This window comes from Citrobacter sp. wls757 (assembly GCF_005280935.1).
Classification (GTDB): domain Bacteria; phylum Pseudomonadota; class Gammaproteobacteria; order Enterobacterales; family Enterobacteriaceae; genus Citrobacter; species Citrobacter portucalensis.
In genome coordinates, this window is record NZ_SZWU01000014.1 from 5,326 (window position 1) to 45,832 (window position 40,507).

39 protein-coding genes and 1 other annotated feature are annotated in these 40,507 nt (G+C 53.2%); of the genes, 27 read left to right on the top strand and 12 right to left on the bottom strand.

Annotated features, from left to right (window positions below; translation table 11 throughout):
* Positions 1-39: 39 nt before the first annotated feature.
* The 4 genes from yidC to rpmH are packed head-to-tail and all read right to left on the bottom strand — an operon-like array spanning position 40 to position 2,427.
* Positions 40-1,686, bottom strand: a complete 1,647-nt coding sequence (yidC, locus tag FDW94_RS01410) for a membrane protein insertase YidC (RefSeq protein ID WP_003827058.1) — start codon at positions 1,684-1,686, stop codon at positions 40-42.
* A 2-nt stretch (positions 1,687-1,688) separates the two neighbouring features.
* Positions 1,689-1,946 (bottom strand): membrane protein insertion efficiency factor YidD, encoded by a 258-nt coding sequence (yidD, locus tag FDW94_RS01415; protein WP_003023846.1) that lies wholly within the window; start codon positions 1,944-1,946, stop codon positions 1,689-1,691.
* Positions 1,910-2,269, bottom strand: coding sequence for a ribonuclease P protein component (gene rnpA / locus FDW94_RS01420; protein WP_003844432.1), 360 nt, complete (start codon positions 2,267-2,269; stop codon positions 1,910-1,912). The genes yidD and rnpA overlap by 37 nt, the downstream gene beginning before the upstream one ends.
* Before the next feature lie 17 nt (positions 2,270-2,286).
* Positions 2,287-2,427 (bottom strand): 50S ribosomal protein L34, encoded by a 141-nt coding sequence (gene rpmH / locus FDW94_RS01425; protein WP_003023858.1) that lies wholly within the window; start codon positions 2,425-2,427, stop codon positions 2,287-2,289.
* 606 nt (positions 2,428-3,033) lie between these two features.
* Here rpmH and dnaA point away from each other — a divergent pair.
* The 8 genes from dnaA to FDW94_RS01465 all read left to right on the top strand — a co-directional run bounded on the left by dnaA (position 3,034) and on the right by FDW94_RS01465 (position 13,653).
* A complete protein-coding gene (gene dnaA, locus FDW94_RS01430; RefSeq protein WP_003827078.1) occupies positions 3,034-4,437 on the top strand; it encodes a chromosomal replication initiator protein DnaA in 1,404 nt (467 codons plus the stop codon).
* Positions 4,438-4,441: 4 nt separating this feature from the next.
* Positions 4,442-5,542 carry a DNA polymerase III subunit beta gene (gene dnaN / locus FDW94_RS01435; protein WP_003023863.1) on the top strand — a complete coding sequence of 367 codons (1,101 nt, stop codon included), beginning with the start codon at positions 4,442-4,444 and terminating at the stop codon, positions 5,540-5,542.
* A gap of 138 nt (positions 5,543-5,680) precedes the next feature.
* The gene (recF, locus tag FDW94_RS01440; protein WP_003844434.1) at positions 5,681-6,754 is read left to right on the top strand and encodes a DNA replication/repair protein RecF; all 1,074 of its coding nucleotides are present in this window, start codon (positions 5,681-5,683) and stop codon (positions 6,752-6,754) included.
* 28 nt (positions 6,755-6,782) lie between these two features.
* Positions 6,783-9,197, top strand: a complete 2,415-nt coding sequence (gene gyrB / locus FDW94_RS01445; protein ID WP_008786542.1) for a DNA topoisomerase (ATP-hydrolyzing) subunit B — start codon at positions 6,783-6,785, stop codon at positions 9,195-9,197.
* Positions 9,198-9,407: 210 nt separating this feature from the next.
* Entirely contained in the window at positions 9,408-10,220 is an 813-nt protein-coding gene (gene yidA, locus FDW94_RS01450) for a sugar-phosphatase (RefSeq protein ID WP_008786541.1), read from the top strand.
* Positions 10,221-10,391: 171 nt separating this feature from the next.
* Positions 10,392-11,402, top strand: a complete 1,011-nt coding sequence (locus FDW94_RS01455; RefSeq protein WP_233097539.1) for a hypothetical protein — start codon at positions 10,392-10,394, stop codon at positions 11,400-11,402.
* A gap of 29 nt (positions 11,403-11,431) precedes the next feature.
* Positions 11,432-12,529 carry a BamA/TamA family outer membrane protein gene (locus FDW94_RS01460; RefSeq protein WP_108912453.1) on the top strand — a complete coding sequence of 366 codons (1,098 nt, stop codon included), beginning with the start codon at positions 11,432-11,434 and terminating at the stop codon, positions 12,527-12,529.
* Positions 12,526-13,653, top strand: a complete 1,128-nt coding sequence (locus FDW94_RS01465) for a DUF4056 domain-containing protein (RefSeq protein WP_137377017.1) — start codon at positions 12,526-12,528, stop codon at positions 13,651-13,653. Before FDW94_RS01460 ends, FDW94_RS01465 begins: the two co-directional genes overlap by 4 nt.
* On the opposite strand, the gene cbrA is transcribed toward FDW94_RS01465, so the two are convergent.
* Complete coding sequence (cbrA, locus tag FDW94_RS01470; RefSeq protein ID WP_137377018.1) at positions 13,650-14,786, bottom strand: colicin M resistance lipid reductase CbrA; 1,137 nt, start codon at positions 14,784-14,786, stop codon at positions 13,650-13,652. The two genes, FDW94_RS01465 and cbrA, sit on opposite strands and share 4 nt — an antisense overlap.
* Positions 14,787-14,885: 99 nt before the next feature.
* On the opposite strand from cbrA, the gene FDW94_RS01475 reads away from it, so the two are divergent.
* Positions 14,886-16,112 carry a DUF3748 domain-containing protein gene (locus FDW94_RS01475; protein WP_137377019.1) on the top strand — a complete coding sequence of 409 codons (1,227 nt, stop codon included), beginning with the start codon at positions 14,886-14,888 and terminating at the stop codon, positions 16,110-16,112.
* Position 16,113: 1 nt separating this feature from the next.
* On the opposite strand, the gene FDW94_RS01480 is transcribed toward FDW94_RS01475, so the two are convergent.
* Entirely contained in the window at positions 16,114-16,446 is a 333-nt protein-coding gene (locus tag FDW94_RS01480; protein ID WP_003023879.1) for a YceK/YidQ family lipoprotein, read from the bottom strand.
* A 238-nt stretch (positions 16,447-16,684) separates the two neighbouring features.
* Positions 16,685-16,757: a sequence feature (ROSE (Repression Of Heat Shock gene Expression) occurs in the 5'-region of heat shock genes and acts as an RNA thermometer to modulate expression.), on the top strand.
* On the opposite strand from FDW94_RS01480, the gene ibpA reads away from it, so the two are divergent.
* From ibpA to FDW94_RS01510, 6 genes are all read left to right on the top strand, one after another.
* The gene (gene ibpA / locus FDW94_RS01485; RefSeq protein ID WP_003023882.1) at positions 16,751-17,164 is read left to right on the top strand and encodes a small heat shock chaperone IbpA; all 414 of its coding nucleotides are present in this window, start codon (positions 16,751-16,753) and stop codon (positions 17,162-17,164) included. Its footprint overlaps the feature before it by 7 nt.
* A gap of 92 nt (positions 17,165-17,256) precedes the next feature.
* Entirely contained in the window at positions 17,257-17,685 is a 429-nt protein-coding gene (gene ibpB / locus FDW94_RS01490; RefSeq protein ID WP_060682995.1) for a small heat shock chaperone IbpB, read from the top strand.
* Between the two features lie 123 nt (positions 17,686-17,808).
* Positions 17,809-19,470 (top strand): putative transporter, encoded by a 1,662-nt coding sequence (locus FDW94_RS01495; protein ID WP_048237049.1) that lies wholly within the window; start codon positions 17,809-17,811, stop codon positions 19,468-19,470.
* A 185-nt stretch (positions 19,471-19,655) separates the two neighbouring features.
* Complete coding sequence (locus FDW94_RS01500) at positions 19,656-20,003, top strand: YidH family protein (RefSeq protein ID WP_003023888.1); 348 nt, start codon at positions 19,656-19,658, stop codon at positions 20,001-20,003.
* Positions 19,993-20,355 carry a DUF202 domain-containing protein gene (locus FDW94_RS01505; protein WP_008786533.1) on the top strand — a complete coding sequence of 121 codons (363 nt, stop codon included), beginning with the start codon at positions 19,993-19,995 and terminating at the stop codon, positions 20,353-20,355. Before FDW94_RS01500 ends, FDW94_RS01505 begins: the two co-directional genes overlap by 11 nt.
* Before the next feature lie 14 nt (positions 20,356-20,369).
* Positions 20,370-20,882: a radical SAM protein gene (locus FDW94_RS01510; protein ID WP_003827104.1), complete on the top strand. Its 513-nt coding sequence runs from the start codon at positions 20,370-20,372 to the stop codon at positions 20,880-20,882.
* Positions 20,883-20,894: 12 nt separating this feature from the next.
* Here the strand turns inward: FDW94_RS01510 and dsdA are convergent, their stop codons facing one another.
* Both dsdA and dsdX read right to left on the bottom strand, forming a co-directional pair.
* Positions 20,895-22,217 (bottom strand): D-serine ammonia-lyase, encoded by a 1,323-nt coding sequence (gene dsdA, locus FDW94_RS01515; RefSeq protein WP_003827105.1) that lies wholly within the window; start codon positions 22,215-22,217, stop codon positions 20,895-20,897.
* A 17-nt stretch (positions 22,218-22,234) separates the two neighbouring features.
* Positions 22,235-23,572, bottom strand: a complete 1,338-nt coding sequence (dsdX, locus tag FDW94_RS01520) for a D-serine transporter DsdX (protein ID WP_137377020.1) — start codon at positions 23,570-23,572, stop codon at positions 22,235-22,237.
* A 229-nt stretch (positions 23,573-23,801) separates the two neighbouring features.
* On the opposite strand from dsdX, the gene dsdC reads away from it, so the two are divergent.
* Complete coding sequence (dsdC, locus tag FDW94_RS01525) at positions 23,802-24,728, top strand: DNA-binding transcriptional regulator DsdC (protein ID WP_137377021.1); 927 nt, start codon at positions 23,802-23,804, stop codon at positions 24,726-24,728.
* A gap of 78 nt (positions 24,729-24,806) precedes the next feature.
* Entirely contained in the window at positions 24,807-25,889 is a 1,083-nt protein-coding gene (locus tag FDW94_RS01530; protein ID WP_060682993.1) for a cellulase family glycosylhydrolase, read from the top strand.
* Here the strand turns inward: FDW94_RS01530 and emrD are convergent.
* The 3 genes from emrD to tisB form a co-directional block, all read right to left on the bottom strand.
* The gene (gene emrD / locus FDW94_RS01535) at positions 25,816-27,000 is read right to left on the bottom strand and encodes a multidrug efflux MFS transporter EmrD (protein WP_032934162.1); all 1,185 of its coding nucleotides are present in this window, start codon (positions 26,998-27,000) and stop codon (positions 25,816-25,818) included. The genes FDW94_RS01530 and emrD overlap by 74 nt on opposite strands.
* A 191-nt stretch (positions 27,001-27,191) precedes the next feature.
* A complete protein-coding gene (locus FDW94_RS01540) occupies positions 27,192-28,025 on the bottom strand; it encodes a DMT family transporter (RefSeq protein WP_137377022.1) in 834 nt (277 codons plus the stop codon).
* Between the two features lie 123 nt (positions 28,026-28,148).
* A complete protein-coding gene (gene tisB, locus FDW94_RS01545) occupies positions 28,149-28,238 on the bottom strand; it encodes a type I toxin-antitoxin system toxin TisB (RefSeq protein WP_126956554.1) in 90 nt (29 codons plus the stop codon).
* A gap of 522 nt (positions 28,239-28,760) precedes the next feature.
* On the opposite strand from tisB, the gene ivbL reads away from it, so the two are divergent.
* The 3 genes from ivbL (at position 28,761) to ilvN (ending at position 30,949) form a co-directional block, all read left to right on the top strand.
* On the top strand, positions 28,761-28,859 hold the full coding sequence (gene ivbL / locus FDW94_RS01550) for an ilvB operon leader peptide IvbL (protein ID WP_003827118.1): 99 nt from the start codon (positions 28,761-28,763) through the stop codon (positions 28,857-28,859).
* A gap of 107 nt (positions 28,860-28,966) precedes the next feature.
* Positions 28,967-30,655 (top strand): acetolactate synthase large subunit, encoded by a 1,689-nt coding sequence (ilvB, locus tag FDW94_RS01555; protein WP_137377023.1) that lies wholly within the window; start codon positions 28,967-28,969, stop codon positions 30,653-30,655.
* 3 nt (positions 30,656-30,658) lie between these two features.
* A complete protein-coding gene (ilvN, locus tag FDW94_RS01560) occupies positions 30,659-30,949 on the top strand; it encodes an acetolactate synthase small subunit (protein ID WP_003023914.1) in 291 nt (96 codons plus the stop codon).
* A 1-nt stretch (position 30,950) separates the two neighbouring features.
* Here ilvN and FDW94_RS01565 read toward each other — a convergent pair whose 3' ends face one another.
* Complete coding sequence (locus FDW94_RS01565; RefSeq protein WP_003827122.1) at positions 30,951-31,736, bottom strand: DeoR family transcriptional regulator; 786 nt, start codon at positions 31,734-31,736, stop codon at positions 30,951-30,953.
* Between the two features lie 324 nt (positions 31,737-32,060).
* On the opposite strand from FDW94_RS01565, the gene rbsK reads away from it, so the two are divergent.
* The 7 genes from rbsK (at position 32,061) to uhpT (ending at position 40,468) form a co-directional block, all read left to right on the top strand.
* On the top strand, positions 32,061-32,981 hold the full coding sequence (gene rbsK / locus FDW94_RS01570) for a ribokinase (RefSeq protein WP_003827124.1): 921 nt from the start codon (positions 32,061-32,063) through the stop codon (positions 32,979-32,981).
* Between the two features lie 27 nt (positions 32,982-33,008).
* Positions 33,009-34,325, top strand: coding sequence for an L-fucose:H+ symporter permease (gene fucP / locus FDW94_RS01575; protein ID WP_003827126.1), 1,317 nt, complete (start codon positions 33,009-33,011; stop codon positions 34,323-34,325).
* Positions 34,326-34,336: 11 nt separating this feature from the next.
* Positions 34,337-35,350: an aldose 1-epimerase family protein gene (locus tag FDW94_RS01580; protein WP_032945437.1), complete on the top strand. Its 1,014-nt coding sequence runs from the start codon at positions 34,337-34,339 to the stop codon at positions 35,348-35,350.
* 153 nt (positions 35,351-35,503) lie between these two features.
* Positions 35,504-36,097: a transcriptional regulator UhpA gene (gene uhpA / locus FDW94_RS01585; RefSeq protein WP_003023923.1), complete on the top strand. Its 594-nt coding sequence runs from the start codon at positions 35,504-35,506 to the stop codon at positions 36,095-36,097.
* Entirely contained in the window at positions 36,094-37,596 is a 1,503-nt protein-coding gene (gene uhpB / locus FDW94_RS01590; protein WP_137377024.1) for a signal transduction histidine-protein kinase/phosphatase UhpB, read from the top strand. The genes uhpA and uhpB overlap by 4 nt, the downstream gene beginning before the upstream one ends.
* A 9-nt stretch (positions 37,597-37,605) precedes the next feature.
* A complete protein-coding gene (locus FDW94_RS01595; RefSeq protein ID WP_008786521.1) occupies positions 37,606-38,934 on the top strand; it encodes an MFS transporter in 1,329 nt (442 codons plus the stop codon).
* Between the two features lie 142 nt (positions 38,935-39,076).
* Positions 39,077-40,468, top strand: coding sequence for a hexose-6-phosphate:phosphate antiporter (uhpT, locus tag FDW94_RS01600; protein WP_003023929.1), 1,392 nt, complete (start codon positions 39,077-39,079; stop codon positions 40,466-40,468).
* The last annotated feature ends 39 nt before the right edge of the window (positions 40,469-40,507 follow it).

The following is a 40,507-nucleotide window of genomic DNA, read 5'->3' on the forward strand; positions in this document are numbered from 1 at the left end:
TGCCGGATGGCGGCTTCGCCTAATCCGGCCTACACCGAATCAGGAGTTTTTCTTCTCGCGGCTATGCAGGCCACGTTTCTCCAGACCACGGTAAATCAGCTGCTGCTGAATAATGGTTACCAGGTTGCTGACGATATAGTACAGCACCAGACCTGACGGGAACCACAGGAAGAACACGGTGAAGATGACCGGCATAAAGGTCATGATCTTCTGCTGCATCGGGTCGGTTACAGTGGTCGGAGACATCTTCTGAATGAAGAACATCGTCACGCCCATCAGAATCGGCAGGATGTAGTACGGGTCCTGTGCAGACAGGTCATGGATCCACAGAGCGAATGGCGCATGACGCAGTTCAATGGAGCCCATCAGCATGTAGTACAACGCCAGGAAGATTGGCATCTGGATGATCAGCGGGAAGCAGCCGCCCAGTGGGTTAACCTTCTCAGCTTTGTACAGGGCCATCATTTCCTGGCTCTGACGCTGTTTGTCATCGCCCAGACGCTCACGCATAGCCTGAATCTTCGGCTGCAGCATACGCATCTTCGCCATGGAGGTGTACTGCGCTTTGGTCAGCGGGTACATGATGCCACGAACGATAAAGGTGATAACGATGATGGAGAAGCCCCAGTTACCCAGGAAGCTATGGATCCACTTCAGCAGTTTAAACAGCGGCTGAGAAATGAACCACAACCAGCCGTAATCCACGGTCAGATCCAGGTGCGGTGCAACGGCCGCCATTTTATCCTGAATTTCCGGGCCGACCCACAGGGTGCTGGTCATCGCGCCAGTCTGGCCTGGCTGTACCAGTACCGGCTGTGATTTATAGCCGATAGCGGCAATGCCGTTACCCAGGTTAGCGGTATAGAAGTTGTTGGTGCCGTCGTTACGCGGAACCCATGCCGTTGCGAAATACTGTTGCAGCATTGCGACCCAGCCGTCTTTAGCATTGACGTTCAGGTTTTCGTTTTCAGCAATGGTGTCGAATTTGTATTTCTCATACTTCTCATCCGGCGTGGAGTACGCCGCGCCACGGAAGGTGTGCAGCGCAAAGTTGCTGCTACCGGTGTCGCGATGAGATGGCAGATTGATGGATTGCTTCAGCTGACCAAAGGTGGAGATTTCCAGCGGTTTTTCGCCGGCGTTCTGCACGCTGTAGTTAACGTTGACAGCATATTCACCACGCTTAAGAACAAACGTTTTAGTGAATGTGTTACCCGCTGCGTCAGTATAGGTCATCGGGATCTGCAGTTCGTTCTGACCGTCAGCCAGTACAAACGCGTCTTTATCGACGTTGTACAGCGGACGTGGGCCGTTAGCCGGGTTATCCGGGCCGTCACGACCTGTCAGGCCACTCTGTGCCTGGTAGATGAACTGTGGCGTAGTTTCCAGTAACTGGAACGGTTCGGTAGAACCGAGTTCTTTCGGGTAAGCTGGCAGTGAAGCCTGTTCCACATCACCACCACGGGTGTTGATGGTCAGATCAAGCACGTCAGTTTTAACCGTAATCAGTTTCCCCTGGCCACTGGCCGGTACGCCCTGGTCTGCGGCGCTACCCGCTGCGGTGGTCGTTGTCTGCGTGGTCTGTTGGGCCTGAGGTTGCGGGTTTTTATCCTGCTCCCAGGCTTGCCAGATCATGAAAGACACGAACAGCAAAGCGATGACTAAAAGATTGCGTTGCGAATCCATCGTTAGTGTTCTCTGGTATCAAATGGTCCGGGCGGGACGGGATCGTCACCACCAGGGTGTAAAGGGTGGCATTTTAATACGCGTTTCACCGTCAACCAACTGCCTTTTATCACTCCAAACCTGCGCAATGCCTCAATTCCGTAGCTCGAACAGGTTGGAGTGAAACGGCAATGCGGCCCAAGCAGCGGACTGATCAGGCGTTGATAGACCCGAATGAGGGCTATCAGGACCCGCGAGCCAGGCGACAATGGCGACGCCATAATTTTTCCAACGCTTCCGAGAGAGCACGGTTATCGAGGTCAGCAACCCCTTTTTTCGCCACCACCACGAAATCCATTGCTGGAAGCTCGTGCTGACGTAAACGGAAGCTTTCACGCGTCAGACGTTTAATCCGATTGCGTTCATGCGCACGTTTAACATTTTTCTTGGCGACTGTAAGACCGATACGGGGATGCCCCAGCGAATTCAGGCGGCCGAGGATGGTGATTTGCGGCGTGCCAGCCCGTTGTGGCTGCTGGAAGACGAATGTGAAATGAGTGGGAGTTAACAAACGTAACTCCCTGGGAAATGCGAGCTTAACCACTCAGGGGCTAGCTTTTATTACTTAGAAACGGTCAGACGAGAACGGCCTTTAGCACGACGACGTGCCAGAACCTGACGACCATTTTTATTAGCCATACGAGCACGGAAGCCGTGAGAACGGTTGCGCTTCAGTACAGACGGTTGAAAAGTGCGTTTCATGGCGATTTCTACCTAAACTTGAATAAATTCACTGACTTTTGCGTATACCCGAACGAATTTCGAACGACTTACGCCACAGTGTGGGTGATTAAAGAGGCCGGATTGTAATAATTGTACACTCCGGAGTCAATTCTCTTTCCTTATTTCCCGCTTTTTTCCGCATGGTTTCGCGTAAAAAACAGGCAGCGTTGACGCCGTAAGGCGACCGTTACTCGCTGGGGGTAAGAATTATACGGGCTGGTGGATAAAGCGCAAGGATCGCACGGGATCTTTATTAGATCGTTTAAGCAGTAAAGCATCTTTACTCATTAATTTTTTCAATATGCGCGCTAAAACCTGCAGCACTTCTCCAGGATCGTTTACACTTAGCCGATTCTGGATCATCCTGTGGATAAATCGGGAAGAATCTGTGAGAAACAGAAGATCTCTTTCTCAGTTTACGCTATGATCCGCGGTCCTGATCGTTTCAATGGATCCTGATCGGGTAAAAATTGCAGATAGCAATTCGCACGTCACCCTTTGCATAGGGTCTTGTCGATGTGCGTCAACAATCATGAATGTTTCAGCCTTTGTCATTTATCGACTTTTGTTCGAGTGGAGTCCGCCGTGTCACTTTCGCTTTGGCAGCAGTGTCTTGCCCGATTGCAGGATGAGTTACCAGCCACAGAGTTCAGTATGTGGATACGCCCGTTGCAGGCGGAACTGAGCGATAACACGCTGGCTTTGTATGCGCCAAACCGTTTCGTGCTCGATTGGGTAAGGGATAAATACCTTAATAATATTAATGGATTACTCAATAATTTCTGTGGAGCGGATGCCCCACAGCTGCGCTTTGAAGTCGGCACTAAACCCGTCACGCAAACGCTGAAAACGCCGGTCAACAACGTTGTTGCGCCCGCCCACGTGGCTCAGCAAGTGCAACCACAACGTGCTGCTCCGGCGGCTCGTCCAGGCTGGGATAACGTCCCGGCTCCGGCAGAACCTACCTATCGTTCTAACGTCAACGTCAAACACACGTTTGATAACTTCGTTGAAGGTAAATCTAACCAACTGGCGCGCGCGGCGGCACGTCAGGTGGCGGACAATCCTGGCGGCGCCTACAATCCGTTATTCCTTTATGGCGGTACGGGTCTGGGTAAAACCCACCTGTTGCACGCTGTCGGTAACGGCATTATGGCGCGTAAGCCAAACGCCAAAGTGGTGTATATGCACTCCGAGCGTTTTGTGCAGGACATGGTCAAAGCCCTGCAAAACAACGCGATCGAAGAGTTTAAACGCTACTACCGTTCCGTTGACGCGCTGCTGATTGACGATATCCAATTCTTCGCGAATAAAGAGCGATCGCAGGAAGAGTTTTTCCACACCTTTAACGCCCTGCTGGAAGGCAATCAGCAGATCATCCTGACCTCGGATCGCTATCCGAAGGAGATCAACGGCGTTGAAGATCGTCTGAAATCCCGCTTTGGCTGGGGACTGACTGTCGCGATCGAACCGCCTGAACTGGAAACGCGTGTTGCGATCCTGATGAAAAAAGCCGACGAAAACGACATTCGTCTGCCGGGTGAAGTAGCGTTCTTTATTGCCAAGCGTCTACGCTCTAACGTACGTGAGCTGGAAGGCGCACTGAACCGCGTGATCGCCAACGCCAATTTTACCGGCCGGGCGATTACTATCGATTTCGTGCGCGAAGCGCTGCGCGATCTGCTGGCTTTGCAGGAAAAGCTGGTCACCATCGACAATATCCAGAAGACGGTGGCGGAGTATTACAAAATCAAAATTGCGGATCTGCTTTCTAAGCGTCGATCTCGCTCGGTAGCTCGCCCGCGCCAGATGGCGATGGCGCTGGCAAAAGAGCTCACTAACCACAGTCTGCCGGAAATTGGCGACGCGTTTGGTGGGCGTGACCATACTACCGTGCTTCATGCCTGCCGCAAGATTGAGCAGTTGCGTGAAGAAAGCCATGATATTAAAGAAGATTTCTCCAATTTAATCAGAACATTATCTTCGTGACGCTATGAAATTTACCGTTGAACGTGAACATTTATTAAAACCGCTTCAGCAGGTCAGCGGCCCGCTGGGTGGACGTCCTACACTGCCTATTCTCGGAAACCTGCTGCTGCAGGTTGCTGACGGCACGCTTTCGCTGACCGGTACCGATCTCGAAATGGAGATGGTGGCGCGCGTGGCGCTGATCCAGCCTCATGAACCTGGCGCGACCACCGTTCCGGCGCGTAAATTCTTCGATATTTGCCGTGGATTGCCGGAAGGCGCGGAAATTGCCGTTCAACTGGAAGGCGACCGTATGCTGGTGCGTTCTGGCCGCAGCCGTTTCTCGCTGTCTACGCTGCCTGCAGCCGACTTCCCGAATCTGGACGACTGGCAGAGCGAAGTCGAATTCACCCTGCCGCAGGCGACGATGAAGCGCCTGATTGAAGCCACGCAGTTTTCGATGGCGCATCAGGACGTACGTTACTACTTAAACGGCATGCTGTTTGAAACCGAAGGGGAAGAGCTGCGTACCGTGGCGACCGACGGTCACCGCCTGGCGGTTTGTTCAATGCCTGTTGGTCAGCCGTTGCCAAGCCATTCGGTGATCGTACCGCGTAAAGGCGTGATTGAACTGATGCGTATGCTCGACGGCGGCGATAACCCGCTGCGTGTGCAGATTGGCAGCAACAACATTCGTGCACACGTTGGTGACTTCATCTTCACCTCTAAGCTGGTTGATGGCCGTTTCCCGGATTATCGCCGCGTATTGCCGAAGAATCCGGACAAACATCTGGAAGCCGGTTGCGATATCCTCAAACAGGCGTTTGCGCGTGCGGCGATCCTGTCGAACGAGAAATTCCGCGGCGTGCGTCTGTATGTCAGCGAAAACCAGCTCAAAATCACCGCCAACAACCCGGAGCAGGAAGAAGCAGAAGAAATTCTGGATGTCTCCTATCCTGGTACAGAACTGGAAATCGGCTTTAACGTGAGCTACGTACTGGACGTTCTGAACGCGCTGAAGTGCGAGAACGTGCGTATTCTGCTGACCGATTCCGTATCGAGCGTACAGATTGAAGATGCCGCCAGCCAAAGCGCGGCCTATGTTGTCATGCCTATGCGCTTGTAAAGAATATCGGGCTATCTTACTTGTTATTCTGGCTCCGGGCAGTGCTCGCAATCCTCACGTACTTCAGTATGCTCCGGTTGCTGTGCGCTGGCCGTAACCAGACTAACTGCGACGATAACGCCCTGGTTATGAGTTGATATGTCGCTATCCCGACTGCTAATTAAAGATTTCCGCAATATTGAAAATGCGGATCTCGCTTTATCCCCCGGCTTTAACTTCCTGGTTGGCGCGAACGGCAGCGGCAAAACCAGCGTACTGGAAGCTATCTATACGCTCGGCCACGGTCGGGCGTTTCGCAGTTTGCAGATTGGCCGCGTGATTCGCCACGAGCAGGAGTCGTTTGTTTTACACGGGCGTTTGCAGGGTGAAGAACGTGAAACGTCGATTGGCCTGACGAAAGACAAACTGGGCGACAGTAAAGTGCGCATTGATGGCACTGACGGGCACAAGGTCGCTGAACTGGCACACCTGATGCCGATGCAGCTGATCACGCCTGAGGGGTTTACTTTACTCAACGGCGGCCCCAAATACAGAAGAGCATTTCTTGACTGGGGATGCTTTCACAATGAAGCCGGATTTTTCACCGCCTGGAGCAACCTGAAGCGACTGCTCAAGCAGCGCAATGCAGCGCTGCGCCAGGTGAGTCGTTATGAGCAACTGCGCCCGTGGGATAAAGAACTGATCCCACTGGCGGAACAAATCAGCACCTGGCGCGCGGAGTACAGCGCCGGTATCGCGCAGGATATGGCGGATACCTGCCAGCAGTTTCTTCCCGAGTTTTCGCTCTCCTTCTCATTCCAGCGCGGCTGGGAGAAAGAGACTGATTATGCCGAAGTGCTGGAACGCAGTTTTGAACGCGATCGCATGTTGACCTACACTGCGCACGGCCCGCATAAGGCGGATTTCCGCATTCGCGCCGACGGTGCGCCGGTGGAAGATACGTTGTCGCGTGGGCAGCTAAAGCTGCTGATGTGCGCCTTACGTCTGGCGCAAGGGGAGTTCCTGACCCGTGAAAGCGGGCGGCGCTGCCTGTACCTGATAGATGATTTTGCCTCTGAACTGGATGACGCGCGTCGCGGACTGCTGGCCAGCCGCTTAAAAGCCACGCAATCTCAGGTCTTTGTCAGCGCAATCAGCGCTGAACACGTTATAGACATGTCCGATGAAAATTCGAAGATGTTTACCGTGGAAAAGGGTAAAATAACGGATTAACCCAAGATAAAATGAGCGAGAAACGTTGATGTCGAATTCTTATGACTCCTCCAGTATCAAAGTCCTGAAAGGACTGGATGCGGTGCGTAAGCGCCCGGGTATGTATATCGGCGACACGGATGACGGCACCGGTCTGCACCACATGGTATTCGAGGTGGTAGATAACGCTATCGACGAAGCGCTCGCGGGTCACTGTAAAGATATCGTGGTAACGATTCACGCTGACAACTCCGTGTCCGTTACCGATGATGGCCGTGGTATCCCAACCGGTATTCACCCGGAAGAGGGCGTTTCGGCAGCGGAAGTTATCATGACCGTTTTGCACGCAGGCGGTAAATTCGATGATAACTCCTATAAAGTTTCCGGCGGTCTGCACGGCGTGGGTGTTTCCGTCGTCAACGCCCTGTCACAGAAGCTGGAACTGGTGATTCGTCGTGAAGGCAAAGTGCATCAGCAAACTTACGTGCACGGTGTGCCGCAGGCGCCGCTGGCAGTAACCGGCGAAACAGAATTGACCGGGACTCAGGTCCGTTTCTGGCCAAGCCACGAAACCTTTACCAATGTTGTTGAATTTGAATACGACATTCTGGCGAAACGTCTGCGTGAGCTGTCATTCCTGAACTCCGGCGTCTCTATTCGTCTGCGCGACAAGCGTGACGGCAAAGAAGACCATTTCCACTACGAAGGTGGCATCAAGGCGTTTGTTGAATATCTCAACAAAAACAAAACGCCGATCCACCCGAATATCTTCTACTTCTCCACCGAAAAAGACGGTATCGGCGTTGAAGTTGCGCTGCAGTGGAACGATGGTTTCCAGGAAAACATCTACTGCTTCACCAACAACATTCCACAGCGTGACGGCGGTACTCACCTTGCAGGCTTCCGTGCGGCGATGACCCGTACCCTGAACGCCTACATGGACAAAGAAGGCTACAGCAAAAAAGCGAAAGTCAGCGCTACCGGTGACGATGCCCGTGAAGGCCTGATTGCCGTTGTTTCCGTGAAAGTACCGGATCCGAAGTTCTCCTCACAGACCAAAGACAAGCTGGTCTCCTCTGAGGTGAAATCGGCGGTAGAACAGCAGATGAACGAACTGCTGAGCGAATATCTGCTGGAAAACCCGTCTGACGCGAAAATCGTTGTCGGCAAAATTATTGATGCTGCACGTGCTCGTGAAGCTGCACGTCGTGCGCGTGAAATGACCCGTCGTAAAGGCGCGCTCGACTTAGCCGGTCTGCCGGGCAAGCTGGCGGATTGTCAGGAACGTGACCCGGCGCTGTCCGAACTGTACCTTGTGGAAGGGGACTCCGCGGGCGGTTCTGCGAAGCAGGGCCGTAACCGTAAAAACCAGGCGATTCTGCCGCTGAAGGGTAAAATCCTCAACGTCGAGAAAGCGCGCTTTGACAAGATGCTCTCCTCTCAGGAAGTTGCGACGCTGATCACCGCGCTCGGCTGTGGCATCGGTCGTGACGAGTACAACCCGGACAAACTGCGTTATCACAGCATCATCATCATGACCGATGCGGACGTCGATGGCTCGCACATTCGTACGCTGCTGTTGACCTTCTTCTATCGTCAAATGCCGGAAATCGTTGAACGCGGTCACGTTTACATTGCACAGCCACCGCTGTACAAAGTGAAAAAAGGCAAGCAGGAACAGTACATTAAAGATGACGAAGCGATGGATCAGTATCAGATCTCTATCGCTCTGGATGGCGCAACGCTGCACACCAACGCCAGCGCACCAGCCCTTTCAGGTGAGTCGTTAGAGAAACTGGTTTCAGAATACAACGCGACGCAGAAAATGATTGGCCGTATGGAACGTCGTTTCCCGAAAGCGCTGCTGAAAGAGCTGGTTTATCAACCGACGCTGCCAGAAGCTGATTTGGCTGATGAAGCGAAAGTTACGGCCTGGGTTTCCCAGTTGGTTAACGTGCTTAATGAAAACGAAATGCACGGCAGCACCTGGAATAGCTTCGTGCGTAAAGACGCTGAACTGAACCTGTTCGAACCGGTGATCCGGGTGCGTACCCACGGTGTCGATACTGACTATCCATTGGAACATGAATTTGTGACCGGTGGCGAGTACCATCGTATTTGTACGCTTGGTGAGAAGCTGCGTGGGCTGATCGAAGACGATGCGTTTATCGAACGTGGCGAGCGTCGCCAGCCGGTTGCCAGCTTTGAGCAGGCGCTGGAATGGCTGCAGAAAGAGTCTCGTCGTGGCCTCGCTATCCAGCGTTATAAAGGTCTGGGCGAGATGAACCCGGAACAGCTGTGGGAAACCACCATGGATCCGGAAAGCCGTCGTATGCTGCGCGTTACCGTGAAGGATGCGATTGCTGCCGACCAGCTGTTCACCACGCTGATGGGCGATGCCGTTGAACCGCGTCGCGCATTTATCGAAGAGAACGCCCTGAAAGCGGCGAACATCGATATTTAAGCCAATCTGTAGGCCGGATAAGGCGGTTTACGCCGCCATCCGGCAAGACGTTGTATTGTGCCTGATGGCGCGTTGCTTATCAGGCCTACAAACGACAACCAATCTACAAAAAGGGGAATCTCGATTCTCCTTTCTATCCCCCTTTTCGTAGCTGTTTTTTGAGCGGAATCGCGTTAGCATGAGGACGGACTCATTTAATCCGGGGAACTCATGGCTATCAAACTTATTGCTATCGACATGGATGGCACACTTCTGCTACCCGATCACACCATTTCACCAGCGGTCAAAACGGCGATTGCCGCGGCACGCGCGCGTGGCGTGAATGTGGTGCTGACCACGGGACGCCCGTATGCCGGCGTTCACAGCTATCTGAAAGAACTACATATGGAACAACCCGGTGACTACTGCATTACCTACAACGGTGCGCTGGTGCAGAAAGCAGGGGATGGCAGTACCGTGGCGCAAACCGCGCTGAGCTATGATGATTATCGTTACCTGGAGCAGCTCTCCCGGGAAGTCGGCTCGCATTTCCATGCCCTCGATCGCAATACGCTGTATACCGCGAACCGTGATATCAGCTACTACACGGTGCACGAATCGTTTGTCGCGACCATCCCGTTAGTGTTCTGTGAAGCCGAGAAAATGGATCCCGCAACCCAGTTCCTGAAAGTGATGATGATTGACGAGCCGGAGATCCTCGATAAAGCTATCTCTCGTCTACCTGCGGAAGTAAAAGAGAAGTATACCGTGCTGAAAAGTGCGCCGTATTTCCTCGAAATCCTCGATAAACGCGTCAATAAAGGGACGGGCGTAAAATCGCTGGCCGATGCGTTAGGCATTAAAGCCGAAGAGGTGATGGCGATTGGCGATCAGGAAAACGACATTGCGATGATTGAATATGCAGGCGTGGGCGTTGCCATGGATAACGCTATTCCGTCAGTCAAAGAAATCGCCAACTTCGTGACGAAATCTAACCTTGAAGATGGCGTCGCCTGGGCGATAGAGAAATACGTCCTTTCCTGATGCGTGTTATGCCTGGCCTCGGCTGGGCATTAACATTAAAATGTTATAAAACATATATTTATATTATCAGATGTGAAACCGCACATTAATACCTCCACATAGTACGTAACTTCTATACTCTCCTTTCTTCTTTTATATCTGGGCAATTCCTGCCTGCTACTAAACTTTCTTATGACAAACACAAGCATCCGCGTGGTGTTGATAACGTCTTCCTGTCTGGTTTTTCATGCCAGTGCCGCGACGGATTCCAGCTCAACTATTACACCTCTCTTTGGCTATCAGGATGACGGTCTGTCTGCGCCAGTACCGGAAAAAACGACGGTTAAACCTGCCGAAAACCACACCATTTTGCCCTTTTTAGGCGATGAAGCGCGTAAGCGCGGATATGAACTACCGGCACCGTTTGGCGTGAATATTAACTACATGAATATCCGACAAAATATTAATGTAGATAGTATTAACTTCAACGGTCTTTCCCTCGGTGGCCGCTCACTGGATAACGCGTTTAAAATTAGCGTCGGTAATACGCGCGAAAGCAGTAAAACCGAAACGCTGAAGCTGGATGCCTGGCTGCTGCCGTTTATGAACGTCTATGGCCTGATTGGCTATACCGATGGCCACTCCGTTTCGCAAATAGGCGTCGGGATAAAAGGCCCCCTTAAAGACCGCACACCAAGCAGTTTGCAGAATCTGGCGTTTCAGCTCGACTTTAAAGGCACCACCTACGGCGTAGGGACGACGCTGGTTGGCGGTGTAGGCAACTGGTTTACTGCTTTTGATGCCAACTACACCCAGACGCGGTTCGATATTCTGGATGGGAGTATTGACGCCTTAACCCTTTCTCCGCGCATCGGTTATCGCTTTACCACCCCCAGTGTGGATGCGCTGCACCTGCCATCCGGAAAGTTGAATCTATGGGTTGGCAGTATGTACCAGGACGTGCAGCAAGAATTTAGCGGTAGCCTTAACGACCTCACCATGCCGTCTGAAACGCTGCAAAGACTCGTTGATATTGCCAACAAAGACGGTAATGGTCGCTTTGACGTTAAACAGCATCTGCAATCCCCCTGGAACGTGCTGGTGGGCGCACAGTATGAAATTACCCGGAACTTCAACGTCACGACCGAAATCGGCTTTGCTGAACGTAACAGTTTCTTCATGGCGGGAGAGTATCGCTTTTGAGCCGTCTTACCCTCTTCCTGCTGTTCAACATGCTCTCCTGTACAGTGCGGGCAGCGTTGCCAAGCCGAGGCGAAGTTGACGGTTGGCTAAATAAGTTGGGTGCCAGTGATAGCTTTGACGCCAGCAAAGGCATTGACTGGGGAGTAATGCCGGGACCGTTTTATACCCCGGAGCTGGGGTTAGGGATCGGTACAGCGGTGGTGGGGATGTATCGCCCTGACCCGAATGATACGGTAAGCCAAAACTCGACGCTGACGCTCAGCGGCTATTTTAGCTCAACTGGCGCATTCGGTATCACGATGCAAAATTACGCATTTTTTGCCGACGATCGGTGGCGATTTTTTCTCAATGGCGCATTAACGGATACTCCAACCTATTACTGGGGGCAAGGTTTTAGCGCTGGGGATAAAGATAACCAAAAACAGCAATACACCGCTCAGGTTCTGGAGTTGCGCCCAACGTTGTATCGCCAGTTGGCACCCAATGTTTATCTGGGGCTTGGCTGGTCGCTGAACGCCCAGCACGCTACCCAAATGGACGATAACGATCCGCCCAACATTGAGCATACCGGGCAGGGGGCGTCGGTTCTCAGCTCCGGAAGTAGTGTCGAACTCAGCTGGGACGATCGTGATTTCGTTCCCAACCCGCGTAAAGGACAGTATGCCGATGTGCGCTATACCCGATTCACACCAGAGGTGGGAAGCGATACGCGATTTGATGAATATCAACTGCACTACAGCCGCTATCACTCGCTGGACGAGAACAATGTGCTTGCCTGGGAGATGGACGGCGCGTTTACCCAGGGCGATGTGCCGTGGAGCATGATGCCGCTGCTTGGCAGCAATCAGCGTATGCGCGGTTATTACGAAGGGCGCTACCGGGATAAAAACGCCGTCAGCGGGCAACTGGAGTATCGGCGGAAACTTGACTGGCGGCATGGTGTGGTTGGTTGGCTCGGTGCGGGCACGATGGGACCCTCTTTTCATGCGCTGGACGATGGACGCTGGTTACCGTCCGCCGGTGTGGGCTACCGCTTTGAATTTAAGCCCCGGGTGAATGTGCGTCTTGATTATGGGATTGGCAAAGGGAGCAGCGGTTTTTATTTTCAGGTTGGAGAGGCATTTTGATCAATAAGGTGGTGTTAATAGCGCTCTTATGGCTGGCAACGGCGATAGCCCGTGCGGCAATACCTGTAACTTTGCAGCTCGTTTCTACAGAGGATAAGGCCCAGGGTACTGCCTGGCCGGTAGTTTCGCCCCTCCCTGCACCTCAGGGATTACGTCCGTGCTGCGCGTTTGGCTACGACCTGCACGCACAGGTACTGCATATGCCGGTGCCATTTTATGAACTTGATAATGTTGTCACGATCGATAGCATCGGCGAGCACCGCTATAACGATAGCCTACTGTTAGGGCTAGCGAATCTGGCAGGGATCGGGCATGAGAATAACGGCATAGTGTATACCGCTCGCGGTGGCTTCATTGATACCGCACATGTCCGTGATACCGCAGACATGACGGCCTGGCTCTTTAGCCATCTTCTTCCACGGCTTGGTCAATCATTTACGCTGCGTCTGGATGATGAGCTTGCGCAACGGCATGTCGTATTTAACGCTTTCACACCCCCCACAGAGCCTGCTGATCGTTACGCGCTGGCGGCATGGATGGCCGCGCATCTGGCGTTTCAGCTCGCTGCCTGGCATGAAATTGCGCAATGGTATGGTTTTGAGTCCGTCCCTGGATTTTCGGAGGAGGTTTCTGCATTTTCCCCGGAAGATCTCTACTCAAATTTGTTGGGTGCCAGAATTGCGGTATCGCTGATCCTCAATGGGCAACTGGCAACAACGGAAATGTACGATGCGGCGATGAACAACGCGCTGCGCCAGGCGTTGATGCAATTGGGGGCAAAACCGGAAAAAATCACCCGCTTTCAGTTTGATATGCTGGATGGCAAATGGTGGAACAGCCAGCGTCGGGTACCAGAGAAATATTTGGTTCTGCACAGAAACTATGATGTGAGTGACTCGCGTTTACCGACGCCGGTACCGGGTGAACAAGCCTCGCCATTGAGACTGATGTTGCCACATCACTGGCGACAATATTCCCTTGATGCGTTGGCACAACTCGAACTTTGGCCTGGCCATACAATGGAGCGGCTGCCTACGCCAGGTTCCTGGTACACCGTCGCCAACTTTCCCGCGCTGGCTACGGTGGCACAAGGCCGTGACAGTGAGGTGAACTCAGTCCCTTAAAAAATGCGCCATAATGTCATAGCCATACTACGCGATTTCTCACGCTTTGCTTTCGCTGGCGGGTGACTTTCAGATTTTGCCAAGGGAATATGCGCAACGCCGCTGCGCATAATCCATTTACGGGAAAATGCCGACGTCAGGGCCCGGCTTTTCAGGATTTTGCCATACAGTTTGAGACGTAACTTGTGGGTGGCTTTACGGTAAGCGTGATTCATATCTGGCGTATCCCGCAGCAGTACCGATTTGAGGATCTCCGCGCTGTCCAGCGCATAGCTAATCCCTTCCAGCGAGCTGGCGCTGATAAAACCGGCCGCTTCACCAATCAAAAATGCGTTGTCCTCGCCGCAGACGAAGTCTTTCCAGCGTGAGGGGAATAGCACCGTACATTTTTCACTTTTCACCGGTTTGCCGAACTGGAAATGGAACGCTTCTAGCTTCTCTTTCAGCGCGTCAAAGCGTACCTGTCCGTCCTTCATGGGGTAGGCGCCACCAAAGATAAAATAGCCATCTTTGCTGATACTCCAGGAATAACAGTCAGTTGCATCGTTATCAAAAATACAGGAATAGAACGGTACGGGATGCTTTTCCGCAAACCATTGTTGAATAGCGACATATTTACGGATTTGGTGCTGTGGATAGAGATGACGGCGCACCAGTGAGTTCGCACCGTCTGCCCCCACCAGATAACGTGCAGTTATCTGCTGCTCCCAACCGTCGGCGCGGAAGATAACATGCCATTTATCGCCCTCGCGCCAGATTTTCCGACACAGGCTGTCGTGATACACCTGCACATCATCAGGGATGAGAGATTTAAGCCATAAATCAAAAGCATGGCGGTTGATATTAATGTAGCTGCGCTGGTAGTTACGCGTCAAAGAAGCGGCAACATCAACCGTTTTAACGCTAAAAATCTGCGGGTTGGCGATGACATCAACGGGTAAGGTTATCCCGTCGCGGATAAACGAACGCTGGGCGTCCGGGGCCAGCAGACCGCCGCAGGGTTTAGTGAAACCTTCGTTGCCGCACTGGCGTTTTTTATCCAACGCAATCACGCGCATTTTTCCGCTCAACTGTCGCGCCAGCGCTGCGCCTGCCGGACCTAAACCGATAATCGCTACGTCAAAATGTTCCATCTTTCTGTCCGCAAAAATGAAGATGGCGATACGCTAAAGCCTGAAAGTGAAGTGCTTGTGAAGTATGATTGTTTTAATCGTCTTGTATCAGGGCATCTCATGAAGCAAATCACCTTTACGCCGCGTAATCATCAGCTTACCAATATCAACACCTGGACATCGGACAGCCAGTGGCTGGTCTTTGATGTGCGCCCTTCCGGCGCTTCCTTTACCGGTGAAACAATTGAGCGCGTCAATATCCATACTGGCGAGCTGGAGGTGATTTACCGGGCTACTCAGGGATCGCACGTTGGCGTGGTGACCGTTCATCCAAAGTTGGAAAAATATATATTCATTCACGGGCCTGAAAATCCTGATGAAACATGGCATTACGACTTCCATCATCGTCGTGGGGTGATTGTTACGCAGGCTGGGGTGGAGAATCTGGATGCAATGGATATTACCGCGCCGTACACGCCAGGCGCGCTGCGCGGCGGGAGTCATGTGCATGTCTTTAGCCCGAACGGTGAGTTTGTCAGTTTCACCTATAACGACCATGTTCTGCATGAGCGCTCTCCGGCGCTCGATTTACGCAACGTCGGTGTGGCCGCACCGTATGGCCCGGTGAAGGTCTCCGCGCAGCATCCGCGTGAATACAGTGGCAGCCATTGGTGCGTGCTGGTGAGCCAGACGACACCAACGCCAAAACCGGGTAGCGATGAGATTAACCGCGCCTATGAAGAGGGCTGGGTTGGAGAAAACAGGCTGGCGTTTATCGGTGATACGCTATCAGCCACTGGCGAGAAAGTACCGGAGCTGTTTATTGTTGATTTGCCACAGGATGAAAGTGGCTGGAAACAGCCGGGGGACGCGCCTCTGGAGGGGACTGACATGACCATGCCTGCGCCACCATCCGGTATTCGCCAACGCCGTCTGACGTTTACCCATGAGCGCGCCTTCCCGGGGCTGGTGAATCAGCCTCGCCACTGGGTACGCAGTAATCCAAAGGCATCAGAGATTGCGTTTTTAATGCGTGATGACAACGGTATTGTACAGCTATGGCTGATTTCTCCACAGGGTGGATCGCTGCGTCAGCTTACCCAGTGCGCTACGAATATTCAGTCAGCCTTTAACTGGCACCCATCGGGGAAATGGCTGGGATTTGTACTGGAGAACAGAATTGCCTGTTGTGATGTTCAAACGGGCGAGATTGATTTTTTAACGGAACGTCATGATAACCCGCCGTCGGCCGATGCGATCGTCTTCTCCCCTGATGGTCGACAGGTTGCGTGGATGGAAGACGTCGAGGGTTTCCGCCAGCTGTGGGTGACTGAAACCGGGCGTTAATTTATGGAGCAGACATTTCTGCCGGGGGAATAACGGCGTTCGTGGCCTGGGTTCTCTCCTCGCTCTTTTCTACGCGGGATCTCACCGAGTTATCTTTGCGAAAGAGATCCCAAGGTAGCAATACCGTATCGAGCACCGCGGTAAAAGGCATATCCAGAATCGCCAGCGACTTGGTTCCCCAGTTTGTATCACTTTCGCTAATCATTGTGGCACTGGCTCGCGTGCCAGGATACGTCCCTTCTTTACCACCTGTATGCGACATGATGCTGGAACAACCGCTTACAAACGCCATCCCACTACACATCGTCAGTGTTACCAACATTTTTTTAATCATCATTTATTCATCTGTATTTATCGTGTTTGCATGGTGAGTTAAAGCGATCCGTTGCGAAAATAACATCACCATTTCGTCGCACTGTGGCGGCCATCGCGATTTAACGAGAACAACTGCTCCCCCCAGTGTATGCAATAGACAACAAACTGCAAAAAAAGTCAGATGAATACGCTTGAAAAGTTTGTATTAAGACCCATTTTTAGAGTGTAGACAAATGAAGGGCATGCCTGATGGGTGTCCTGGCTACCTGACCTGTCCATGATGGAAGGTCAATTATTCTCGCTGATTTCAGGAGCTATTGATTATGCGTAACTTTGATTTATCCCCGCTGTACCGTTCTGCTATTGGTTTTGACCGTCTGTTTAACCTGCTGGAAAACAATCAGGGCCAGAGCAATGGCGGCTACCCTCCGTACAACGTTGAGCTGGTAGACGAAAACCATTACCGCATTGCAATTGCTGTTGCCGGTTTTGCTGAAAGCGAACTGGAAATTACTGCCCAGGACAATCTGCTGGTGGTAAAAGGCGCCCATGCGGACGATCAAAAAGAACGTACTTACCTGTATCAGGGTATTGCCGAGCGCAACTTTGAACGCAAGTTCCAGTTAGCGGAGAACATTCATGTTCGCGGCGCAAACCTGGTAAATGGTCTGCTGTATATCGATCTTGAGCGCGTGATTCCTGAAGCGAACAAACCGCGCCGCATCGAAATCAACTAATTCTGTAGGCCGCTTCAGGCGGCCTTGCTAAGTCATCGGCTTGCCGTCAGGGAGCCGAAAGGTACCTACTCGCTTCTTAGAAGGAGATTATTATGCGTAACTACGATTTATCCCCACTGCTGCGTCAATGGATCGGTTTTGACAAACTGGCCAATGCCTTGCAAAACAACGGTGAAAGCCAGAGCTTCCCGCCTTATAACATCGAAAAGAGCGATGATAACCACTACCGCATTACCCTTGCGTTAGCCGGTTTCCGCCAGGAAGATCTGGATATTCAACTGGAAGGCACGCGCCTGACCGTGAAAGGTACGCCGCAGCAGCCGGAAAAAGAGACCAAATGGTTGCATCAGGGGCTGGTCACTCAGCCGTTCAGCCTGAGCTTTACGCTGGCTGAAAATATGGAGGTCTCCGGCGCAAGCTTCACTAACGGCTTGCTGCATATTGATTTGACCCGGAATGAACCTGAAACCATTGCTCCACAACGTATCGCCATCAGCGAACGTCCTGCATTAGATAGTTAAATAGCTCCATGCCTTTGCCCCGCCAGAAATGACGGGGCTTTTTTGTGCTTTACCACCCATACATTGCGACTGTACTCTGCGAGAATCCATTTACTTAATGATGTTATTCACAGGGAACAGGATATGAGTGATATAGCATTGACGGTCAGCGTTCTGGCATTAGTGGCAGTTGTCGGGTTATGGATCGGCAACATAAAAATACGTGGCGTGGGTTTTGGCATTGGAGGTGTGCTGTTCGGCGGTATTATCGTCGGGCATTTTGTCGATCAGGCAGGGATGACCCTGAGCGGCGACATGCTGCATTTTATTCAGGAATTTGGCCTGATTCTTTTCGTCTACACCATTGGTATTCAGGTGGGGCCGGGCTTTTTTGCTTCTCTGCGCGTTTCGGGCCTGCGGCTGAATCTGTTTGCTGTGCTGATTGTCATCATGGGTGGCCTGGTCACCGCGATCCTGCATAAGATTTTTGCCATTCCTCTCCCTGTGGTGCTGGGAATATTCTCTGGAGCGGTCACCAATACCCCGGCGTTAGGTGCGGGGCAGCAAATTCTGCGCGATTTAGGTACGCCTGGCGATGTGGTTGATCAGATGGGGATGAGCTATGCCATGGCTTATCCTTTCGGCATCTGCGGAATTTTACTGACCATGTGGCTGATGCGCCTTATTTTCCGCGTTAACGTCGATGCTGAAGCCCAGCAGCATGAATCCACGCTGACCAACGGGCACGCACTGATTCAGACGATGAACATCCGCGTGGAAAACCCAAACATCAACAATATGGCGATTCAGGATGTCCCGATTCTGAACAGCGACAAAATCATCTGCTCGCGTCTGAAACGTGACGAGACATTGATGGTGCCGTCGCCAGGGACGGTTATCCAGATGGGCGACCTGCTACACCTGGTCGGGCAGCCAGCTGACCTGCATAACGCGCAGGTGGTGATTGGGCAGGAGGTAGACACATCGCTGTCTACGCGAGGTACCGATTTACGCGTCGAACGCGTGGTGGTGACCAACGAACAGGTACTGGGTAAACGAATCCGCGACCTGCATTTCAAAGAGCGTTACGACGTGGTGATTTCCCGCCTGAACCGTGCGGGTGTTGAGCTGGTAGCCAGCAGTGACGCCAGCCTGCAATTCGGGGATATCCTCAATCTGGTGGGACGTCCTTCGTCCATTGATGCCGTTGCCAATGTTGTGGGTAACGCGCAGCAAAAACTGCAGCAGGTGCAGATGCTGCCGGTATTTATCGGTATCGGGCTGGGTGTTCTACTGGGTTCAATCCCGCTGTTCATCCCGGGGTTCCCGGTGGCGTTGAAACTGGGGTTGGCCGGCGGGCCGCTGATTATGGCCCTGATCCTGGGGCGTATTGGTAGCATCGGTAAGCTGTACTGGTTTATGCCTCCCAGCGCTAACCTGGCGTTGCGAGAGTTGGGTATCGTGCTGTTTCTTGCGGTGGTGGGTCTGAAGTCAGGCGGTGATTTTGTCGATACCCTAACACAGGGCGATGGCCTGAGCTGGGTGGGTTACGGTATTTTCATTACCGCGATTCCGCTCATTACCGTGGGCTTGCTGGCGCGAATCTTTGCCAAAATGAACTATCTGACGCTGTGCGGCATGTTGGCTGGCTCAATGACCGATCCCCCGGCTCTGGCGTTTGCTAATAACCTGCATGCCACCAGCGGGGCGGCAGCGCTCTCCTACGCTACCGTTTATCCGCTGGTCATGTTCTTGAGGATTATCACCCCGCAACTGCTGGCGGTGCTCTTCTGGGGATTAGGTTAAAACTGACTTATCCGGCCTGCATCTCCTGTAGGCCGGATAAAACGCAACTCACCATCCGGCATTACAAACACCCTCTCTCTTTCCCATTGTCTCGTCACCCGACTCGCCCTCTCGTTTGAGAATCAGGTTCATACTCCTTAACTGTTCCGGTATAACGACCAGACAACAATATTTAAGGAGCTGTCATGAAGATTTCTCGCCTTGGAGAAGCACCGGATTATCGCTTCTCACTGGCAAATGAGCGTACTTTTCTGGCGTGGATCCGCACCGCGCTCGGATTTCTGGCGGCGGGGGTTGGCCTTGATCAACTGGCCCCGGATTTTGCCACGCCGGTCATCCGTGAGGCACTTGCCTTGTTGCTGTGTCTGTTTGCCGGCGGTCTGGCGATCTACGGCTATCTGCGCTGGCTACGTAACGAAAAGGCGATGCGACTGAAAGAGGACTTGCCCTACACCCACAGCCTGCTGATTATCAGCGTCATGCTGACTATTGTGGCGGTGATTGTCATGACGCTGGTGCTGTATGCCGGATAGCCGCAAATCCCGACGCATCGCTGACCCGGGGTTACAACCGGAGCGGACTTCACTGGCCTGGTTTCGCACGTTGTTGGGCTATGGCGCGTTAATGGCGCTGGCGATTAAGCACAACTGGCACCAGGCGGGAGTGTTGTTCTGGATATCGATAGTTGTGCTGGCGATAGTGGCGATTATCCTCTGGCGCTACACCCGCAGCCGTAATCTGATGGATGTGAGTCATAGCGATTTTTCTGAATCTCGCGCGGTGCGTGACAAATTTATGATCTCCCTCGCGGTGTTATCCCTCGCAATGCTGTTTGCTGTAACGCATGTTCGCCAACTTATCGTATTTATCGGGAATTTTGCATGACAGGATGTGAGAACATGGATGTTAGTGATGATGTTTTAAACGTGGTGATTGACCATCAGAAGTGTTTACAACCGGTTGAAGTGTACCGTGGTTTGCAACAAGGAAATGTTCGCCTGGTACAATTTATTCCGCTGGTTAAGCACGATGGTTCAGGTCATCTGACAGACGAATCGGTTACGTCTGAGGCATGGGGCCGATTTTTAATTACGATATTTGATATCTGGGTACGTGAAGATATTAATCAGATATCTATCCAGCTTTTCGATAAAACGCTTCGCCAGTGGTGTGGTCTGACGGCACAGATTGAACGACAGACCATGTCATCAATGAATACGCGTTGCCAGACATGCTCATTGTTTCAATATTACCACGGTGATTGTCCTGCGTACTGCGAGGAAAATGGAAAGGGCGTGCTGTGTGCAGGCTATCAGGCTTTCTTCAGCCATACCGCACCGCATATGCGCGTGATGCGTGACCTGCTTAAGCAGCATCGCTCACCGATGGAGCTGATGGCGATGCTGCGTTAAGCTCAGCGGTATTTAACGTCCTTTGGCCAGATACTGCGCCATTTCATCTTCCGGGACCATTCCACCGCCGGTCGCCCACACCAGGTGGGTGGCGTTATTGAGCTGATCCGCGCTGAAGCCGTGCATGTGCTGATAGTCAGCAGAGGCGCAAACGTGTTGCGGACCGGCCATCCCTGCCAGCGCTGACGGTTCGAGGCGAATACCTTCTTCCTGCGCCAGCCAGCCCAGCATGTCGTACATAGTCTGATCGTCCAGGGTGTACAGACCGTCGAGCAGACGTTCCATTGCCCGGCCAACAAAGCCAGACGCACGGCCGACAGCCAGCCCATCAGCCGCCGTCAGGTTGTCGATGCCAATATCCTGCACGGAAATCGTATCGTGCAGTCCGGTATAAATCCCCAGCAGCATGCACGGTGAATGGGTTGGTTCTGCGAAGAAGCAGTGCACGTTATCGCCAAACGCCAGCTTCAGGCCAAACGCCACGCCGCCAGGGCCACCGCCGACGCCGCATGGTAGGTAAACAAACAGTGGATGGTCTGCATCCACCACGCGCCCCTGCTGGGCAAACTGCGCTTTTAAGCGCTGTCCGGCCACCGCATAGCCTAAAAACAGCGTGCGCGAGTTTTCATCATCGATAAAGAAGCAGTTTGGATCGGACTCCGCTGCCTTACGGCCTTGTTCAACCGCCACGCCGTAATCTTCTTCATACTCCACGACCGTCACACCGTGGCTGCGCAGTTTGGCTTTTTTCCATGCGCGGGCATCGGCCGACATATGCACCGTCACCTTAAAGCCGATACGGGCGCTCATAATGCCAATCGACATGCCGAGGTTACCGGTGGAGCCTACCGCGATGCTGTACTGGCTAAAGAACTGTTTGAATTCGGGCGAAAGCAGAACGCTGTAATCGTCTTGTGTGGTCAGCAGACCGGCTTCCAGCGCCAGTTTTTCCGCGTGGGTCAGTACTTCATAAATGCCACCACGGGCTTTAATCGAGCCAGAAATTGGCAGGTGACTGTCTTTCTTCAGCAGAATTTCGCCATTGATGCGCTGCCCGTACTCTTTCTCCAGCCGCTTTTGCATGGCCGGAATCGCGGCCAGCTCAGATTCAATAATGCCGCCGGTGGCCGCGGTTTCCGGGAATGCCTTTGCCAGGTACGGCGCAAAGCGCGTCAGACGGGCGTGAGCATCCTGAACATCGTGTTCAGTCAGGCCAACATACGGTAAACCTTCCGCAAGAGAGGTGGTGCCAGGGTTAAACCAGGTTGTCTCCTTGAGAGCAACCAGATCTTCCACTAAAGGATACTGGGCGATAAGTGTTTGAATGTTTTCCATAGTCAGTCTCTTTGCGCTTAGATAATAAAGGAAAGCAGGAATGTGCAAGCCAGTGCAATCACGGACGCGATAAATGTCGCGGTCGTATAGTATTTAAACGTTTCATTCAGGGTGGCACCGCAGTATTGCTTCACCAGCCAGAAGAGGGAATCGGTAACGATCGTGCAGCCAATAGCGCCGGAACCGATAGCAATGGCGATGATCTCCGGGCTGACGTTGGGATAGAGCGGCAGCATCGGTGCAACGATTGCCGTGGCGCCCATCATTGCCACTGTGGCGGAACCCACCGCGGCATGCAGGATTAACGCCACCAGCCACGCCAGCAGAATCGGGTGCATATGCATGTTCGAGAGGATCAGCGCAAGAGTATCCGCCAGCCCACTGCTCTTGAGGATAGCGTTGAATGCGCCGCCTGCGCCGATAATCAACAGAATGTTAGCGATGGAGCCAAACCCGTTTTCAGTGTGGGTCAGCAACGTACCCATACCGATGTGCTGACGCAGGCCGAGAATGTAATAGGCAACGAAAACGGCAATAAACATCGCGGTGATCGGGTTACCAATAAACTCCAGCAGCGTATATACCGTGCTGCCTTTCGCCATGTTCAGCTCAGCGACGGTTTTTACCAGCATCAGGCCAATCGGCAGCAGAACGGTAAACAGCGTAGCACCCAGCGACGGTAGCGTACTTTCGTCACGCACTTTAAGGTCAGAAAACTCAGCCGGAACCGGTTTAAACGGCAGACGGTTACCCAGGAATTTCAGGTACAGAGGACCACCGATCAGCGAGGCCATCAAGCCGACCAGTAAGCCGTAGACAATCACGGTGCCAATGTCTGCGCCCAGCTTGTTCGCCACGAACAGGGCAGCCGGATGCGGTGGTACCACGCAGTGCACCGCCATCAGCGCCGTACACAGCGGAATCGCCAGTTTCAGTAATGAAGTATTGGTTTTCTTGGCAATTGAAAAGGCCAGTGGAATCAACAGCACCACGCCGACTTCAACAAACAGCGTGATCCCGCAAATCAGCCCAACCAGAACCATAATGACGTCGGCGGATAGCCAGCGGCAGCGCTGCAGCGTCAGGCCAATGCGTTCGGCTGCGCCGGACACTTCCATCATTTTGCCCAGAATGGTCCCAAGGCCGATAACCGCGGCGAGGAAGCCCAGCGTACCGCCGATGCCACTCTCAATGGCAATGACCATATCCAACGGCCCCATGCCCATCATCGTACCCACGAAGAAGCTGGCTAACAGTAGCGCCAGAAACGGGTGGAATTTGAACTTCACGATGGTCAAAACGATTAACACGATGCTTATCAGCAGCGTGCTCACAACCCAGATTTGAGAGTGCATAACTCACCTTGCCCTGTGATTAATATAGGGTTATTGGACAAAAATAAGGCATGGTCTGACAAACGATATAAATCCCCCTTCACATGAGCCAGATTGCATCAAATGAGTGATTTATGTCTAATTGCGCTTTGTTTATGCGATATGGTTCACTCTGATTCACCTTTGAGCTGATTTTTACAGCGAACTTTTTTACACTCCAGCGCATGAATCAGAAGGAAAGGAGGTGAGAATGGATCCCCTACGCGAAGTCAGAAACCGGCTGCTCAACGGCTGGCAGCTGTCAAAGCTGTATACTTTTGAAGTGGCGGCCCGGCATCAGTCTTTTGCGCTGGCGGCAGACGAGCTGTCATTGAGCCCCAGCGCCGTCAGCCATCGCATAAATCAGCTTGAAGATGAGCTTGGCATCCAATTATTTGTTCGTTCTCATCGCAAAGTGGAACTCACTCATGAGGGCAAACGGGTATTTTGGGCGCTGAAGTCGTCACTGGACACGCTCAACCAGGAGATTCTTGATATTAAGAATCAGGAGCTCTCGGGGACGCTCACCGTCTACTCACGGCCTTCTATCGCCCAGTGCTGGCTGGTTCCGGCGCTCGGCGACTTTACCCGTCGCTACCCGTCAATTTCGCTAACCATGTTGACCGGGAACGACAACGTCAATCTACAGCGTGCGGGTATCGATCTCGCCATCTATTTTGACGATGCACCCTCCGCGCAACTCACGCATCACTTCCTGATGGATGAAGAGATCCTGCCGGTGTGCAGCCCGGACTACGCCCGCCGCCATGACCTTATCGGTTCGCTGGTGAATTTGCCGCACTGTACGTTGCTGCACGACAGACAGGCGTGGAGTAACGATTCCGGGACCGATGAGTGGCACAGTTGGGCGCAGAATTTTGCGGCGAATTTGCCGACATCGTCGGGGATTGGTTTTGATCGTTCTGATTTAGCAGTAATTGCGGCAATGAACCATATCGGCGTGGCGATGGGACGAAAACGGCTGGTGCAAAAACGCCTCGACAGCGGAGAATTGATTGCGCCTTTTGGCGATATGGCGCTGAAATGTCATCAGCATTACTACATCACCACGCTGCCCGGCAGGCAGTGGCCGAAAATCGAGGCGTTTATTGGCTGGCTGCAGGAGCAGGTTAAATAAGCGGGTCGCGAATATTTTTTACGCTTTCGCTCTACACGGAAAGTGAAAAAGCGTGCTAAATACGTGATATCACTCCTGATGATTTGCGTAAGGACGACCGTGTTAAAGCCGATTGTTTCCCTTTTACTGTTGGCCAGCGCCACCGTGTGTGCCGCGCAACCTGCGTTGACGGCGGCGCAGTATGTGCAGCAGCTTGGGGTTGGGATGGACGTAGATTGGGCGCGTACCGATCGGGGCATCCGTGAATTCGATCCGCTGGTGGTGAGGGATTATAAGGCGAAAGGGTTGACCCACGTGCGCATTCGCGTGGCGGGTGAGCCTACGGAGGCGCGGCTCATTCATCTGCGCAAGCTGGTGGAAGCCTGCGAGCAGTATGGCGTGATCCCGATAATCGCCTATCAGGCTGACGAGTATAAAAAAGACCCCAGTGCCAGTAACGAAAAAGAGGTGGTTAACTGGTGGGTGGCAGTGGCGCATTACTTTGGTCAAAGTTCGCCGTTGCTGGGTTTCGACCTGATTTATGAACCTGCCGATAAGCTCAACCATAATCAGGCGTCGCTCAATAGGGTGTATGACAAAACCATCCGTACCATCCATGCCATCGATCCACAGCGAATGATATTTATCGCGCCGAAACTGCATGCCGCTCCGGAAGATTTGCCCAACCTAAAATTGCCGCCGCAAAGTCAGAATACCGTGCTGGCCCAATGGCATATTTTCCCGTGGGGGCCGCTGAAAAATAACGGTAAATACCCGTGGACCTCAGGGACAGCGGCAGAAAAGGCCGCCATTCGCGCCCGTATCAATACTGCCATTCACTGGCAGCAGAAAACCGGTCATGTTAGTTGGGTAGGAGGCTGGTCGCCGGGAGAAACCATCAGGAACGCGCCTTCTGCCTCGCAAATGGCGTTTGCCCGCTTTATGGCTTGCGAGCTGAAGAAAGCGAAAATTCCCTATGCTATCAATGCGGATACGCAGTTCTATGATGGTGAGGAAGGGGCATGGAGACCGGCGCTGGAGCCGTTGTTGAATACCATGATTGCCCCTGAGTGTGAAAAGCCCGGCGAGAAGCCGGGCCATCATACGCTTAAACCGCCTGTCCCTGATGCGACACGCGTGAAGCCAGCGGAAGCCAGCAAACAAAAATCAACAGCCCCATAAGGGTCATCAGCAGGCCCAGACTGGCTTGCCCGGTCTGCGGCAGCATGGCAGAGAACCACGCCAGCACGCCGGAACCAATGTTCTGTAATCCACCAACCAGCGCACCAGCAGTACCGGCCAGGAACGGGAAAGGTTCCATTGCGCCGCTGGTTGCCAGCGGAAACAGCATCCCGGCGCCGAAGAAAAACAGTGCGGCGGGAACCAGCAGCGTCCAGACGTTCATCACGTCGAACAGACCAGGGATCCACATCATCAAACCGGCGACCAGACAGCAGATAACTGACTGCCACATTAGCGTCGAGAAACGCTTATTCGGGCGACCGGCGAACCAGGCACCAAAAAACGCCGCCGGAATGGGCAGAATAAACAGGATACTGACCACCATGCTGCTTAAGCCGAGACGCGCGCCTAACAACACCCCGGAACAGGCTTCGAAGACCGCAACGCCCGCCAGGCCGCCGATCAGCATCAGCACGTAACAGGTGAAAGAGCTGTTGCCAAACAGCGTTTTGTAGCTGGCGATAAGCCGTGGACGCGGCGCACCTGCGGGGCGCGTTTCCGGCATCCAGCGCGCCATGCTAAACGTGACGCCTGCGCACAGCACCAGCAGGAAGATGTAACAGGCACGCCAGTTCCACAGGGTATCCAGCATACCGCCAATCAGCGGTGCCAGCAGTGGGCTGACAAGAATCCCCATGTTTAACAGGCTATTAGCGTGGCGTAACTGCGTGCCTTCATACAAATCGCGCGGTAAAGTTCGCGCCATCACACCGCCGACGCCCGTTCCCATCCCCTGTATTGCGCTGGCGATAATCAATACCGTCAGGCTGTGGGTGGTTATGGCGACCAGCGTAGCCAGCATAAAAATGGACATCCCGGCGAGGATCACCGGGCGGCGGCCAACGCGATCGGAAAGTGGGCCGTAAATCAGTTGTGACAGGCCGTAGGTCAACAGATAGGCGGCCATCACGCTTTGCACCGCCCCTTCGCGAACGTTCAGTTCACGCGCCATATCAGCAATCGCGGGGATATAAATGGTTTGCGCCATCTGACCTACCGCCACCAGTAATACCAACATCAACAACAAATTGACGCTTCTATGCCTTTTCATTTCGCTGATTACTTTTCAAAAAGTGAAAAAATAAGAATAAGGTGCTGCACTTTCCCGTAAATGCTCGTGGAATCTACCACAACAGAAAAAGAAGGCCAGATAGTGGGCTGGAATGTTTAAACGATGAACGGCAGGAAATGTAAACAAAAAGCGGCAACAAATGTTGCCGGATTGCATCGGGTTTACAGAGGTCATGATAAGCGTAGCAAAACTGCGCCTATGGCAATGCCTCCAGCCGCAACAAGACGTATTCCGGCAACCTTCTCTTTCAGTAGCAGCCACGCGAGCAGCGCGCCAAACAGGATGGAAGTTTCACGCAGCGCAGCGACTACCGCCAACGGAGCCTGAGTCATGGCCCACAGCGCCAGACCGTAAGAACCCATTGTGCCAATCCCACCAAGAATACCTTTCTTCCACTGCTGTACCAGATAGCGCGACGCTTCCCGGCGTCGGGCAATCATCGCCCAGCCCAGCAGGCAGGAGCCGTTCAGAAAGAAGGTCCACAGCGTATAACCCAGCGCGGTTTCAGATAAACGTACGCCGGTGCCATCAACCAGCGTATATCCGGCGATAAAGCAGGCGTTAATGAGCGCCAGCACGATCCCGCGTTGCGAGCTGCTGCGTCCGTTAAACGCCATGCCGAGGATCGCCAGACAGATCGTGGCAATCCCCACCCAGGCTAGAACAGAGAGGCTATCGCCAAGAAACAGGACGCTGATAATTGCGACCAGTAGTGGCGCTGTGCCGCGCATTAACGGATAGGTCTGGCTCATATCCGAAACCTGATAGGTTTTGGCGACCAGGACGGTATATACAATTTGCAACGCAGTTGAGACGGCTAAAAACGGCAGGCTGGCGGCGGAAGGTTGCGGCGCAAAGGGTAAGAAAACCAATGCCATAATTGCAGCAGAACCGCTGACACCGATCGCTGAGTACAGTTTATCGTTTCCAGCTTTAACAATGGCATTCCAGCTGGCATGCAGCAGCGCGGCGAACAGCAAAATGCAGAAAACAGAAAGCGTCATGGTGGAATTCTTCCCTGAGAATGTCATAAAAACGTAACATATTGGCGCGACACAAGCACCAGGGAGAAGGTGAAAGGGGAGCGGAGTGTTACCCGCCCCCCTTAGGTGCGACTTGAATCCGAATTACTTAACGTATTTCAGAACGGCATCAAGTAGTTGCAGTACTGCAACAATGAGTTTGAGGATAAGAATAGCGATATCCACGAGGCTCATACGCTCTCCTTTTGGTACAAGGAGCACGGTGCTGACGTACCTCGCCGCTGCCTGTTGCCAGCACCTTTGTTGACATAACACAGTGTGCTCACACGGGGGTTAAGGCGCTGACGGCACCACCCGTTTCAGCCAGGACTTTGATGCGCCGGTTTACGATGCGGCCCCCGCATAACACATTGCGTACCGAGACATTATAGATAAATACTGTATAAATTAACAGTGTTTTATGGACGTTACGCTATTCATGTTCCATACTCGAAACCATCAAAATTCGTGCCGAAATTGCGTGTTCTTCGCAGAACGCGTATACTTTTTTCGTTGACATAACACAGTGTGTTCGGCGGCTACCAACCGCACAGCACTGAAAAAAACCTCGCTCCGGCGGGGTTTTTTGTTTTTCAGCAATGCACAACGAAATGTGATCGTTGACGCATTTTTATGCAGATGAAAATTTTTCCATTGTCACGCTGAAAAACCTGTGTTTGTATAAATCCAGTTAATCAACAAACAGACAGGTCCCTAATGAACCCTTCCATGCTGACTGCGACCCTACTAAAAACTGCGCCATCTCGCGCAGCGGTCGTCGTGCGTGTGGTGGTGGTCGTCGGCAATGCGCCGTAGGGTCCGAATCAACACACGATTCCAAAACCCCGCCGGCGCAAACCGGGCGGGGTTTTTCGTTTCAGAGACCTGCCCGGAGCAAAGGCCCAGAATAAAAGGACTGGAGCATGGCAAGTTCGGGCATAACATCCAAGCGTACGCGTTTTACGGGCGCAGAATTCATCGTTCATTTCCTGGAACGCCAGGGAATTCAGGTTGTTACCGGTATTCCCGGCGGATCGATTCTTCCCGTCTATGACGCCTTAAGTCAAAGCACGCAAATCCGTCATATCCTGGCGCGCCACGAGCAAGGAGCTGGGTTTATCGCGCAGGGAATGGCGAGAACCGATGGCAAACCCGCCGTCTGTATGGCCTGCAGCGGACCGGGCGCAACCAATCTGGTGACCGCCATTGCTGATGCGCGTCTGGATTCCATCCCGCTGGTGTGTATCACCGGGCAGGTTCCGGCCTCAATGATAGGCACCGACGCCTTCCAGGAAGTCGACACCTACGGCATCTCTATCCCCATCACTAAGCACAACTATCTGGTCCGCCATATCAGTGAATTACCGCAGGTCATGAGCGATGCGTTCCGCATTGCGCAGTCCGGACGTCCAGGCCCGGTGTGGATAGACATTCCTAAGGATATTCAAACCGCTGTTTTTGATATTGAAGAGATGCCGGAGCCTGCGCAGAAAATGGCGGCACCAGCGTTCAGCCAGGACAGCATTCGCGATGCCGCAGCCATGATTAACGCCGCACAGCGTCCGGTGCTGTACCTCGGCGGCGGCGTGATTAACGCACCTGAGCGCGTGCGTGAACTGGCGGAAAAAGCGATGCTGCCCACCACTATGACCTTAATGGCGCTCGGTATGTTGCCGAAAGCGCATCCGCTGTCGTTAGGCATGCTGGGCATGCACGGCGCGCGTAGCACTAACTTTATTCTGCAAGAAGCGGATTTATTGATTGTTCTGGGCGCACGTTTTGATGACCGGGCGATTGGTAAAACGGAGCAGTTCTGCCCGAACGCCAAAATCATTCACGTGGATATCGACCGCGCGGAGCTGGGTAAAATCAAACAACCGCACGTGGCGATTCAGGCGGATGTCGATGAGGTTCTGGCGCAATTGATCCCATTAATTGACGCGCAGCCGCGAGAGTCGTGGCATCAGACGGTGGCCGATTTACAACGTGAATTCCCTTGCACTATTCCGCAGAAAAGCGACCCGCTCAGCCACTATGGATTGATCAACGCCGTGGCTGCCTGCGTAGACGATAGCGCCATTATCACCACCGACGTAGGCCAGCATCAGATGTGGGCGGCACAGGCTTATCCGCTGAACCGTCCGCGTCAGTGGCTGACCTCCGGCGGTCTGGGAACTATGGGCTTTGGCCTGCCAGCGGCAATTGGTGCAGCGCTGGCCAATCCAGACAAAAAAGTGCTGTGCTTCTCCGGCGACGGCAGCCTGATGATGAATATTCAGGAAATGGCGACAGCCAGCGAAAATCAGCTGGATATTAAAATCATCCTGATGAATAACGAAGCGTTGGGTCTTGTATATCAGCAGCAGAGTCTGTTCTATAAGCAGGGTGTTTTTGCCGCGACCTATCCGGGGATGATTAACTTTATGCAGATAGCCGCCGGGTTTGGTCTCGAAACCTGCGATCTGAATAACGAAGCGGACCCACAGGCAGCGTTGCAGGAGATTATTAATCGCCCTGGGCCTGCGCTGATCCACGTGCGCATCGATGCCGAACAAAAAGTGTACCCGATGGTGCCGCCGGGTGCGGCAAACACAGAAATGGTGGGGGAATAAGCCATGCAACAGCAGACACATGACAACGTAATCCTGGAACTCACCGTACGCAACCATCCGGGCGTAATGACTCACGTTTGCGGGCTGTTCGCCCGCCGCGCGTTCAACGTAGAAGGCATTCTCTGTCTACCGATTCAGGACAGCGATAAGAGCCGCATCTGGCTACTGGTCAACGACGATCAACGTCTTGAGCAGATGATAAGCCAGATCGACAAGCTGGAAGATGTGGTGAAAGTGGCCCGCAACCAGTCCGATCCGTCGATGTTTAACAAAATTACCGTGTTCTTTGAGTGAGTTAGTCTCCGTCTGAATCCGGGGTGATCACTTTGACAGAGCCGTTCCGGCAGTGGGTTGCGTAATCTGCCGGTAACGGACGGTCGCTTATCAGTACGTCAAAGGTGGAGAGTGGACCAATGCTGGCGGGGGCGACCTCATCGAACAGGGCGTGGCGCGTCAGCAGAATTTTGCGTAATCCGCGTTCCATCGCTTTGCGTTTTGTGGCCAGATCGTCCGGATTGAACCAGCTAACGCCGAAATGCTCATGGACTCCGCTGGCGGAGATAAAGACTTTCCGTGGGTTGAGTGCATCCAGCGGGGAGGGATTGCTGGTGTCGTAAAAGGCGTCACTTTTCGCCCGGTAGGTCCCCCCGCAAAGAATCGCTGTGGCGTTGGGCTTTTCATTTAGCGCTACGAACACCCGGTGCGAGTAGCAAATCCCGGTAAAGGAAATATCGTCCGGGATCATGCTGACCACCAACGGCATTTCCGCACCATTATCAAAAAAGACCAGATCATTTTCACTCACCAGTCCCGCAGCCAGAATGGCAACCGGTAAATCGTCGCGGTGATACTGTTTTTGCGCGGGGAGTGGCGCGTTAACGATGGCAGCAGGTTTGTTCACCATCACAATGTAACCACCAAGCAGCGTGAGTGGTAACGGTTCGTCATCCTGACTGAGATCCCGACGAATAGTCATCACGGAAACTTCCAGCATTCGTGCCGCCTCTTTCAGATGGATTCGGTCGGTCTTCTTCAACAATTCCATCAGACGTCGAATACGTTCTTTTTGCTTAGTTTCCATGTGCTTCTCCACGAATCATGTTCCCATGTTCCTTCAGTAACATTTTTGTGTTTCTGAGAACATGACATTGCCGCATTACTATACGTCTGACTATCCGGAAATAAAAGCGCGTTTTTTCACGTTTTATTGATTATATCCAGTTAATTTTCAGTCAATTGTAAGCAACTTCATCATTTGCATTGTGATGTGGGTGTAACATTTAGTGCAATAAATAAACAATAAAATGATCTTCCAATCGCGATCCTAGTCACAAATGATACGAAAGTAACATGATAATGTTATTTTAATATCATTGTTGTGTGATTGTTTCTGAGAGGTAGTAAAATGGATATCGCGGTTATTGGCTCCAACATGGTGGATCTCATCACCTACATCAACCAGATGCCCAAAGAAGGGGAAACGCTGGAAGCACCGGCGTTCAAAATTGGCTGCGGGGGCAAAGGCGCAAATCAGGCCGTTGCGGCCGCTAAGCTCAATTCCAAAGTGCTGATGCTGACAAAAGTCGGTGATGATATTTTTGCGGATAACACTATTCGCAATCTCGAATCCTGGGGAATTAATACCACCTATGTCGAAAAGGTACCCTGCACCAGCAGCGGTGTCGCACCGATCTTTGTTAATGCCAACTCCAGCAACAGTATTCTGATTATTAAAGGAGCGAACAAATTTCTCTCCCCGGAAGATATCGATCGTGCGGCGGAAGATCTGAAAAAATGTCAGCTTATTGTCCTGCAACTGGAAGTGCAGCTGGAAACTGTTTATCACGCGATTGAATTTGGCAAAAAACACGGTATTGAAGTGTTACTAAATCCCGCCCCTGCATTACGGGAATTAGATATGTCTTATGCCTGTAAATGTGATTTTTTTGTGCCGAATGAAACCGAGTTGGAAATATTAACCGGTATGCCAGTGGATACTTATGACCATATTCGCGCAGCGGCACGTTCTCTGGTTGATAAAGGTCTGAACAATATTATCGTCACCATGGGTGAGAAAGGTGCGCTGTGGATGACGCGTGACCAGGAAGTCCATGTTCCAGCGTTTAAAGTGAACGCTGTCGATACCAGTGGTGCAGGCGACGCTTTCATCGGTTGTTTTGCTCACTATTACGTTCAAAGCGGTGATGTGGAAGCCGCCATGAAAAAAGCCGCTCTCTTCGCTGCTTTCAGCGTTACCGGGAAAGGCACTCAATCATCTTATCCAAGCATCGAACAATTTAATGAGTTTCTTACCTTAAACGAATAATACTCCTGCACTGTAAAAGGTAGCACTATGAACGATAAAAACATCATTCAGATGCCTGACGGCTATTTGAATAAGACCCCTCTGTTCCAGTTTATTTTGTTATCCTGTTTATTCCCGTTATGGGGATGCGCAGCCGCATTAAATGATATTCTGATTACGCAATTCAAAAGCGTATTTTCACTCAGCAACTTTGCCTCGGCATTAGTTCAGAGTGCCTTTTATGGCGGTTATTTTTTAATTGCGATTCCGGCATCTCTGGTGATTAAAAAGACCAGTTATAAAGTCGCCATCTTAATGGGGCTGACCCTTTATATCGTTGGGTGTACGCTCTTTTTCCCAGCATCGCACATGGCCACCTACACCATGTTCCTTGCGGCGATTTTCGCGATTGCGATTGGTCTGAGCTTCCTGGAAACAGCAGCCAACACCTATAGCTCAATGATCGGCCCAAAAGCGTATGCCACTTTACGCCTGAACATCAGTCAGACTTTTTATCCTATTGGTGCGGCTGCTGGCATTCTGCTAGGTAAATATCTGGTCTTCTCTGAAGGTGAAAGCCTGGAAAAACAGATGGCCGGGATGAACGCTGAGCAGATCCATAACTTTAAAGTGTTGATGCTGGAAAATACCCTTGAGCCATACAAGTACATGATTATGGTACTGGTTGTGGTGATGGTGTTATTCCTGCTGACTCGCTTCCCGACCTGTAAAGTCGCGCAAACCACGAGTCATAAACGCCCGTCAGCGATGGATACACTGCGTTATCTGGCCAGCAATGCCCGTTTCCGTCGTGGAATTGTGGCGCAATTTCTTTATGTGGGGATGCAGGTCGCGGTGTGGTCATTCACCATCCGTCTGGCACTGGAATTAGGTGATATCAACGAGCGCGACGCCTCAACCTTCATGGTCTATAGCTTCGCCTGCTTCTTTATCGGCAAGTTTATCGCCAACATTTTGATGACGCGCTTCAATCCGGAAAAAGTGCTGATTCTCTATTCCATTATTGGTGCGCTGTTCCTCGTCTATGTTGCACTGGCGCCAAGCTTCAGCGCTGTGTATGTCGCAGTGCTGGTGAGTGTCCTGTTTGGACCCTGCTGGGCGACAATCTATGCGGGTACGCTTGATACCGTGGATAACGAGCATACCGAAATGGCGGGTGCCGTCATTGTCATGGCGATTGTCGGCGCGGCGGTGGTTCCGGCGATTCAGGGCTATGTGGCCGATATGTTCCATTCATTGCAACTTTCGTTCCTGGTTTCCATGCTCTGTTTCGTGTACGTCGGTATCTACTTCTGGCGTGAAAGCAAAGTGCGCAACAACCTGGCTGAAGCGACAGTTTCCTGAGGAGAGCGATCATGACAACACGTATAACGCTGTGGCGAGAACTCTTTGCAGAGCATCCGCGAATCTTACTGAAGAATAACGACTTCACGGTTACCGCATTTCGTTACGCCAGCGGAGTGGAAGGGCTGAAGGTAGAAAACAGTCGTGGACATCTGGTTATTCTGCCCTGGATGGGGCAGATGATCTGGGATGCTCAGTTTGATGGCCATGACCTGACCATGCGTAACATGTTCAGTCAGCCGAAACCGGCGGCGGAAGTGGTGGCGACCTACGGCTGTTTTGCCTTCCACTCAGGTCTGTTGGCAAATGGCTGCCCATCACCAGAGGATTCACATCCTTTGCACGGTGAAATGGCTTGTGCCGCGATGGATGAAGCCTGGCTGGAGCTGGAGGGTGAGAATTTGCGCGTGGGTGGACGCTATGAGTATGTGATGGGGTTCGGTCATCATTATCAGGCGCATCCTGCGGTGGTAATGCACAAAGCGAGCGCGCTGTTTGATATTCAGATGGCGGTTACCAACCTCGCCTCAGTGGCAATGCCGTTGCAGTACATGTGCCATATGAACTATGCCTACGTACCGGAAGCCACCTTCAGCCAGAATATTCCGGATGAGGCCATGAAGCTGCGTGAGTCGATACCCGCGCATGTTAAGCCGACTGAGCAGTGGCTGGCGTTTAATCAGCGGATTGTACAGGGCGAGGCTTCTCTGGCGCGGCTCAATGAACCCCATTTTTACGATCCGGAAATTGTCTTCTTTGCTGACCAATTGGACAGGTACACTGATAAGCCAGAATTTAGCATGATCGCACCTGATGGCACCACGTTCGTTACGCGTTTCTCCAGCACGGAGCTGAATTATGTGACGCGTTGGATCCTCTATAACGGCGATCAACAGGTTGCGGCATTCGCCTTGCCTGCAACCTGTCGACCTGAAGGATTCCTGGCAGCACAACGCAATGGCACCTTGATTGAAATAGAACCGCAGCACACCCGGACATTTACAGTCACAACTGGCATAGCCTGATCGCTCAAGGCTTGAACACCAAAGCACTTATCGTTAAGGTAAGCGCTTTTGCTGGGTGGCGGCATTAATGCCTTATCCGGCCTACAACGGCACCCGCCCGTAGGCCTGATAAGCGTAGCGCCATCAGGCATGCCTTAGCGCCAGGATGAACCCATGATTACCGTTGCCCTTATTGACGACCACCTCATCGTCCGCTCCGGCTTTGCCCAACTGCTGGGGCTGGAACCTGATTTGCAGGTGGTCGCTGAGTTTGGCTCAGGCAGTGAGGCGCTGGCGGGATTACCGGGACGCGGCGTGCAGGTGTGTATCTGCGACATCTCGATGCCTGATATCTCTGGTCTTGAACTGTTAAGCCAGTTGCCAAAAGGAATGGCGATTATCATGCTCTCTGTCCACGACAGCCCGGCGCTGGTGGAGCAGGCGCTCAACGCGGGCGCGCGTGGTTTCCTTTCTAAACGTTGTAGCCCGGATGAGCTGATCGCGGCGGTGCATACCGTAGCGACTGGCGGCTGTTACCTGACGCCGGACATCGCCGTCAAACTGGCGGCCGGTCGTCAGGATCCGCTCACCAAACGCGAACGTCAGGTGGCGGAAAAACTGGCGCAAGGTATGGCGGTCAAAGAGATTGCCGCTGAACTGGGTCTGTCGCCGAAAACGGTGCACGTGCATCGCGCCAACCTGATGGAAAAGCTGGGGGTCAGCAACGACGTCGAACTGGCCCGCCGGATGTTTGACGGCTGGCAATGAACACGTTCTGTTCCCGGTTAATCACCGTTGTTGCCTGCTTCTTTATCTTCTCTGCCGCGTGGTTTTGCCTGTGGAGCATCAGCCTGCATCTGGTTGAGCGCCCGGAGCTGGCGGTACTGCTGTTTCCGTTTGGTCTGCGTCTGGGACTGATGCTGCAATGTCCGCGCGGCTACTGGCCGGTGCTGCTGGGCGCGGAATGGCTGCTTCTTTTCTGGCTGGCGCAGGAAGTGGCGCTGGCCCATTTGCCACTTTTGATGATCGGTAGCTTCCTCACGTTACTCCCGGTGATGTTGATTTCGCGATACCGCCATCAGCGCGACTGGCGCACGCTGTTGTTGCAGGGCGCGGCGCTCACGGCGGCGGCGTTGCTGCAATCGCTGCCCTGGCTTGGGCAAGGTGAAGAGGCGTGGAACGCGCTGCTGCTGACGCTCACCGGCGGATTAACGCTGGCGCCGATCTGCCTGGTGTTCTGGCACTATCTGACCAGCACGACCTGGCTGCCGCTGGGCCCGGCGGTGGTGTCGCAGCCGGTGAACTGGCGCGGGCGGCATCTGGTCTGGTACCTGCTGCTGTTTAGCGTCAGCCTGTGGCTACAGCTCGGTTTACCCGCCGAGCTTTCGCGCTTCACGCCGTTTTGCCTCGCGTTGCCGATCATTGCGCTGGCCTGGCACTACGGCTGGCAGGGGGCGCTGATTGCGACGCTGATGAACGCCATCGCGCTGATTGCCAGCCAGACCTGGCACGATCATCCCGTCGATCTGTTGCTCTCGCTGCTGGTGCAAAGCCTGACCGGGCTGCTGCTCGGTGCGGGTATTCAGCGTCTGCGCGAACTTAACCAGTCGCTGCAAAATGAATTAGCACGCAACCATCGTCTGGCGGAACGCCTGCTGGAAACCGAAGAGAGCGTGCGCCGGGATGTGGCGCGCGAACTGCACGATGATATCGGCCAGACCATCACCGCCATTCGCACCCAGGCGGGTATTGTTCAGCGGCTGGCGCCAGAAAACGCAGGGGTGAAGCGCAGCGGGGCGCACATCGAACAACTTTCTCTCGGCGTGTACGATTCGGTGCGTCGCCTGTTAGGCCGTCTGCGACCACGTCAATTGGACGATCTCACGCTGGAGCAGGCCATCCGCTCACTGATGCGCGAAATGGAGCTGGAAAGTCGCGGTATCGTCAGCCATCTCGACTGGCAGATTGACGAATCTGCACTTAGCGAAAGCCAGCGGGTGACGCTGTTTCGCGTCTGTCAGGAAGGGCTGAACAACATCGTTAAGCACGCCAACGCCAGCGCGGTGACGCTTCAGGGCTGGCAACAGGATGAACGGCTAATGCTGGTGATTGAGGATGACGGCAGCGGCCTGCCGCCTGGGTCGAATCAACAGGGATTTGGCCTCACTGGGATGCGTGAACGGATTAGCGCCCTCGGCGGATCGCTCTCGATTTCCTGTACGCACGGCACGCGGGTCAGCGTGTCGTTACCCCAGCGATATGTGTAAGGCGCGGTCATGTTTTCATTTTTAAAAGCTCCGGCCAGTGCGCCGCTCATTACTGATAAGCGTGAAGTGGATGCCCTCTACCGCTACTGGCGGCGGCATATCCTGACCACCATCTGGCTCGGCTACGCGCTGTTCTATTTCACACGCAAAAGCTTCAATGCCGCCGTACCGGATATCCTCACCAGCGGCGTGCTGACTCGCAGCGACATTGGGCTGCTGGCGACGCTGTTTTACATCACCTACGGCCTGTCGAAGTTTGTTTCCGGTATCGTCAGCGACCGATCCAACGCTCGCTATTTTATGGGCATCGGACTGATTGCCACCGGCGTGGTAAACATTCTGTTTGGATTCTCCACCTCGCTATGGGCCTTTGCGGTGCTGTGGGCGCTGAACGCCTTTTTCCAGGGCTGGGGATCGCCGGTCTGCGCGCGTTTATTGACCGCGTGGTATTCGCGTACTGAACGCGGCGGCTGGTGGGCGCTGTGGAACACCGCGCACAACGTCGGCGGGGCGCTGATCCCTATCGTGATGGCGGCGACAGCGCTGCACTACGGCTGGCGCGCCGGGATGATGATCGCCGGGCTGCTGGCGATTGTGGTGGGGATTTTTCTCTGCTGGCGGCTGCGCGACAGGCCGCAGGCGATTGGTCTGCCGCCAATTGGCGACTGGCGGCATGATGAACTGGAAATTGCCCAACAGCAGGAAGGCGCTGGGCTAAGCCGCAAAGAGATCCTCACCCGTTATGTGCTACTGAATCCTTATATCTGGCTGCTGTCACTGTGTTATGTGCTGGTGTACGTGGTCCGTGCCGCGATTAACGACTGGGGCAATCTGTATATGTCGGAGACACTTGGCGTTGATTTGGTCACTGCCAATACCGCCGTGACCATGTTCGAACTGGGCGGCTTCATCGGCGCGTTGGTCGCGGGCTGGGGCTCGGACAAGCTGTTTAACGGCAACCGCGGTCCAATGAACCTGATTTTCGCCGCCGGAATTTTGCTCTCCGTTGGCTCGCTGTGGCTAATGCCGTTCGCCAGCTATGTGATGCAGGCCGCGTGCTTCTTCACCACCGGATTCTTCGTCTTCGGCCCGCAGATGCTGATCGGCATGGCGGCGGCGGAGTGTTCGCACAAAGAGGCGGCGGGCGCGGCAACCGGATTTGTCGGGCTGTTTGCTTATCTGGGGGCATCGCTCTCCGGCTGGCCGCTGGCGAAGGTGATGGAGGTCTGGCACTGGACCGGATTCTTTGTGGTGATCGCTATTGCGGCGGGAATTTCCGCGCTGCTGCTGCTGCCGTTTTTAAACGCCCAGGCTCCGCGCGAACTCAACGAAGCGTGATGTACCTCACCTTTTTGCCCCGAGTGGAGCAAAACTAAGAAATTTTCCCGGTTTCACCTGGACGCTGTCTCAGGCGCGTCTTCCGGCTGATTTTTACAATGCCTGCCATTCGCAGGTATAAAAATTAGCTCGGGAGTGTCAAATGCTGGCCTTTCTAAACCAGGTGCGCAAGCCGACCCTGGATCTGCCGCTCGATGTGCGGCGCAAAATGTGGTTCAAACCATTCATGCAGTCCTATCTGGTGGTCTTTATCGGCTACCTGACCATGTACCTGATCCGCAAAAACTTCAACATCGCGCAGAACGACATGATCTCCACCTACGGGCTGAGCATGACGCAGCTGGGGATGATTGGCCTGGGCTTCTCCATCACCTACGGCGTGGGTAAAACGCTGGTTTCCTACTACGCGGACGGCAAAAACACCAAGCAGTTCCTGCCGTTTATGCTGATCCTCTCCGCCATCTGTATGCTTGGCTTCAGCGCTAGCATGGGCGCGGGTTCAACCAGCCTGTTTTTGATGATCGCTTTCTACGCGCTGAGCGGTTTCTTCCAGAGTACTGGCGGCTCATGTAGCTATTCCACCATTACTAAATGGACGCCGCGTCGCAAACGGGGTTCTTACCTCGGCATGTGGAATATCTCCCACAACCTCGGCGGTGCGGGTGCGGCGGGCGTGGCGCTGTTTGGCGCTAACTATCTGTTCGACGGTCACGTCATCGGTATGTTTATCTTCCCGTCGATTATTGCTCTGATTGTCGGCTTTATCGGCCTGCGCTACGGCAGCGACTCCCCGGAATCTTATGGCCTCGGTAAAGCCGAAGAGCTGTTCGGTGAGGAGATCAGCGAAGAAGACAAAGAGACCGAAGAAAACGAGATGACCAAATGGCAGATCTTTGTTGAGTACGTGCTGAAAAACAAAGTGATCTGGCTGTTATGTTTCTCGAACATCTTCCTGTACGTAGTGCGTATCGGTATCGACCAGTGGTCCACAGTCTACGCCTTCCAGGAGCTGAAGCTTTCCAAAGAAGTGGCGATTCAGGGCTTTACCCTGTTCGAAGTGGGCGCGTTGGTCGGTACGCTGCTGTGGGGCTGGCTCTCTGACCTGGCGAACGGTCGTCGTGCGCTGGTGGCCTGTGTAGCGCTGGCGTTGATTATCGCCACCCTGGGCGTTTATCAGCACGCCAGCAACCAGTACGTTTATCTGGCTTCGCTGTTTGCGCTGGGCTTCCTGGTGTTTGGCCCGCAGCTGTTAATCGGCGTTGCGGCAGTCGGATTTGTGCCGAAAAAAGCGATCGGCGCAGCCGATGGGATTAAAGGCACTTTCGCTTATCTGATTGGTGACAGCTTCGCCAAGCTCGGTCTGGGGATGATTGCCGACGGCACGCCGATTTTCGGGCTGACCGGCTGGGCAGGCACCTTTGCTGCGCTGGATACCGCCGCCATTGGCTGTATCTGCCTGATGGCCATCGTGGCTGTGTTTGAAGAACGTAAAATTCGCCGCGAGAAAAAGATTCAACAATTGAAAGTAGCTTAAGTTAAGTGTGCATTGGTAACTTTTGCCCGCCTTAATGGC

What these genes read in the sequence shown, in the direction of transcription:
- FDW94_RS01580 (WP_032945437.1), top strand. Translation starts at nt 34,337, where the DNA reads ATGACAACACGTATAACGCTGTGGCGAGAACTCTTTGCAGAGCATCCG.
- FDW94_RS01595 (WP_008786521.1), top strand. Translation starts at nt 37,606, where the DNA reads ATGTTTTCATTTTTAAAAGCTCCGGCCAGTGCGCCGCTCATTACTGAT.
- ilvN (WP_003023914.1), top strand. Translation starts at nt 30,659, where the DNA reads ATGCAACAGCAGACACATGACAACGTAATCCTGGAACTCACCGTACGC.
- dnaN (WP_003023863.1), top strand. Translation starts at nt 4,442, where the DNA reads ATGAAATTTACCGTTGAACGTGAACATTTATTAAAACCGCTTCAGCAG.
- FDW94_RS01505 (WP_008786533.1), top strand. Translation starts at nt 19,993, where the DNA reads ATGCCGGATAGCCGCAAATCCCGACGCATCGCTGACCCGGGGTTACAA.
- ibpA (WP_003023882.1), top strand. Translation starts at nt 16,751, where the DNA reads ATGCGTAACTTTGATTTATCCCCGCTGTACCGTTCTGCTATTGGTTTT.
- recF (WP_003844434.1), top strand. Translation starts at nt 5,681, where the DNA reads ATGTCGCTATCCCGACTGCTAATTAAAGATTTCCGCAATATTGAAAAT.
- uhpA (WP_003023923.1), top strand. Translation starts at nt 35,504, where the DNA reads ATGATTACCGTTGCCCTTATTGACGACCACCTCATCGTCCGCTCCGGC.
- ivbL (WP_003827118.1), top strand. Translation starts at nt 28,761, where the DNA reads ATGAACCCTTCCATGCTGACTGCGACCCTACTAAAAACTGCGCCATCT.
- gyrB (WP_008786542.1), top strand. Translation starts at nt 6,783, where the DNA reads ATGTCGAATTCTTATGACTCCTCCAGTATCAAAGTCCTGAAAGGACTG.
- FDW94_RS01565 (WP_003827122.1), bottom strand. Translation starts at nt 31,736, where the DNA reads ATGGAAACTAAGCAAAAAGAACGTATTCGACGTCTGATGGAATTGTTG.
- yidD (WP_003023846.1), bottom strand. Translation starts at nt 1,946, where the DNA reads ATGGCGTCGCCATTGTCGCCTGGCTCGCGGGTCCTGATAGCCCTCATT.
- rbsK (WP_003827124.1), top strand. Translation starts at nt 32,061, where the DNA reads ATGGATATCGCGGTTATTGGCTCCAACATGGTGGATCTCATCACCTAC.
- tisB (WP_126956554.1), bottom strand. Translation starts at nt 28,238, where the DNA reads ATGAGCCTCGTGGATATCGCTATTCTTATCCTCAAACTCATTGTTGCA.
- FDW94_RS01530 (WP_060682993.1), top strand. Translation starts at nt 24,807, where the DNA reads ATGATTTGCGTAAGGACGACCGTGTTAAAGCCGATTGTTTCCCTTTTA.
- FDW94_RS01540 (WP_137377022.1), bottom strand. Translation starts at nt 28,025, where the DNA reads ATGACGCTTTCTGTTTTCTGCATTTTGCTGTTCGCCGCGCTGCTGCAT.
- FDW94_RS01475 (WP_137377019.1), top strand. Translation starts at nt 14,886, where the DNA reads ATGAAGCAAATCACCTTTACGCCGCGTAATCATCAGCTTACCAATATC.
- uhpB (WP_137377024.1), top strand. Translation starts at nt 36,094, where the DNA reads ATGAACACGTTCTGTTCCCGGTTAATCACCGTTGTTGCCTGCTTCTTT.
- FDW94_RS01500 (WP_003023888.1), top strand. Translation starts at nt 19,656, where the DNA reads ATGAAGATTTCTCGCCTTGGAGAAGCACCGGATTATCGCTTCTCACTG.
- FDW94_RS01460 (WP_108912453.1), top strand. Translation starts at nt 11,432, where the DNA reads ATGCTCTCCTGTACAGTGCGGGCAGCGTTGCCAAGCCGAGGCGAAGTT.
- dsdC (WP_137377021.1), top strand. Translation starts at nt 23,802, where the DNA reads ATGGATCCCCTACGCGAAGTCAGAAACCGGCTGCTCAACGGCTGGCAG.
- rpmH (WP_003023858.1), bottom strand. Translation starts at nt 2,427, where the DNA reads ATGAAACGCACTTTTCAACCGTCTGTACTGAAGCGCAACCGTTCTCAC.
- fucP (WP_003827126.1), top strand. Translation starts at nt 33,009, where the DNA reads ATGAACGATAAAAACATCATTCAGATGCCTGACGGCTATTTGAATAAG.
- ilvB (WP_137377023.1), top strand. Translation starts at nt 28,967, where the DNA reads ATGGCAAGTTCGGGCATAACATCCAAGCGTACGCGTTTTACGGGCGCA.
- FDW94_RS01510 (WP_003827104.1), top strand. Translation starts at nt 20,370, where the DNA reads ATGGATGTTAGTGATGATGTTTTAAACGTGGTGATTGACCATCAGAAG.
- yidA (WP_008786541.1), top strand. Translation starts at nt 9,408, where the DNA reads ATGGCTATCAAACTTATTGCTATCGACATGGATGGCACACTTCTGCTA.
- FDW94_RS01455 (WP_233097539.1), top strand. Translation starts at nt 10,392, where the DNA reads ATGACAAACACAAGCATCCGCGTGGTGTTGATAACGTCTTCCTGTCTG.
- FDW94_RS01495 (WP_048237049.1), top strand. Translation starts at nt 17,809, where the DNA reads ATGAGTGATATAGCATTGACGGTCAGCGTTCTGGCATTAGTGGCAGTT.
- dsdA (WP_003827105.1), bottom strand. Translation starts at nt 22,217, where the DNA reads ATGGAAAACATTCAAACACTTATCGCCCAGTATCCTTTAGTGGAAGAT.
- yidC (WP_003827058.1), bottom strand. Translation starts at nt 1,686, where the DNA reads ATGGATTCGCAACGCAATCTTTTAGTCATCGCTTTGCTGTTCGTGTCT.
- dsdX (WP_137377020.1), bottom strand. Translation starts at nt 23,572, where the DNA reads ATGCACTCTCAAATCTGGGTTGTGAGCACGCTGCTGATAAGCATCGTG.
- ibpB (WP_060682995.1), top strand. Translation starts at nt 17,257, where the DNA reads ATGCGTAACTACGATTTATCCCCACTGCTGCGTCAATGGATCGGTTTT.
- emrD (WP_032934162.1), bottom strand. Translation starts at nt 27,000, where the DNA reads ATGAAAAGGCATAGAAGCGTCAATTTGTTGTTGATGTTGGTATTACTG.
- FDW94_RS01480 (WP_003023879.1), bottom strand. Translation starts at nt 16,446, where the DNA reads ATGATTAAAAAAATGTTGGTAACACTGACGATGTGTAGTGGGATGGCG.
- cbrA (WP_137377018.1), bottom strand. Translation starts at nt 14,786, where the DNA reads ATGGAACATTTTGACGTAGCGATTATCGGTTTAGGTCCGGCAGGCGCA.
- uhpT (WP_003023929.1), top strand. Translation starts at nt 39,077, where the DNA reads ATGCTGGCCTTTCTAAACCAGGTGCGCAAGCCGACCCTGGATCTGCCG.